This is a genomic window from Arthrobacter sp. NPDC055138, from assembly GCF_053607305.1.
Genome location: NZ_JBSGTH010000005.1, coordinates 342,978 through 399,953, shown reverse-complemented (window position 1 = coordinate 399,953; position 56,976 = coordinate 342,978). Strand labels below are relative to the sequence as shown.

Below are 56,976 nucleotides of genomic sequence, written 5' to 3'. Positions count from 1 at the left end.
CGGTCACGATCGTCAAGGACCTCAAGGTCAAGGGCGCCGGTGGCGGTGTCGTGAAGGTCGGCACAAAGGTGCGGGGCATCCGACTCATTGAGGACGGCGTGGGTGATCACGACATCGATGCGACCGTTCCCGGCTTTGGGCGGATGCAACTGAAGTCCAGTGTGGTGAAGAAGGTCCTCTGACCTGGGGCCATTCCCAATGGATAGGGGTTTCGTTATCGACGCGGATGCTCGATTGCGTCAGAACAATCCGAATTATGCAAAAGTAGTCGTGAGCGCCCAACGATTCACACGTAGTGGGTTGGTGATTCGTAAGGTCCGATTCCTTCCACGCTTCTGGCGCTCGGATTAACTTTCGGCAGACGTCGTTACAAACGGACAGCGACAGGATCCGCACGGGGGAGCGAGGTCATCGCACCTCGTGGAGCATCACGGTTGCAGACGTGGCCCGTCCCAGGTCCCATTAATCATTCACGGTCGGGTGCCGGGTAGGCGATCCGCTCCGTTATGGGACGGCGGCTGTGAATGGTCTGGCTGCTGTTACCGGTTTCCGGCGCTGCGGCGGCCGGACGGCGGACGCCTGCGCCTCAGCCGCCGCTGTAACAGCCGGTCCGCCCGGCTCACGGTACGCCACCCGCGTCCAACATTCTTCCGAGCTCGGGTTCGGCCCGTTCCGGAATCAGCCGAAGCGCCAGGGCGGATGTAATTGCTGGAGGAGCCACAGGAGCGCCTTGAACACGGGACGATCTGCCCAGTCCTCCTGCCGCCCGACGGCGATCACGCGTCCGTGATCCCCGGGATCGCGCACCACCTCGGCCGCAGCTCCGGGCGTGGGGTCGGGGATGAACCAGCCGTAGTCGGCCTCGATCTCTCCGCGGTCCAGCTCAGGCCCGCGAGGGGGAATCGGGCAATTCCTGATTGCAAGTCGGTTACCTTCGACTGCTTGCCGACGATGCCTACACCACCGACGAGGATTTCTCGCCGCGTAGGCGGCCGAAAACTTAGTACAAACGAGGATAGGGTGCTGCGCGCATCTACCCTGCGAACTCAAAGGCGATGGTGATCCCGGGATCGACACTTGCGATGATCCCTGAGTAGAACACCTTAGCCTGCTCTTTCAGCGCTGCTTCGTTTTGGCTGATGAACTTCTGCTTGTTCTCGTCGCTGAGAATGTTGTTGATCATGCGAGTTTGAACGGCTGGCGGTGCCAGCCAGCTAAGCGCGTTGTTGCTCTCGAGGGCGTCCTCGAACACGGGATCGGCAAAGCCGATGCCGATGAATTCAGGGATAGTCACGCGAAACGTCCCTGGACCGGTGGATTCGATCTTCACCTGTGACCCATCGATGCCCAATTTTGCGTCGAACTTGTACTGGATCAGCGTCGTTCTCTCGCTTGCGGGTATGGCCACGCCGAGAATCTCGCCATTGCTTTCGTGTCTTGCGACACCCTGGATGTGAAGGCTCAGCAAGGCGACCTCTTGCATGCGCGTGACGGACTGAACCACCTGCGAATCGCGTTCATTTGAACTGCTGTTGAACAGCGAACTGAGAGCGAGAGCGTTGAGTCCACCGAATGCGAAAGCGGCACCCGTTCCCGCGAGAACGAAGACGGTGATCAGCAGGAGAGGCCAAAGCAGAACCCGTGCTTTGAAAAAGTTCATGACTGCTTTGAAAAACTTCATTACGATCCAGTCTCCAGTTTCGTTCGACGTCGAAACGCCCTCGGAATTCCGCGGTGTTGAACGGACACAACAGATCGCCGCGTCAAGTCTTCTCGAACCATATACGCAAGCAGGAGCTGGCCGATTATGGCGCGCCCTCCGCCCTGGATATGCGGCTGCGAGCCGATGCGCACGTGCGTCCAATTGAACGCGCCTGAGTGGGCGGGCCAGCCGCGTTGGCCGTGGGGTCCGCCTCCGTGAGTTGAATACGCTCGATCCGTCGCCCCGGATGCCGGGTATGCCCTGAGTCAACACTTCTATTAGCCCGGATTCCTCTCTCAGGAGGAGACGGAACTGCGGGAGAAAGCACGCCATGACTGATCATGGTGACCGATCGGGACGGGAGCCGTTCCGACAGGAGGTTGATGGGCTACGGAATGGTTGAATTTCGGTTCAACTTCTAAGTTTTTCACTGCACCGAGGGGTCGGTGCCGCACGTAATGCTGCGGGGCCAGTCCCTCGTCTTTCTCACAAGTTGAAAAACGTACACCCGACTTGAGCCGCCTATATATCCACTACGCAAGCTTGATGAAACGCCTGCACCCGCTATGACTGATTCAGCGGATGTCACGGTTATGATCGTCTCGGCTAGGGATGACTTCAGACCAGGGGGAATGGCGGAAACTGTGGGCGACGAGAACGGTAAGGGCGTAGAGCCGATCGCGGTGGCGGATCTGGGGAGCATGATCGACGTAGAGAGTGACGTTCTCGACGCAGAAGAGGGCCGCAATCTAGGCATCAAGGCCACGATGGGTGAACAAGGTCGGGAGCTGGAGCAATTCGCTATCGAGTTCCTGAAAAAGGTGATACGCCTGCGTGGTGTGCGCATTGACAGGGCGCAATTCCTTAAGGCGGAGCTTCATAAGAGAGGTCTCGGGGCCGCCGAGATCGACAGGGTCATCCTAGAGAACCCAGCGGCAGCGGGCATTTCCCTGGACATGCTTGATGAAATTGCCGAGAGTGCTATTGACTTCGAGACCGGAAAGTCTACGGCGTTGTCATTTGCTGCCGGTCTGCCTGGCGGTTTCGCAATGTTCGGAACAGTGCCTGCAGACATTACTCAGTTCTACATGCACGCCTTCCGGGTCATGCAGAAACTCGCCTACACGTATGGCTGGCAATCGTTCCTCGATGATCTTGAGGACGTGGATGATGAAACGTTGGGCATGCTGGCTGCGTTCCTCGGCGTAATGATGGGGGTCGGCGGCGCGTCGACTACGGTCAGCCGCTTCGCCGCTCAGGTTGCCCGCCCAGCCGTCCAGAAGAAGATCGCGAGTGTGGCACTGACCAAGACCGCGTGGTATCTCCCAATGAAGCAAACGCTGCGGATCGTCGGAGTTCAAGTAACTAAACAGACCTTCGCCAATACTGTGAGCAAGGTGGTTCCGGTAATTGGGGGAGTAGTGTCGGGCGGTCTCACTTTTGTCACTCTCAAGACTCAGTCGAACCGCTTAATGAAGCATCTCAGGGAAATTCCACCTCCGAACGTCGATGCGGAGGCCTACCTGGCAGCCGTGAAACGTGCCGATGAAACGTCGCTCAACAGGACAAAGGCCCTTGCAACTGCATTAGGCGACGTTAGCTCGACGATCAAGGGAACTGCCTCCAATGTGGCGGGCCAGATCCGTTCGGTCGATCTCGTTGGGGAGGTCCTCCCGGACGCGTCGCAGGCAGTCGCGAAGGCTAAGACTTTCGGTGGCGCGATAGCCGGGACTGCGGGCACCGTTGGGTCTAACATAACCGTGTTGTTCAAGTCGAAAAAGAAAAATCAATTAGACGAGGGCAGGTCCCATAGCGAAGGCCGTACCGATGAAAATGACGCTGAGGTGGTTAGCGAGGAGTAGGCAGCCCGCTTCTTGAGCAAGAACGCCAGCTCGGTTCGAAGATCAGTAGGACATCGGCACGCGGTCGCATATCATCGACGAGAAGCGAACCGAATGCCACCGCGTGGGCGTGATCAGTCTGAGGTTACTCCACCACGGAACGTGGTGGAATTCCGCTTCAATGTGTAGGTTCTTCGCTGGAATCAGTAAGAATGCCGTCCTCCGTGGAAGCTCGAGGTGCCAAAGCCCGAGGCTGCACCAAGCGGAAATCCACGAAGGACAATAACCGCTAAAGCCCTCGATTCTGTTACGAGAAATGCCCCCTCATCCGAGAAGTTCAGGGATGACAGCTAGATGAGCGGGCCGTGCTTCCGTCTGCTCGGAAGGGAATGGCGGCAGAGCTCTCCAATAAGGTCAAATCGGAGGTACGCCTTTCTCTGATTTTGTTTTGATGTGCTCAGCAGTCAAGGTAATCCCATGATGACGGTAATACTCGGCCTGCTAGGGGCAGGCTTCTTACATGTCTTGTACACAGCCATGCGATCCCAGTGGCCAGAGTCCTACATGTCAGTCCGTACAGCGCTCGACAATGCCCCGCGATCCAGTGCATCGAGGTATATGCTTTTCCGCTCCTTACCGACCTACGCGGTGGGTTGCCTGCTGGCCATCACGGTGGAACGGCTGGGCGGTAACGCACTGATCGCCTTGGTGTGCATGAGTGTCCCGTATGCGCTGGTGAACGACGGTCGCGCCCTTTGGCGCTTGCGGCGCGGGGGAGAAGGGCGCGGACCCGTGCTGTGGTTCTATTACGTCTTCAATCTCGTTCTGATCGCAGGCCTCGTGGCCCTGTCCTACTTGACCTATCGCTGGTACGCGGATTTCGTCCCAGATCCTGATGAACTCATTTTTGCTGTGTGGACTGCTGTCTTCGCCGCGGTACTCGCCACTGCTTTCCAGCAACTCTTGCGTTCCCCGGCGCAAAGCGTCGAACAGAAATTGGCAGCGGCGCGGAGGGACATAGGCGAAGACACTTGGGAGCATGTAAACCGAGCTGCCCTTGAGGTCAACTGTGAGCCAGCCTTGATGCAAGCCATCGTGGCGGCAGAGGCACTGCAACGGCCGAGATGGATGCGGCGCTTGGAGCGAGCTAAAGGTCGCCTTGTTCCTGCAGGCAGCTACGGAGTTGCGCAGATGACCGCATCTTACCCATTGAGCGATGCCCAGTCGGTGGAAGCTCTCTGCCAGGAGCATGCTGGCTATTACCCAGCGCGAAGTTCAGCGGGTTGGGTGCGCGAGCCCTTGCTTGAGGCACGTATCGAAAAACACAACCCCAACCCGGTGTTTGTGTCGTCAGTCATGGAGTTCTATCGCCACTTGACCCCAGTGGCTCAATACCACTCAGCGACGATGGGCTATGACGGGCGACCCCATATTGAAGTCACCAGTGTCCAGAGGATGGGCGACCAGTTTGAAGTTCATGGCTCTGTAGCCATATCGAACGCTCAACTTTGCGCCGCATATGACGAAGGTGAGGGATGGTGTACACCAGTTGCTATTCGTGTGCTGGGAGAACGCCGGCAAGGCTGGCAAACACATGTTCCTCTGGAAGCGACACGGGTTATCTTCTACGAATGCTCTAGTACCGATTTTGACGACAGAAACTCCGTCACATTCGATTTAGATTATTAGTGACTTTCAACGTCCGGATAACGGGGGACAGACGAAGAGGCAGGGCATCGAGTCCCAATACTGTCCGCGCCGACGCTGGTGCACAGAGGCTATTTGGTTACGGAACGTGGTTGAATTCCGCTTCAATGTATAGTTCCTGACCTTTGAGACTTGCGATGGGCCGCCAAGAGCGTGTGTTCTTAGCGGCCATGCCCTGTTGCGGTCACCCCGACTAGTCAAAATGATACCGCCAGCATTTTGCAGCAAGAAGAATGACTGGCCAATATTTGCGTGCCAGGACCATTTACCGGACGCTGAAATCGGACATCGAAAAGATCGTCGCGGCGAGCGGAGACGATCTACAGTTCCTACACCAACCTGCAGAGCCGTCGGCCCCGTTAGAAGAGAGCCTGCGAAGACAAGCTGCACCGGCTCTACTTCTGCGCCGGTCAAACTTTGTCGCGAGTATCGGTCTGCAGGCCGCGGACAGTAAACCTCTCGGCAGCAGTATGAAAATCGATTACCAACCGTGCTCGGGATCGAAGACACCTTCCCCTGAATAGTCCTCGTCCTCGATGTACACCATCGACAGGCCGATGCCGGTCTCCGTCCGTTCCGCACCAATGATGCGCTGGTTGTCTTGGTGGCTGCCCCAGATCCTCATACCCAATGGGTAGAACAGCTGGATTTCCTCCGCCATCCAATCCGGCCGACTGGGGCCGAGCATCTCGACGGAATGGCCAGTCCTGATCACGCAGCCATCCACTGGATCGCACATGCTGGAGGCATCGTCGCCTTCGACGCTCCAAAGGCGATCACCCTCGACATGGACTTTGGAACTGACAGTCATGCCATCGTGATCCGTCTTGTCTACCACCGCTGACAGAGGAGAACGCAAAACACCATTGCGCGCCACCGCCAGAAGCTCCAACAACGCCTCGAAGTCCTCACGGCCGCCCATATCCACCTGCTCTCCGCCGACGAAGCAGCACGTCCATCGATGTATGAAACCTAGGCTCTTCGCCTCCCGCCAAACCAGACAGTGCTCCGAAGAATTTTGCCGTGGTTGTGAAGCCGTCCGTCTATCCCAACGCAGGGCGCTGACCCGAATTGGCGATGCCAGCAATTCAGCCCAAGTTTTTGCCAGGCAGCTCTGGGCCGACATGTGTCTGAATGGCTACGGCGGCCACTGGCGTGCCGCTGCTCATTACGTCTTTCGTAGCCCAGGCGTGGGAAAAGCTCTCGCTTAGAAAGAATGATTCAAGTCCCGGGTTGTTGGACCCAGGAATGCAACCGGCCTCGGCGCGATCTCGTCACCGGCGGAAAGGCCAGCCCCTCCTTCATCGTCAGCCACTAGCTGCCGTTGGATCAGGCCCCGAGGGCTACGGGAACTTCGATAGCCCCGAAGACGGCTAGACCAAAGTCGTCCTCCACCCAGCCCCAGAGCGGAGAATTTCGCTGCGGGAACGAGCAATTCCCCGCACGTGTTACTGAGCGGTCAGTGTTCGGTCGGGGTCTTTGGTCATGTCGGTTGCGCAAGAGACGACAATATGTCGCGTGAGCTTGTTACGCTCTTCCCGACCTCCGCACCACGACGGTGAAGCACCGGCGTCGGCCAGAAGGGGGAGACGTACTCTCTCCGCGCTCCCGAGGTGCTGACGATCCAGTTGGGCACCGGACGCGTGGCGCAGGGAACCCGCAAGCTCCCGAGCCATCCGGTGACGTCTAGGATCGCTCTGATCCTCCAAGCGGATTGCACTCCCGTCACTTACTCATTGAAATCAATCACGAAGGACCCGAGCACGTCCGCGTACAATCGGGGGCAGTGAACCGCCCGGTTCCTTGTGCACACAAAGGAATCCGTAGGTCCTGAGATATTCCGTGATGTTGAGATTCGCTCTGACCCAGGCGGTGGGCCATCGGACCCCTTCGCGGTCAATCGAGGTGGGAGGGCAACTTCTTCAATGTCGCACATAGATCGCAAGGCTTTAGTCTCGGCCGTCATTGGCCTCGTTATCGCACTCGTTCCGGCGTTGCTCGGTGCTCCCGAACTCGCGCCCTTGATCGGATGGGCTGTTGCCGGCTGCGTCTTCCTGGTCTGGGCGTGGACTAAGGCGTGGCCCGCTGGTCCGGAGGCCACAGGGAAACTCGCCCTCCAGGAAGGTCGGTCTCGACGGCTCGTTGACTCCCTCATCATCGGCGCGACCTTCGTCAGTCTCGTGGCGGTCGTCTTTGCATTGATCCGCAGTCAGCAGAAGGACCCCATCGGCGTGGCCGCGGCGATCCTGGCGGCTCTCGGCGTGGTGCTCGCGTGGGCTCTCGTCAATACTGTCTTCGCGTTCAAGTACGCTCGGATGTACTACTACGACGACCGCCATCGCTTCCGCTTCAACCAGGACGAGGACCCGTCGTACAGCGACTTCGCCTACGCAGCATTCTCTATCGGCATGGCATACAACGCGAGCAATGTGAACGAGTCATCCACTCCATCCCGCAGGATCGCCCTGGGGCACGCTTTGCTCTCCTACTTCTTCGGCACCTTCGTGGTCGCAGTGGCGATCAACCTCGTCGTCAGCCTCGGCCAGTCCAGTTGAAGATCTGGAACATCCCCGCGGGCAGCAACGCGATGCCGGAAACTCGAAGGTCCTTCTCGCGTTGCCGGTTCCCGGCCTCTGTCGTTATGGTTTCGCCGCTTGTGCTCGAAGAGGCTCCAGATGTGGCTAGTCATTGGGGTCGGGGGTTTTGGTGTCGCGGGTCCCGATGTCAGCCGCCCCCCAGCAGGGGCATCTGCGGGGGAGTGACTGGTGTCGTGGAATCGGGGGGCCAGTTCGGGGTGGTGCAGGTCCAGGGCGGGTCGTTCGGGGCGGATCCGCGGGATGGTGGCGAAGTTGCGCCGGGGCGGCGGGCAGGATGTGGCCCATTCCAGTGAGCCGCCGAATCCCCAGGGGTCGTCGACTTCGACTTTTTTGCCGTTGCGCCAAGTGATGTAGACGTTCCAGAGGAACGGGATCATGGAGGCGCCCAGCAGGTAGGTGCCGATGGTGGAGAATTGGTGCAGGTCAGTGAAGCCGTCTTCGGGCAGGTAGTCAGCGTAGCGGCGGGGCATCCCCAAGACGCCGAGCCAGTGCTGGATTAGGAAGCCGAGCCAGTGCTGGATTAGGAAGATGGTGTGGAAGCCCAGGAAAAGCATCCAGAAGTGAATCTTGCCGAGGCGTTCGTTGAGCATTTTCCGGTCCATTTCGGACCGTCTCCGTGGCAGAACGGGTGTCAGGCTGCACGGTGCTTTCGCAAAATTCTGAGCGCGGCGGCGGTGAGTCCGGCGGCTGCCAGCGCCCACGGGGCGCCGACAATAATCGGGTCGATCCACTGGTGGGACAGGTCAGCGCGCTTGTTCCCGAAGCGCGAAGAGATGCCATGGCGGGAGAACTCGCTGAGCACCCCGGTTTCCGTCACAGGGTTGTCAGGGCGCAGGCTGAGGAACGAAAGCAAGTGGTGCTCCCAGGCATCGGCCCGGTCCGCGGCGATCAGGACCAGCCAGTGCGCCGCACGCCCCTCGCTGTACTTGGCGTAGGCGAACTTGCGCATCGCCCCCGACAGGCCCTTCGGCGGGCAGGAGGTGCCGAACACGGGCGTGAGGAACTTGTGCTCGATGGAGCGCTCGCGCGGCCATTTCTCCTCCTGGCGCTCGGGAAAGTCCCAGTGGGCGCCGGATGCTGCCGGGTCGAAGCGCTCCCTAGGCACAGCTGGGCGGTCCTTCGGGTCCATATCGGCTCCCCACCCGGGGATGCGTCCGCGCAGCTCGTCGGCGGACGGTACCTGCAGCGGCCTGTCTGCGGTGTAGGCCATGATAGTGCTCCTTCCTCAGCTGGCGCCCGGGACGACCAGTGTCTTGATGCAGCCATCCAGCTTGGACGAGAACATATGGTAGCCCTCGGCGATATGTTCCAGCGGGATCCGGTGCGTGACGATGTCGCTCGGCTTGAAGTAGCCGTTGCGGACGTGCTCGAACAGGCGCGGCCATTGCCGCTTGACCGGGCACTGGTTCATCCGCAGCGTCAGGCCCTTGTTCATGGCGTCGCCGAACTTGACGGCGCTGAAGATCGGGCCGTACGCCCCCATCACGGAGATGGTCCCGCCCTTGCGGACTGAGTCGATCGCCCAGTTCAGTGCCACCGGCGAGCCGCCCTGCAGCTTGAGCTTGGCCGAGGTGACGTGCTGGCTGAAGTTGCCGTCCGCCTCTGCACCCACCGCGTCGATAGCTACGTCGGCGCCGAGGAAACCGGTGTCTTTCTTCATTTGAACGACGATGTCGTCGTATTCGGTGAAGTTGTATGTTTCCGCGTGCGCGAACGTGCGCGCCTTTTCAAGCCGGTACTCGAGATGGTCGATGACGATGACTCGTCCCGCGCCCATTAGCCACGCGGATCTGGCGGCGAAGAGCCCTACCGGGCCGGCCCCGAAGACCACCACCGTGTCTCCTTCGACGATGTCGCCCAGCTGGGCTCCGAAGTAGCCGGTTGACAGCGCATCGGTGAGTAGTACCGCATCCTCGTCGTCCATCCAGTCCGGGATCAGGCCGGGCCCCACGTCCGCGAAGGGGACGCGCACGTACTCGGCCTGGCCGCCGTCGTAGCCGCCGCAGGTGTGCGAGTAGCCGTAGATGCCTCCGACCGCGGTGGCATTGGGGTTCACGTTGTGGCAGTTGGAGTAGAGTCCGCGCGCGCAGAAGTAGCACGAGCCGCAGTAGATGTTGAACGGCACCATGACCCGGTCCCCGGGCTTAAGGTTCTGTACTGAGGGGCCGACCTGTTCCACGACACCGATAAACTCGTGGCCGAAGGTCATGCCCACCCGCGTATCAGGCATCATGCCGTGGTAAAGATGCAGATCCGACCCGCAGATCGCAGCCAGCGTCACCCGCACAATCGCGTCATTCGGGTGTTCGATCGGCGGGATGTCCTTCTCTTCCACCCGGACCTTGTAGGGTCCGCGGTACACCATTGCTTTCATCGGCGCAGCCTCCTGGAAATCGCTCGTTCCGGCATCGAAATTCTTCCGACCGGGCTCTCTCATGCTCCGGACGGGTGGAGGACGACTTTGGTCCAGCCGTCTTCGCGGCTGTCAAAGTTCCTGTAGCCCTCGGGGGCCTGATCCAATGGCAGCTCGTGGCTGACGAGGAACGAAGGGCTGGCCTTTCCGCCGGCGACGAGGTCGCGTAGGGCCCGGTTGTACTTCTTGACCGGACATTGGCCCGAGCCCATGGTCTGTCCCTTGAACCAGTAGTTTCCATAGTCGAAGGCCACCTGGCCCTGCTTGGCGAGTTCGTCGGGGGCGCCGGGGTCTTGGGGCAGGAACACGCCTACGACGCCGAGGCCGCCCACAAAACGGACGGAATCTACCAGCCGGTTCAGGGTCAGGTTGGGTTGTTCGTTTCCGCTCGGGTCGTGCGCTTGATAGCCGACGCATTCGCAGCCACGATCGGCCCCGAATCCCATGGTCTGGTCCTTGACGAACTCGACAGGGTCGGTCGCAGAATCATCTACAGGGATGGCACCGATCTGTTCCGCCAGCTTCAGCCGGTCGCTTTGGCGGTCAACGACCATGACCTTGCCGGCGCCTTTGATGATGGCCGAGTAGGCCGCCATGAGCCCGACAGGTCCCCCACCGTATATAACCACGGAGTCGCCAGGATAGACTCCGGCCAGTTCCGTCGCGTGCCAGCCCGTGGGAAAGATGTCAGCGAGCATGACGTAGTCGAGCTCTTTCTCAGCGGCGTCCTCGCCCAGACGCAGGCAGTTGAAGTCTCCGTAAGGCACGCGCAGATACTCGGCCTGTCCGCCTTGGTACGGGCCCATGTCAGCGAACCCGTACGCTGCGCCGGCGAGCTGGGGCTCAGGCTGCATAGTCAGGCAGTAGTTGGTGAAGCCGCGCTCGCAGTTTTTACAGAATCCGCAAGCAATGTTGAACGGGAGCACGACGCGCTCGCCCACCTTCACCTTGCTCACAGCCGGGCCGGTCTCGATCACCTCGCCGAGGTTCTCGTGCCCGAAGGAGCGTCCAGGTTCGAAACTGGTGCGACCCTCGTACATGTGCAGGTCCGAGCCGCAGATATTCGCCGAGGTGATCCGCACCAGCACGTCGGCGGGGTGTTCGATCTTGGCATCCGGTATATCCTCGACGCCGACGTCGTTTGGTCCCTTATAAATTACTGCCTTCATTTTTCACTCTTTTCTCTATCCCATTCCGACTATGGCAAAGTACAAGTACCTGTACTTTCGGGGGGGGGGGGGGCGCACTTAAGTCTCAGAATGTTTCAGGCCGACTACGGAAAGGCACCACGGATGGCACAGAAATGCCGTAATTAACTCAGTGTGGGGGGGAAGTGTGGATTTGAATGAGGGTCTGTAAATTCCCGCCGAATGGGCTGGGAAGTCCTGTTTTTCAGACGGCGGACTATCCGGGAGATCCCTGCTGGTCCGTCTTTTCGCAATAATGGAACTGCTCGAGCCTTCATGCTAAGCCTGCTTTGGATGAGATGTCGAGGGGGAGTTCGAAAAATGTCCGCAGACGGTGCTGTATGGCAGGCCCTGTTTACGACGGTGGTCTTGCAAGGGCCACGGGCACGGCGGTGGTGGTCCGGGCGGGAGTACTGGCGACTCGGCGTGTTGAGGAACGGGAAGTAGAGCCGAATTCGTTCAAGTTTGCCGCCGGTGGGGGGTGGCGCGGATACTGCCGGGTCTGGGGCACGCTGCTTGGTGCCAGCGGCTGCAAGGCACCATAGACGCCCCGCCCGGCCACCCATGAAACTGGAATGGTTTGCGGACTCAGCAAGGGGCTCCTGCCGGCCTCCGGGTTACGCAGGACCACCGTCGGCCTCCTGAACGCACCGGCCGTCTGTGGGGCTTCCTCGGGGCCCAGGGCCCAAGCGCGGGCCCGGATGGGGTCCAGCCAGCTAGCTCCGTTCCCGTGCAAGCCGGCTGCGGCGCTCCTCCTCGCGCTTGGAGTACGCGGCCGCGCGGATCGCTTCGTCCGACTCCAAGCCGCTGCCAAGGGCGCCGCCAACGGTCGCCGCGGACGCGACGAACCAGCTCAGTACGAACAGGTCGCCGTATCCGAGCGATACTTGGAGGTAGCCGCCCATGACAGCGGGGTCGAGGATAAACAGCGCCCAGACCAGGTTCACGACGTAGAGCGCCAGATAGCAGATGAGCACCCCTATGGTCAGGGTGAGCAGCGTCGACGTGTTGTAGAGGCGAGACCTTTCCTTGGCCTCGGCGGAGTCTTCGTCGGGGCGGTCCCACAGTTCACCGTCGATGATGAGCCAGCCGACGACGAGCGCGATGGAGGCGATCGTCGCGACTACGAGGCGCCACCACGACAGGGAGCCGGCCAGTAGCCAAACCGTAGAGTTGATCGTGGCGACAGCCCCGGTTGCCAGTGCAGCCACGAGCGCGGACTTCAGCCCAGGCACTAGAAGCCACGGACGGTTGGCGAGCACCATGCCCAAGAGCAACCGCCAGCGGCCACTGAGGCGCGGGAGGGGAACACGGTGCTCGTCCTGCGAGGCACGATCGGCCATGTCGCTGACGAGCGTGCGCACCGCACGACGCGCGCGCGAGTGCATTCGGAGCCCGCCGAGCGCGGAGCCGTGCAAACGCGGTATCAACGTCCTCGGAGCCCGTGGTGAATGGCTCGCTTACGACCTCAATGTTCCACGCGTTGCGGTCCCCGCCCCGCGGGCGGAGGCCGGTCAGCCGGCGCCCGACCTCGGTGGGCGACGCCGGGTCGGCCACGAGGCCGACATGGATCGGCTTCATCGCGGCGGGCTATCCGGAGAATCGGCAGGGCTGGGGCATCCTCTGCATGAAGCGAGTATCACCTAGCCATCGTCGAATATCAATCGATGAGGATCGAGAGTCGCCCTCGGAGGTTCAATTCCTTGCCGGTGTCGTCCTGCCAGGATCCTTGCGGGTCGACACACATCTGCAGCCTATGGCCCATCCCGCTTTGACTTCTTCGGGTGGTATTCGCGGGCAGGAACAGGGTCATCCTCCGCTCTGTTCCTGCCGCATGGGAAAGAGTGTGAGCCGCCCGAACAAGGCAGGACCCACCTGTACTTACTTATTAAGGCCATTGATGGCAGCTATACGCAGTATTCGTTGTACAGGTGGCGAGGTGAGGGTGTTGAGTGGATTAAAGCCGCCACTTCATGCGGCGCACACACTGCCTGTGACCCCCCACACCGGCAGGAAGTCCGCACTGGTTTGCGCCGCAGGCGCGACCCGAGGCGGTCGAGCGCCCCTGCCGGTTCCCCATCCGGCAGGGGCCTCGTCTTTTCCTCGCGTCGACCCATGCACTGCATAGTTCTCAGGCTATCCCTGCCCGGAGTCCATATCGTTCGCCAGGGGGCTCCGAGGCTGAACGGTCCCGTACGGGACTGCGCATCTCTCGACCAGTCTGCGCAGCCACATGAGTTCCGGATCGGCTTCACGGTGGACTCTCCAGAGCAAGGAAATTGTGAAGCGGGGGACAGGTATGGGCGGTTCGCAGGCTGTGAGTCCGGCGGAAGCGGCATAGGCGGAAGCCGTGTAGCTGGGTATGGTGGCGATGATTTCGGACGCGCGGAGGGCGTTGATCGTTCCGGCGAAGTGGCTGACGGAGGCCGTGGCCTTCCTTGTGTAGCCCTGCGACTCGAGCAGTTCGTCGACGAAGCCCCGCTGGGCGTTGTAGGAAACGCGCAGGTGGCCGGATCCGACGTACTCTTTGAGGGTCAGGGGAGTGGAGAAACCCGGCCTGGAACCGTCGTAGAGGCACGAATAGCTCGAGGCGAAGAGGACACTCTGACGATAGGCCGCCGGCACCTGCGGGGGGCTGGCGCACAGGACGAGATCCGTTCTTGGGTCGTCGAGCGCCTGCTGCCACATGCTCGTATTGGTTTGATGGAACGAAAACCGCACGTTCCAGCCGTGGTCTTCGACTTCCTGCAGAATCGCAGGAAGCAGTACCGCTTCGAGGTCGTCCGACATGGCGAGGTGGAATGTACGGCTTGCCGTGGCCGGGTCGAATTTCTCCGATTCGGCGACGAGGCTGTCGATGGCAGCCAGCGCCTGCCCGATCTTGGTTGCCATGGCCAAGGCCTTCGGAGTCGGCGTCATGCCTTCACGGGTGCGCTCGAACAGCTCGTCGCCAAACAGGCTCCGGAGCCTACCCAATGCCGCGCTTACCGCCCCTTGCGTCAGGTGCAGCTTTGCCGCTGCCCGTGTAACATGCCGTTCCTGCATGAGCGTATGGAAGACGACCAGCAGGTTCAGATCCACCTTCCTCAAATCAACCGTGCTAATGATACCCATCCTCACTATTAGTTGTACAAGAGATACCGCGGGAGTGTGAACTTGTGCAAGTTGTTTTTTGAGACAAGGAGCACAGATGTCCAATCCGCCTCAGACGTCGGTCGCCCAGCCCTCGGCCGGGTCCGCCTCGCGTGTCAACATCCGCAAGCGGCAGGTCGCCGTCGGTATTGGCAATTTCATGGAGTGGTTCGATTTCGCGATCTATGGATATTTCGTGGCCGTGATCGGAGCACAGTTCTTCCCCAGCGGAAATCCCGTTACCGAGATGCTTGCATCGTTTGCAGTCTTTGCCGTCGGATTCGTTGCCCGTCCGCTGGGCGCGCTGCTGCTCGGGCCCGTCGGGGACCGAGCAGGGCGGAAGGCGGTCCTGGTGATTACCGTGCTCGGCATGGGCATTACGACTGCGCTGATCGGGCTGACGCCTTCCTACGCGATGATCGGTGTCGCTGCCCCGGTCATCATCGTTATCCTGCGCTGTGTGCAGGGCATGATGGTCGGTGGGGAATGGTCGACCGCTGCTGCATACCTGGGCGAGAGCGCCCCTCCGCAGAAACGCGGGCTGCATGCCAGCCTGGTTACCGCAACCGCGGGAGCGGCCTTCCTCGTCGGAACACTCGTGGCCACGCTCATTAACGCAGCCCTGCCGCCGGAGCAAGTTGCGTCTTGGGGGTGGCGGATCCCGTTCGTTGCTTCGCTCGTCATGGCGGCGGTCGCGGTCTTCATCCGGCAGAAGCTCGAAGACACCCCCGTCTACGAGGAACTAGCCCGCCGGCGGGAGGATAACCAGGTCCAACGGGTTGCCGGAAAGGTCAAAGCCCGGGCATTCGTACTGACCATGGCCTTCTCTGCCCTGTTCGGTGTGAGCCTCTACTATTTCATCACCTACGCCAACAACCACCTTTCGAACGTCGTCGGGATGCCGAGGGTCGAAGCCCTCCTGGCCTGCGGGATCGCCCTGGTCGTCTACGTCATAGCGAACCCCCTGTTCGGGGCCTTGAGCGACCGCATTGGGCGCCGCCCAATCGTACTGGCCGCCGCGACGGGCCTCACCCTGTTCGGCATTCCCGTTTTCCTCGGCATGAATACCGGCTCGTTCGCGACCGTCCTGATCAGCCTGACCGTGCTCGGCCTGCTGGTGGCCATGAGCGCCGTCATGAACGTCGTGCTTCTGGTGGAGGTCTTCCCGGCATCGATCCGTTCCACGGGTTCGGCGTTGGGCTACAACGTTGCTTTTGCCCTGCTGGCAGGACCGGGCCCTCTGGTCGCAGCCGGTCTGATGGCTTCCACCGGTAACCCCGTTTCACCGGCCTTCTACCTCGTCGGGGTCTCGCTGGCCTCGCTGATCGTCCTGTGGGTCATGCTGCCCGAGACGAAAAGCAACGACATTAGCCGCGGATAGCCCCCCACAAGACACCTAAGTACAGGAGAAAAGAACAAATGACGAAAGCAGCAGTGGTACAGGCAGGGTCCGTCCCCTTCGATCCCGCCGCCGCGACGGCCAAGGCGGTTTCCCTCATCGCCGAGTGCGGACAGTCCGGCGCCGAACTGGCAGTTTTCCCCGAAGCCTTTATCGGGGGCTATCCCAAGGGGTCCTCGTTCGGCAGCGTTATTGGCAACCGTACCGAGGCGGGCCGGAGACTTTTCGAACGCTACAGCCGGGCCGCCATCACACTCGACGGCGACGAAGTGTCCCAGCTGGAAGCGGCAGCCAAGGAACATGGCGTCTTCGTCGTCATCGGCGTGATTGAGCGACTTGCGAACACCCTCTACTGCACGGCGCTGATGATCGACCCGCAGAAGGGGCTGGTCGGAAAGCACCGGAAACTGATGCCAACATCGGTGGAGCGCCTCGTTTGGGGCTTCGGGGACGGTTCAACCTTCGATGTGGTCGATAGCCCCGCCGGACAGCTGGGAACCGTCATCTGCTGGGAAAACTACATGCCACTGTTCCGCCAGACAATGTATGCCAAGGGCGTAGAGATCTACTGCGCACCCACGGCCGATGATCGACCAGCCTGGCCCAGCTCCATGGTGCACATCGCCCTTGAAGGCAGGGTGCACGTTCTCTCCGCATGCCAGACGATCACGAAGAGCGCGTACCCCGAGGACTACGTGTTCGAATTCGAGGCACCGGAAAGAGTCATGCGCGGAGGCAGCATGATCGTCGACCCGCTTGGGAACATCCTCGCCGGACCGGCCTACGACGAGGAAACCATCCTCTACGCAGACATCGACGCTGACCTTAAAACCCGCGCCCATCTGGACATGGATGTCACTGGCAACTACTCCCGGCCGGACATCTTCCGGCTCGCCGTCAACACCCAACCCATGAGCTCCGTCGAATTCACATCCAACATCAACTGATCACCGACGCCTCGCGCAAGGATTCCACCCGCCCAACGGGTGGAATCCTTGCGGTTCGGAGTCCATGCGCAGGGCAATATAATCCAATGCTTGTCAGGTCCGACCAACTTTGGACAGGGCGCACCTGCCGGGTCAGGCCTGAGACCGAACCAGTGTCCCGGCTGGGGATGGAATGGTGGGTGGGAACACGGCCAGTCCGCGTGTGGAGGCCTCAGGTCCCCTGGGTCGTCATGCGCGCACGGATGCGATTATGTTGGGGTCGGGTTTTGTTCAACGGAAGGTGTAGTGAACTTCATGCTTCCTGCCAGCGCCGAAGCTGTCCGCTCGGATTCAGGGCTGCAGCGACGCGGGCGCCTCAGACGCTATCGCGTTCCGGATGGGCTAAGCCCGGAAGAGAAATTTGAGCATTGGCGCACGTGGTACGGCTCTGCCGTGGATATACCCATGCGTCTGGAGAGAACCCAAGGCGCTGTGCCTCCGAGTTTTAATCCGACCGCGGTAAGCCTGAGCGGCTCGGGGTTCAGTCTCGTTGAACTCGCGAATGAGCCGGTCGCCGGCTACTGGGGCGGAAATGCGCCCCCCGGGGAAATCCGGTTGGTGCATTTCAAGACCGCGTGCGCTGACTTCACCTTCTCGGGGCGGTCAGAAGCGGTCTTGCCAGGGGCGGTAAGGTTTCTTGATCTTTCTTCTAACGGCAGCTTCCACGCACCAGCCGGACTCGGGTCGGTGCAGATAAACGTAGACCGCGGCCTGCTCGGCCTGGACGAAAAGTCAGTGCAACGATTGCAGGCGTTGACCGACATCAGTGCACACCCCCTGGTTCGGGCGCTTATCCTTCCAACGCTGTCAGGCTGGCAGCGGCCGGGACTCGATCAGGAAGTGGATCGCCTCCAGCCTGTCATCCGGTCCGTCATGGCGGCCTTGATCGGCTCGCTGCTCGATTGTCCCGCTGACGACGCAGACCTCAGGCAAGCCCGCATCCTGGCGATCAGGAAATTCATGCGGAAGAACTCCAGCAATCCAGTATTGGACGTGGACGCGGTTGCGGAGTACTCGCATCTTTCACGCCGCGCCCTCTACTACCTTTTCGAAGGCGAGGGGCTTTCGGTAAACGGCTACATTCGAGCGCTCAGAACGCTGGACGCCCTCGAACTCCTCGCCGGTCCAAACCCGCGGAAGCTCTCTCTCACGTGGATAGCTGAGGCTAGCGGATTTGCCAGCGTCCCGGCGATGCAGCGGGCCATCAAGGCGACCACCGGAATCTCCCAGAGGGACGTGCAGTCCAGCCCTGAAGGGCTGCGCTCCGCAACCTCTGCGCTAAGAAAACTGGTCGGATTCTAAGGAGCCCAAAACCGCATCGGTGATCCGTTCAGCCGCAGGCGGTAGCGGCCCAGGTGTGGTGGTGGACCGGGATAGGCAGAAATCCCTGTGGCTCCTGGGCAGAGCAACGGGCCACCGCCTCCGGAGGCGCAGCAGGGCACCGGCCCGGCGCGCTCTGCTGCCGCGTGCGGCCTGGACATGCCACAAGGAAGCGCCAACGCCTTGGCAGACCTGTAGATGCTTCCACAATTTTTTCGCAGCCCGCGTCCCGTAATTCGGGCCTCCAGAATGCTGGGACCGCTTTGCGGCCTTCTTCAGACCAGTTGCTCGAGTCAGCGCTTTGTTGTGCCGGAAGAGGTCCTGCGGCGCACATGCCACCGGTGCTTTGTGGTCCGCGCTGCGCGTTGTGCACGCAATGGGTATTTCGGAGTGCAAGTCTGCACGAATTGAACGGGCTGCTCCTATTGGGTCGGATAGGAAGTCCGTAAAATTGATCGAGGTCGGCGACGGTCATCACCTCGGGCAGATTCCCCCAAATTCCTGCCGGTTGAGTGTTCCCCGCCCGTCGCCGGCCGACCAGCGCCAGCTTCTTCCTTTGCCGAGGGCCGGGCCGTCGACCCATGGGAAATGACTGGCCTACCGTAAAGTCTTTTCCTCTATTTCACGAGGGGATAGTTAGCCGCGGTCGGCTTCGTGGCCACTCCGGGCTCACTATGCGCGTCAGAATTCCTCGTTGCGAGCTAAGGCCGATGGCTACTTGAAAACGGGAGTTGCGCACGGCCACAAAAGTGCTTTTACCAGTTCGACCGAGATATTTCGCAAGGCATGAGTTCAGCAATCAAATCAGATAATAATGAATACATTCGGCCGTCGTCCGGGTCGGGCCGGCTCTGTCAACCCGAGCTCAAAATGCTGCCAAGCGGCGTCGTTCTAGTTCGCTGGCCATTGGATGCAGCAATCGGAGAGCAAGATGCAATGGCGACAATTTCTCGCATCGAGGAGATGAGCGGAGGCGAGCGAAAGCCGCTACTGGTGGATATGCACGGAATGCGTTATGCCAGCTCCGCGGCGTTGAATCAATTTGCCAAAACGCTTCCCACTACCCGCATGGCGCTGGTCGGAACCTCACCGGTTGAGCAAACAATCGTGCAGTTCTTCCGAGCTATCCACGAGCCGTCCTTCCCGGCTTCATATTTCACCCTCGACTCGGAGGCTCTGGAATGGCTCGCAGACGGGCACCCCAGTGGCGATGTGGGTGCCCGCAATGGGATTCAAGGACAACCTGAATCAGCCCCGAATGTGGGCACTGACCATCCTGCGCCCACGAGCAGGTCTCGGGTCAGCAAAGCGATCGCCGGTTTGCTGGCGCCCGCTGTAGAGCCAAAATCCGTTGCTCGGCCCTCGCCTGCTAGACCGCTCGGCGTCGATGACATGGATTTGGACCGGCCCATCAACGTCACAGCGGAAACAATGGATCTCATGACGAGCGCTTTCCGGGGCAAGACCCGGCATAGGGCCTTCTCCATGGCGCTTGCAGTTACCGATGTGCTGGATGCGGCCGGAGTTGCCGGCTTCGCGGATCTACTCGGCCGATGCGGCGCTGCCGAACGCTGCTTGATCGCCAGCCATATGTACCGGCACTACCGTCGCTCGCCAGCCAAGCTCGCTCTTTGGATTTCCACAGCACACAACACATACTTTTACGCCCGCGCCAGCGTTGTCAGCAGCGGCATTCGACGCGCCCGACTGAACCCGGGAAAGATCACAGCCGCCCGCCTGACTGACCGCGACAGTGCAGGCCATAATGTCCGACAGGAAGTCCGGGACGCCATCAGCCTGGTGAGCGGTCTCGTTCATTCTCCCTGGGCAGCACGGCTCGGTATCGGCTCGCAAAGGAACATGATCAGTGTTGGGGTTTCACTGGCCCGGGTCCTCGTGACTGCCGGGGACAATCACGGACTGGCTGGTTGTTACCGCGAGTACACGGATATCTATGACGCTCGCTACAGCATCGTTGAGGAAGGCACCGGGATCATTGATTTCATCCTGAAGCATCCCGAAGCAACCGGGCTCCTCTGCGAATACATCCAAGAAGGGAAAAACGATAGTCCCGAAGCCCTTCTTCGTGCTGTGACTTCAACTTCCCGGTTTCTGCGGTATCTGCACGGGCCCGTAGCGGATGGCGAGCATAGGGGGTAATCCATAGGCTGTGCCTGAGTCCACGCGGCGGCCTGCTCGATGAAGGATGTAGCATGTGGACCCATCCGGAACCACTCCACATCGGAAGCGGTAGACACCAGTTCCCATCGGACGTCATTCGGCTACGGAACGTGATCGCCTAGCGAGCATGCGCATGCGTCGACAGCTGTCTGGGTAGCAGCCGGCCTGGTCGGGCGAAGTCGCTCGGCTAAGATCCTCCTACTACGTGCTGGCACAGCAGCGGCAGAGATCGGAGCACTCGTGAAGTACCTCCTGACGTCGGGCGGGATCAGCAATCCGAGCATCGAGCATGCGCTAATCGACATGCTCGGCAAGCCCATCGCCGAGGCCCGCGCGCTAATCATCGTGACCGGCATGTACCCCTTTCCCGGCGGAGGCGTCATGGCCCGCGATGCGATCACCGGTGCCGCATCGAGTCCATTGGCGGGGCTCGGGTGGAAGTCCCTGGGCGTCCTCGAGCTCACAGCGCTTCCGACCCTCCGCGACGAGGCGTGGGTGCCGGAGGTGCAGGAGACTGACGCCCTTCTCGTGTGGGGCGGGGACGTGCTCTACCTGGTTCATTGGATGCGTGAATCAGGTCTCGCGGACCTCCTGTTGACGCTCAAGGACTCCGTGTACGTTGGGGTGAGCGCGGGGAGCATCGCCGTCACTCCGTACAACTGCGATGCCGAATTCGATCGGGAGTTAGTCCCCGCGGACAGCGATATGGGACGGGATGCCGAGCGCGCGCTCGGGCACGTCGACGTGACGCTGTACCCGCACCTCGGGAACCCGGACGTGCCCGATACAACCCTCGAGAACATCGGACACTGGGCGGGTCGGATCCCGGTCCCCGTCTACGCAATCGATGACGACACCGCGCTCCGTGTCGAGGATGGAACGGTCGACGTCATCTCCGAGGGGACCTGGAAGCTTTTCGCTGCGTGATCCTTGCGCGGTCGGACCAGTTCAGGGTCGACACCATTTTGTGGCGGAGCACTTTGGATTAACCGGCGCGATGACTAGTCGGGCAGTTGGGCCGAACCTCAGTCTGCAGCTCTCGGCCTGGGCTGCGCGAGGCAGTCGGCTATCCATGGCGAAGCTGAACCTGTGACCCGGGCACGACGTCATCGGCGGCAACAGGCTTGGCGCCGCCCATCGTTGTGAGCGGGCTTTGTGGCACTCCATATGGACGGCGGCGGCCTCGAATCCGTCGGGTAATCCGGTGACATGTTCCCGCCGCGCAGGTCTGAATGTTGCTTCTACCTGACCCGATCGGCTTCAGCGTTTTGTTCGTCGTTCATCCTAAGGTGCCGGGTGCGCTGGTAGTGTCCCGTCATGGATGACGAACTGCTCGTAGCCCCTCCGCTCACCGCCAGAGACCTTGCCGGCCGTGCAGGCTTCGATGAGAACTTCCTGGGCCAGCCAGTGCCGATGCCCGCCCTGCCCGGCGTGGAGACGGTCCTGTTGCCCTACACGCACTTCGCGGTTCTGATGCGCCCGGATAAGCGTCTGGCCGCCGTTACAGGATTGGGTATGGACGGCAGCAAGCTCATGGACCTGAACCGGGCCGGGATCCCCTGGCGGCTGGATCCCCGACTGTCCTCCGATCTGCAGACGGGTGAGCGGGTCTACGCCCGGAACGACATCGACCGCGGCCACCTGGTCCGCCGGGCCTCGGCGGTCTGGGGCGACACGGTCGCCGAGGCGAAGCTGGCCAACGAAGACACCTTCCACTACACCAACGCCGCACCTCAGGCGGCTAAGTTCAACCAGGGCCTCGAGCTGTGGCTGGGCTTGGAGTCTTACCTGCAGCAGCATGCCGCCGAGTACCGCGACAGGATCGTTGTCTTCACCGGGCCGATTTTCAGCGCCCAAGATCCCGTGTATCGGGGTGTGGAGATCCCGTTGCGCTTCTTCAAAGTCGCCGTGTTCATCCACCAGGGAGAGCTGGCGGCCGTCGGATACGTGGTGGACCAGACGCCTGAGCTGGGCGAACTGCCCGACGTCCCGCGGCCAGGGGCCGTCGACGACGTCCCTCCGCTGGGCCCGTTCCGGACGTTCCAAGCACCCATCAGGGACATCGCCGAGCTGACCGGCCTGGACCTGGACCAGCTGGTAGCCGTGGACCGGATGCCGATTGCCGCGACCCTCGGCACTGCGCCCGTCGGGTCCACGTGGCGGAAACTGAATGCCGTCGAAGACCTCGACCTGGACTTCGACCTGGAGGACTAGACCGGGGCTGTTTCTGTCGTGTTTCACTGCCGACCCGCTGACTCCGGACAAGTCCCCCCCTCGGTACAAGGGCGCTCTCTGTCCTGAGTACTAACCTCCTGCTCGTCCAGGCTCCGTTTCGGATCTCCCGGGACGTGTGGCAGAGTGGCGGGCATGTCTCTGCCGACGCCGACATTGCACGCCGAGCGCCTGCTGCTGCGCCCGTTCACCGATGCCGACGCCGACGACCTCTTCGCGTTGCAGAGCAACGCCGGGGTACTGCGCTATTGGGACAGCCCGCCGTGGACCGACCGATCGCAGATCGCGCGCTTCATGAACGGATGCCGACAGATGGCGGACGAAGGCAGCGGAGCACGTGTGGCTATCACGTGCAAGTCTGACGGCGCTTTCGTAGGCTGGTGCACCTTCAACGGGTGGAATCCCGACTTCCGCAGCGCCTCCTTCGGGTACTGCCTCAAGGAGGCGGCTTGGGGCCGCGGTTACGCGACGGAGGCAGCGCGCGTCCTGCTGCATTGGGCCTTCGACAGTCTTGATCTCAACCGGGTTCAGGCCGCGACTGATACGCGCAACGTGGCCTCGGCTCGTGTACTTGAGAAGCTCGGCTTCATACGCGAGGGGACATTGCGCGAGGACTGCATCGTCAATGGCGACGTGTCTGACTCCTGGGTGTATGGCTTGCTGAGGCGCGACTGGGCGGGCTGAGCTCGCTGGCCACTGCAAAATGCCTAAGACGCTTGATTTCACGCCCCGTCTCTTTCGGAATTAGAACAGCGGCCAGGGCACCGCAGACATCTCACCGCTCGGAGCCGGGAACCGGCCTGCCACGCGCAACCGGGCGCAGCGCACGGCGAGCGATGCGATTTCTTCGGCGCTGAGCAAGTCTGCCAGTTTTCTGCCCAACCCGCCCTGCAGTCCTTCACTGACACGGTCTATGCCGTCGCGTTCCTCAGCGGTTAGAGCATCTCCCAGCCATCCCCACAGCACCGTGCGCAGCTTGTGGTCGCGGTGGAAGGTCAGACCATGGTCGACGCCGTGCCGGTGTCCGTCCGTCATGGCAAGAATGTGGTCGCCTTTGCGGTCGGCGTTGTTGACGATGATGTCGAACACCGCCATGCGTCTGAGCGCCGGCGAGTCTTCGTGAACGAGGGCGACCATCTGTCCGTTCTCATCTCGACCCTCGAGAACGTGTTTCCAGCCCGTCTCCGGCACCTGGTCCGCCGCGACCAGGTCCACGGCGCTTTGGGCGGGGTCTTGCTCCTGCCAGAGCTGCACCATTCCTTCGCCCAACGGACCATCGCGCAGCCACGTGTGCGGCACGACGTCCCAGCCGAAGGCCTGCGAGACGAGGTAGGCTGCCACCTCCCGGTGAGCCAGGGTTTCGTGGGGAAAATCCCACAGCGGTCTTTCGCCTGCTATGGGCTTATAGATGACCACCACGTCGCCGATGCTGCCCAGAAATGTTGCGTTTGAAGCCGTCGTAATGCGGCCGGTGAGCGTCAGCTCGGCGGTCACCAGGTCCAGCGCTGCCATCAGGCCTCGGGAAGGGTGCAGATGTGCCCGTCGGCGTCTATGGGATAACCGCAGAGCGGGCAGGTGGGGCGACCGGCGTCGACGACCTCACGGGTGCGCTTCGCGAAAGCGCGGGCGGTGCCGACCGGCATTCGTACCAGCAGCATCTCGGCCGCGTCAGCCCCGTCCTCATCAAGCGATTCGTCGTCGGCATCGACATCGGGGATGGCGTAGGCCTCGATCACGACCTGCGCCGTCGTCGGGTCCCAACCCAAGCTCATGGAGCCGGTGCGAAACTGCTCCTGAACTGCCTCGAGCTGGTCATTGTCGACAAGTTCAATCGGAGTGCTAGTGGGAATGCTGAAGGGGTTGCCCTCGAGGGTATTGAGCTGGTCGAGAATTTCGTCGATCTTCTCCGCGAGCAGAGCCGACTGCTGCTTCTCCAGGGCAATGCTCACGATCTGCATCCCCGCACGCACCTGGAGATAGAACGTACGCGCCCCCGGAAGGCCAATGGTGCCAACGACGACCCGATCAGGCCAAGAAAACTCGTGAACACGTGTAGGCATGTCAGTATTTTAGGCGCATGAGGTTCAGGGCGCCTGCTGCCCTGCACCGCCGCCCACCGGCGCATCGGCAGAGCGGATGCCGCCCGACAGCCACGACAGATCACCGGCGTCGGTATTGGTCGCGTAGACGCTTGGCCGACTAACGCCGTAGCTCACGATCGATACGGACCCTGGGCCCACGTTGATACGTTGGAACAGGTCAAGGTGCATGCCAAGCGCGTCGGCGAGGATTGATTTGATGATGTCGCCGTGACTCACCGCCACCCACACGGCCCCTGGCCCGTACTCCGTCTCGAAGGCTGCATCGTGGCGTCGAATCGCTGCCACCGACCGGGCCTGCATCGAGGCCAAGGATTCACCGCCGGGAAAGACGACGGCGGACGGTTGCGACTGCACAATCGGCCACAAATCCTCGGTCGCGAGATCACTGATCGTGCGGCCCTGCCACTCGCCGTAGTCGCACTCGGTGAGATCGAGATCGATCGGCGCGTCTGGCGAGCCGGCCTGGCGAGCGAGGATGAACTGGGCAGTCTCCCGACAACGCTCCAGAGGGCTCGACACCACCCCGACTAAGGGCACGGCAGAGAGCCGGTCTCCGGTCAGGGCCGCCTGGTCGCGCCCGATCTGGTCCAGGCAGACGCCGGCGGCCCGACCTGCGAGCAGTCCAGTGGCGTTGGCTGTGGTGCGGCCGTGCCGCACGAGAAGGACTGTCGCCATCCACCCAGCCTAGCCACCTGCTCGATGGCGGTGCGAACCGCAGAGGGTCGCGCGTCGAACAAGCTGACAGAATAGGTTCATGGACTTCGCCGTCAGTCTGCTGGCCCTGGTGGTGGTGGTTTGCGCGGTCAGCGCGCTCGGCCGCCGGTGGAAAGTCTCCGTCCCGCTCCTGCTGGTGCTGGCCGGCGTTGTGGGTTCCTATCTGCCCTTCATTCCACCGGTGGTACTGATCCCGGAGATCGTCCTGATCGGGATCCTGCCGCCGCTGCTCTATGCGGCGGCACTGCGCACCTCGGTGGTGGAGTTCCAGGCCAACAAGCGGTCGATCGGACTGCTCTCGGTGGGTTACGTGATCTTCGGTACCGTCACCATCGGACTGGTGGTGTGGTGGCTGTTGCCCGATGTCCCGCTGCCGGCCGCGTTTGCCCTCGGCGCCGTGGTCGCGCCACCCGACGCCGTAGCCGCCACGTCCATCGCCCGGCGGGTGGGCATGCCGCGGCGGATCGTGAACATCCTTGAGGGCGAGTCGCTCGTCAACGATGCAACAGCGCTGGTCCTACTCCGGGCCTCGATCGCCGCGATAGCAGGCAGCTTCACCCTGCTGCAGGTCGGATTGGAGTTCCTGCTCGCGGTGGCCGGCGGAGCAGCGGCCGGAGCGGCTGCTGCTTGGTTGCTGCTGCAGATCCGCAGGAGGGTCCGCAATGTGGCCATCAATACCTCAATGTCGCTGGCCGCTCCCTTCGTGGCGTTCATCCCGGCCGAGAAAATCCATGCCTCCGGTGTTCTCGCGGTCGTCGTCGCCGGACTGATCATCGGCACCAGAAGTCCCGCCATGCCCGGCGGTGCATCCCGGTTGAGCCAGCGCAGCAACTGGGCCACCGTGCAGTTCTTGTTGGAAAATGCCGTTTTCCTGCTGATCGGGCTGCAGGTCCGGTCGATCATCGATGCCGCGAATGCTGATCCGCTCGGCATCGGACGCGCCTGGTGGACCTGCGCGGTGGTGCTCCTGGCAGTACTGGTCCTGCGCCCGGTCTGGGTATTTCCCGCCATGTACCTCCCGCGCATGGTCCCGCGGATCAGGCGATCGGAAGCGGCTCCGGGCTGGCAGGTGCCCGCCGTTGTCTCGTGGGCCGGGATGCGCGGCGTGGTGACCCTGGCAGCGGCCCTGGTCCTGCCGCAGGACATACCCCACCGCCAGGTTCTCGTCCTCGCCGCCCTGACCGTAGTGGGCGGAACCTTGGTGTTGCAGGGATTTAGCCTGCCCTGGCTGGTACGCAGGCTGGGACTGCATGGTCCGGACCCCGGGCAGGACGCGCTGACCCAGGCCTCGATGCTCCAGCAGACGGTGGCAGCAGGGCTGGAAAGGTTGCGCACGGCCACTGTGCCTGAGGATCCGCCGGAAGTCCTGGCCATGCTGCAGCGCCGAACCCAGGAGCGCAGCTTGGCTGCTTGGGAGCGGCTGGGCCGGCCGGAAACCGAAATCCGCACACCCAGCCACCGCTATGCGCAGCTGCGGGTGGCCATGCTGGACGCCGAACGGGCCAAAGTCTTGGAACTTCGCGGAACGGGTGCCTACCCTGCCGAGGTAGTGGATGAGGTGCTGGAGCGGTTGGATGTCGAAGAATCGATGCTCGACGCCGCGATCGGCGACTGCGGCACCCGGCACGGGGCATTCTTGGCCGTACCGCAGGAGGTGGCGGCCGGCTGCGGGCACCTCGGCCAGGCACCGGACCGGCCGGTTCCGGTCGACCCGCAGTGCCGCGACTGCCACACCGAAGGAACCACTCCGGTCCACTTGCGCCTGTGCCTGGAATGCGGCAACGTCGGGTGCTGCGATTCTTCCCCCGGCCTGCACGCGGCCCGGCACTACAGCACCACGGGACACGCAGTCATGCGCAGCGTCGAACCGGGTGAGTCCTGGCGCTGGTGCTATGTGGACGAAGTCCTGGGCTGAGGCACGCCCCCGGTGTTCGCCTAGTAGTAGTCTTCATGCAGCCCGAGACACCCCACTCGCATACTGGCTCTTGCCGCACGACGCCGACCCCTCCTTCGGCGTGCCGGCTCGCCTGAACGCCGCGCATCCAGAGGCAACCCGGGCCACTGCATCACAAGCTCAGGATGGGACCACGCTGCGAGCGGCCACTTCGCGGAACATGAAGGAGCGTCCAGGAAGATCTAGCGGCCGGATTCCTTAACCAGGAGAGCACGTTCCCAGAAGCTCGGGCCGACTGGTTCATGGAAGTCGCTCCGGGCGATCAGGTAGCCCTCGCTGTTCACGGTGATCGGCAGTTGCGGCAGCGGTCGGAATGCCGGGCCAAAAATCACCTTGCATTGCTGCGTCACGTCGAAGGTGGACTGGTGGCAAGGGCAGAGCAGATGGTGGGTGTGCTGCTCGTACAGGGCCACCGGGCAGCCGACGTGCGTGCAGATCTTCGAATAGGCAACGATGCCGTTGTAGGCCCAGTCCTCCCGGCCGGGACTGGGATGCAGATCCGCCGGGTTCAGACGGACGAGCAGGACCACTGACTTGGCTTTTTCGACGAGCTTGCCTTCGGACAGTTCATTCAGGCCTTCGGGGATGACATGAAAGATAGCGCCGAAGGTCACGTCCGAGGCCTTGATCGGCGTGCCCTCGGGGTCCCGTGCCAGGCGCGTCCCCTCCCTCCACAGGGTCTGTCCCAGGACCTTCGGGTCGAGGTTCTTGGACAAGTCCCGGAAAATGCCGATGGCCGGCAGGATGGCCAGGAGCCCGGCACCGATGAGGGTGTTGCGGATCAACGGCCGGCGCTTGATGCCAGACTCGTCAACGACCTGGCCGATAATCTGCTCCGCGTCCCGGCGGTCCTCTTCGGTGCGGACCTCGTGGCGCTCCTCGGCCACCTCATGGTCCGGCATCAGGGTCTTCGCCCAGTGCACGATGCCGACGCCGATGCCGAGCATCGCGAAGGCGATGCCCATGCCGAGCAGCAGGTTCTGCACGCGCAGCGTGGAAATCGAGGTGGATTCACCCAATGGGATGGCAAAGTAGCCGACGAAGAACAGCAGGGTACCGATCACGGAAATGACGAAGAGAATTGCAACCTGCCGCTCGGCCCGCTTTTCGGCCCCGGGATCCTTATCTGCACGGCGCGGGCGGTGGGGAGGTAGTCCAGGATCCTGGAACTTTTCTACTTGGCCCTGGCCAGCGGTAGCAGCCGTAACCGGGGTGTTCGGGTCGCCTTGACTCTGGTCGCCCATGATCCCTCTCATCCTTCCCCATGAACGACTTTAAGAGTGCGTCTGCGTTATTTCAACGGTTTTCCCGGAGACCCTACGTGAGCCGCCGGATGGAAGACCTAGGATCCTTGCTGGGCCAGCGAGATCAGGAAGGCGATGTGGGGGAGGCTGCGATCGACGCGGCGGCGCTCTGCCCGGTGGCCAGCCGAGCAGCGCTGGGACTCATGACGCTAGCCAGGGCCGGTGCCAACCGGCGTAGCCGGCGGTCAGTGCGTCTGCAACTGCCGGGCCCCAAGACCCGGGCGTGTAGCTGTGCACCGGCGGCGGCGCATCCAGGAGTGGCTGCATGATCCGCCACGTCTCCTCGACCCCGTCCTGGCGGGTGAACCGCGTACTCTTTCCGACCATTGCCGCATGGAGCAACACCTCATACGGAGTCGGCCCCTCGCCCCCTTCATCGGCGAACTCCATGTCGAGATCGATGGCGCCGGGACCGACCGTGTCCGCACGCAGAGCCTCAACCTTGAGCCTGGCGCCGGTCGACGGATCAAGCCTGATGACGATCTGGTTGGGCTCTGGTCGGCGATCGGAGCCGAAGTTGAAGCCAAGCCGGGGCGGCTGCTTGAACACCAGCCGAAGCTCGGTCTGAGTGACCGGAAGCTTCTTGCCGGTCCGAATGAAGAACGGCACCCCCGACCAACGCCAATTGTCGATGTCGAGCCGCAACGCGGCGTACGTCTCCGTCGTCGAATCCGGGGCCACGCCGTTGATGCTCTGGTAACCCTCGTACTGGCCGCGGACGTAGTGGACAGGATCGGCCTCGGAGACCGCGCGGAACAGAGCGACCTGCGAGTCCTTGAGCGTCTGCGGATCACCCCCGGACGGTGGCTCCATTGCAGCCGCGGACACTACCTGCATGAGGTGGTTGACCACCACGTCGCGCAGCGCACCGACGGGATCGTAGAAGTGGCCACGGTCCTCGACGCCGAAGTCCTCGGCCATCGTAATCTGCACGCATTCGACGTAGTTTCGGTTCCAGATCGGTTCAAGCATCGTGTTGGCGAACCGCAGGTAGATGATCTCCTCCAGGCCCATCTTTCCCAGGTAGTGGTCGATCCGGTACAACTGCGACTCGTCGAGGAACTGGTGCAACTCTTCGGCCAGGGCGCGAGCCGAGGCTCGGTCCCTCCCGAACGGCTTTTCCACCACTACCCGCGCCGTCGCGGTCAGGCCGGCCCCAGCCAAGCCCTTGACGACTGCGCCGAACAGGAAGGGCGGGATTTCGAGGTAGAACACAGGGCTGTCGGCACCCTTAATCGCCTCGGCGACCCGGCCATAGGTCGCTGCGTCGCCGAAATCGCCCTGCACATAGGACAGCCGGGCCGCGAAGCGGCCGAAGACGGCGGCGTCGATCACCTCCCCAGTGCCCTCGATGGATACCCTGGCCCGTTCCACCAACTGATCAACCGTCCAATCATCGACGGCCACCCCGACGATCGGACACTGCAACAGACCCCGCTGCTCCAGCCGGTACAACGATCTGAACGTCATCACCTTGGCCAGGTCTCCGGTGATCCCGAAGACCACGAACGCATCGGCGGAACTCTGACCTTCGCTAGCCGGCTGGCCGCGCCCAGCCGCGTTTGGGCTATCCGTCCTCGCTGTCATGGCATCTCCTCGACGTGACCGGGCTTCAACCGGCTAAAGGAACCTGCCGGTGGCCTCCGTGCCGGAATTGACGCAGACCGGCTCCTATCAGAGCCAACCACCGCCTCCCGGTCCCCGTCATCACCCATTTTGGGTGATGACGCCGTCCGCCCCGGGGGACAGGATCAGTGCCTAGAGACAGCATCGGTAGATCCGATGACCCGCTCCACGAGGCTCCAGCATCGGCTTTCCGTGGGACCCCCCATGGCAGCTGTCAATGACGCCGGAAGGGGTGCGACATGACGCTGTTCGCGGACGTCCTGATCCCCATGATGGAGGTGAACCCGGTTCCGTGGGCTCGAGCGCAGATGGCGTTCACGCTGGCCTTCCACATCGTCTTGGTGCCACTGGGCGTGTCCTGGTCGGTGATGGCGCTGATCGCCAACTATCGAGGCATCAGGCGGGCCGACGCTGACGCCATCCGGCTCGCGCAGCGCTGGTCGAAGTACATGGCGGTCACCTTCGCAGTCGGCGCCGTCACCGGAACGGTTCTTTCCTTCGAGTTCGGCCTGCTGTGGCCCCAGTTCATGGGTCAATGGGGTGAGGCCTTCGGCGTGCCCTTCGCGTTTGAGGGTCTCTTCTTCTTTCTTGAGGCCGTTTTCATCTCGATCTACATCTTCGGCTGGCGGCGGCTCAAGCCCTGGACACACTTTTGGACCGGGGTCCCGATCGCCGTCGCCGGCATCTTCGGCAGTGTTTCAGTGGTGGCCGCCAACGCGTGGATGAACTCCCCGGAAGGGGTCACTCTGGACACGGCCGGGAATGTCGTGGCGGTGGACCCGCTCGGGGTCATCTTCAACCGGGCGATGCCGCTGATGGCGGCGCACATGGTGATTGCCGCCTACCTGGTCGGCGGCTTCCTGGTGGCCATGGTCTACGCGACGGCGATGCTGCGCGGGCGGCGGGACCACTACCACAGGCTCGGCTTTCTGATCGCCTTCACGGTGGCCGCCAGCGCCGTCCCGGTGCAGATGGGGGTCGGTGACGGTCTAGCTCGCTGGGTCTATAACAACCAGCCCGTCAAGTTCGCCGCCATCGAAATGGTGCCGACGACCGGCAGCGACGTGCCCGAGACGGTGCTCGGCCATCTCAACTCAGAAGGAGAAGTGGTGGGCGGTGTCCCTATCCCCGGGCTCGCCTCGTGGTTGTCGGACCCCAGTACAGGCCGGGCGACAGTGGTGCAGGGACTCGACACAGTACCCGCCGACGAGCGGCCGACGAACCGCCAGGTGAACGTCGTCCATCTCGCTTGGGACATCATGGTCGGCGTCGGCACTGCCCTGTTCCTGCTGACGCTGTGGTACTGGGCATCGTGGATCTTCCGACGAGACATGCCCCGCAGCAAGTGGTTCCTGCGCTGCGCCGTCGCCGCCGGACCCCTCGCCGTCCTGACCTTGGAGGCGGGTTGGACCGTGAGCGAGGTCGGCCGTCAGCCATGGATCGTCTACAACAAGATGCGGGTGGAGGACGCCGCGACCACCAACACCGGAGTTTGGATCACCTTCATCGCGGTCACGCTCCTCTATATCGGGCTGGGCGTCACCACAATCCTCGTCCTGCGCGGGATGAGTCGACGCTACCGGGAGGCACGACAATTCGAGGAGACAGACTCCCCGTATGGACCGCGCAAGCCGGTGGAAGAGACCTAGGGGTCCCATGGATACCGCCGCAGCCCTGCTCTTGTTCGCTGCCATCACCATCTACGCGATCTTCGGCGGCGCTGATTTCGGTGCCGGCTTCTGGGACCTGACGCCGGTGGCGCGCAGCGTGGGCAGCGGCCTCGCGAGGTGATCGATCACTCGATCGGGCCCGTGTGGGAAGCGAACCACGTGTGGCTGATTTTCATCTTCGTCGTGCTCTGGACGTGTTTCCCCGAGGCCTACGCGTCGATCACCTTGACCATGTTCGCGCCGCTCACCTTGGCGGCCCTTGGCATAGTCCTGCGTGGTGCCAGCTTCGCCTTCGGGAAGGCGGTGTTTCGGCAGCGAGCCCGCCGCAGCTTCGGCGCCATCTTCGCCGTCTCCTCGGTGCTGGTGCCCTACTGCTTCGGCGCGATTGCTGGAGGCATCGCATCCGGCCAGGTCCCGGCCGGCGGTCGGGCGGGCGATCCGCTGCACAGCTGGGTCAACCCGACGTCGGTCGTCATGGGTCTGCTCGCCGTATCCGTGACCGGCTACGTCGCCGCGGTACTGCTCACCTGGGATGCCCATCGCCTCTCCGACGAGGCCATGGTCGGCTACTTCCGTGTCCGCGCCGTGGTGGCTGGGGTCGTGGCCGGAGCCGTCGCGCTGGTCGGGCTCTTTGTTGTGCGCAGCGAAGCCAGCTACGTCTTCGAAGGACTCACCTCGCGCGCCCTGCGGCTGGTCATCATCTCGGCGGTCGCCGGGCTCGGCGCGCTTTTCCTGCTCCGAGGCCGCCCCCACCGCGGAGGGCGGCTGGCTGCGGTCGCCGCGGCCGGCGCCCTCGTGCTGGCCTGGGGGGTCGCGCAGTGGAACTACCTGCTGCCCGAAACCCTCACGGTCTCGGCGGCCGCAGCGCCGTCGGGCACGATCACGGCCGTGTTGGTCGCGGCCGGTCTCGCTGTGCTGTTGATCGTGCCGGCCTTCATCTTGTTGTACGTGCTCGACCAGCGCGGACTGCTTCCCGAAGAAGGCGACGACGACGAGCCCGACCGGGGCCCCGGGGTGGTCAGCACCTGACTTCACTGATGAAGGGGCAAGCAAGCGAGCCGTGGACCGGGCACGCGCACACTCTTAGCCACCCCTAAACAAGGCTGAAGATGACAGGTCGCCCTGGGCGATCTTGACGGCCTTCTGACTGCCTATCGAAAAAAGGCGGCTGTGGTAATTTCTGCATGGGTTAGGAGTTCCTCACGCGATTGCCTCCCGATCCGGCTCCTAATACCGCCTTTCGAAAGCAGAGGCGACGATGGCAACCCTATTGATCTTTCACGAGGTCGACGACGTTGACCACTGGCTCAGCTCGCCGCGGCGTCAGGAACTCCTCGGACCGCTGGGCTTGACTGTTCGGACCTTTGTAGACCCGGAGAAAACCAACCGCGTCGGGCTGATCGTCGAAGTCCCGGACCTGGCCACGTTCCAGCGAATGATGGAGTCCGAAGCCGCGGCCGATGCCATGAAATTCGACGGCGTACGCCCCGACACGATCCTGGTTCTGGTCGAACCCGAGCGCAACCGCTGACCACCGGACGTCATGCCGGCTGGTCGTCACTTTTGAACATGCACTGAGCCGGTAGATCCTGGTCTTGCAGAAACAAGATGCCCCACCGGCGAGAAACGGCGCAGCGGTGGGATCCAGCAGTGGCAAAGCGTGTGTGGAGGCATCGGGCGGGATGACGAGGGCCTCTCGAAGCCTCAGCTCTTGACGCGCTGTACCGAGTGGACGGCGGCCGGACCGCCCACTGAGCGAGCAGCCGGCAGTCTCTGGGCCCGGCCATCGCGCTGGTAGTCAGGTCATTCGGGGCTGGGGCGTCGCCGGTTGCGTTTGGTTTCGGAGCGCAACCGTTTTCCTTCGAGCCGGCGACGCCGCGAGCCACTCGTCGGCCGGCTAGGACGCCGGACGACAGATGGAGCCACTGCGTCTCGCAGGACTGCTGCGAGGCGTTGCCTGGCCGCAGTCCTGTTTCGCCGCTGGGAGCGATGCTCGGCGGCGCTGATGGTCAGCACCGTGCCCGAGATCCTCGCGGAGAGCCGCTCGAGGGCGCGTTTGCGCTGGACCTCGCTCAGCGCGGTTGTCGTGCCGAGATCGAGACTGAGTTGTACACGTGAGTCGGCGGTGTTGACGCTCTGTCCGCCCGGGCCGGAGGCTCGGGAGAACTGCTCGAGCAGTTCTCCCGCCGGGACCCGTAGGCCGCGGGGCGCGCCGGGTCCCGGGGGCACATGCAGGTCGTCCACAGGATCATTGTCTCGCAGCATCGAAGCGGTTGCCGCGATCAGTGCCTGCTGGAAGCAGCACCGGATCAGCACCATCCTTGAGCCCTACCCGGAGGATTCTCGTTGGCCTACTGTTGTCCTTACCCAAGCGGAGGAAAGGAACGAGGATGTTCACCTTACAGATTGGCTATCCGGTCCGGGACTACGCGGAATGGAAGAAAGTTTTCGACAGCGATCCCGCAGGCCGCGCCGCGTCGGGCGCCCGGTCTGTCCGGGTATTCCGGGACACAGACGACCAAAACAACGTGGCCGTGCTCCTCGACTTCGATACCAGGGACGCCGCGACCGCCTTTTTGGAACGGCTGCGCAGCCAGGTGTGGGACAAACCGGAGGTGATAGGGCAACTGATGTCGGGATCGCCGACAGCCAGGATTCTGGAGGAGGTGGCCCGCGAGGGTCAGGCCGCGGGCTGACCACTAATCGACCGGCGGGTGAAGACCGGCCCCTTCAGCGATTCGCTCTTCGGAAGCCACAAATTCAGCACCGGGTTGGAGATTCGCCTCGGACTTCAGGTCGCTCGGCTAAAGAACGTGGTCCACACCTGTTCAACGTCTAGCGGTTATCGACGCGGTAGCTCGTAGGGGGCTTCTGTCTGGACTCTCGGCTCGTTAGCATGTGGCGCATGGCCATCAAACTTGAGAACGTCGGTATCGCCGTTCGCGACCTCGAAGCAACGATCGCCTTTTTCACCGACCTCGGTCTGACGGTTATCGGCCGTGACACGGTCAGTGGCGAGTGGACGGACACCGCCGTCGGACTTGATGGCAACCACGCCAAGATCGCGATGCTGCAGACCCCGGACGGTCACGGCCGGCTCGAGCTTTTCGAATACATCCACCCCGAAGCGATCGAGTCGATGCCGACCCGCCCCAACGAGATCGGAATGCACCGCGTCGCTTTCTCGGTAGACGATTTGGACAAGGCCCTGGAGATTGCCGCGGCCCACGGCTGCCGTCCGCTTCGCGGTGTGGCGACTTATGAGGACGTCTACAGGCTCACTTACGTCCGCGGCCCCAGCGGCATCATCGTGATGCTCGCTGAGGAACTGAAGAAAAACTGACCGCTGATTCGCCCCTCTTGGTGAAGGCGCGGGCTCGAAGCTTATCCCGTCAGCCCATCGGAGGAGTGAGGCCGTACCGGGCGATGATGTCCGGAAGCCACGGGGCCTCGCCGAACTGGAGTCCGTACTCGGCTGCCAGCTTGGCGATGGCTTCGGGGTCGGTTGGTTCCCCGGCTTCGAGCTGATCCGCCACACCCCAGAAGAAGTGCTCGAAACCGGCGGGGCTGATCACTTCGATCATCCTCGCCGGAGTCTTGCCTGCGTTCCACATGGTGTGCAGTTCGCCGCGCGGCTTCGTAATGTAGCCCCCGGCGCCTAGCACCGCCTCGCGCTCGCCGGAGCGGAATCCGATCTCGCCTTCAAGGACGATCGAATACTCGTCCTCGCGGGTGTGCAGATGCGGCGGAACCAAAGCCCCAACCGGGAACGGATGCTCCACGATCGAGATCTGCTCGTTGGTGTGTTCGCCGAACAGTTTGAAGACAACTCCGATACTTCCAAGGCTGCCTTGGCGTCCTTCGCCTGGCTGCACGACGGTGAGCCGCGGAGCCTCCTCAGCGCCCATGACCGGCCACCCCTTCTAATTCGATATACACTGGTGTATATCGAATTGTCCAACCGCAGAGGGATCGGCGTCAATACTTTGAGCGACCAGCAACGTTCAACCAAATCGCGGCCGTACCAAATGGTTAAGCGCGCCGAGCAGGTGGACACCACGCGTCAGCGCATCGTCGACGCGGCGGTGGCCCTGCATGGTTCGGTAGGGCCCGCCCGCACGACGATCGCCGGCGTCGCCGAGCGGGCCGGCGTGACCCGCCTGACGGTCTACCGGCATTTTTCCGACGACGAGGCGTTGTTCGCTGCCTGTTCCTCGCATTGGCTGTCACAGCAACAGCTTCCGAGTCCAACTGTTTGGGCAGAGCTTCCGGATCCTCTGGAACGCCTGCACGCTGGTCTGACGGACCTCTACCGGTTTTATCGCGGTGGCGAGTCGATGCTCGCGCGCATCTATGCGGATTGGGAAGCACTCCCGGACAAACGCCGCAGGGAGCTTGAGGAGCGCAACACGTTTTTCCGCGATGCCCTGCTCGAGCCGTTTCCGGCCTCCCGCAGGAGCGATCAGCTGCGCGCCGTCGTCGGCCACGCTGTCTCCTTCTGGACGTGGCGGTCGCTCTGCCTCGACAACGGGCTTTCCAATCGGGACGCCGTCCAGGTCATGACGGCCCTGGCAGCAGCGACGGCCGGCGAGGGCCGGCGGTAGCCCTGCGGCAGCGGCAGGGCAAAACCGCCAATGGCGGCCCGTCCCTTCGGGTAGGCTGCGGGCATGACGTTGCGTCCAGTTCTCGGCGCCTTGGCCGCCGCCCTGCTCCTCTCCGTGACGGCGTGTGGCCCCTTGGGCGTGAGTCTGGAGGCGGAGGATACCCAAGTCCAGCGCGACCCGGATGAGTGGGTGAATCAGCAGTTCAGCGGAGAGAAGTGGGGGCTGCCCGGAGTCTATCGTGCAGGCGGCGGCATCGGCGGCCCTGGCGACGAAACAGGACTGGAGTTCACACCGGCGAATCCGGGTTGGTACCTCATCGGGATGGTGTGCGAGGGCGCAAGCTCCATGACTGTAACCGCCACGGCCAGCGGCGATGCACTCGGCACCGGCAGCACGGACTGCGGATCCGAAGTGACCACCACTATGGAGTTGCCCGCCAGCAGGGTCATGATTGCAGTCGAAGGTACCGAGGCCCAGGGCATCTGGGCCTTGGCCGTTGCGCCGACCGAAGCCCCGTAGCCGACGTCGGAAGCGGCAGCGGATCGGCCATCGGATCCCTGCCCGGGTGGCGCACGCTTCGTCATGCCGGACGATGAACGGCGGCGCGGCCGATTGAGTCCTAGCGCCGGAATGTCAGGTGGACCGTGCCGCTCTCGGCCGTCTCGGCGGTGACGTGGTAGCCGGACTCCAAGCCGCGCAGGTCGTCCCAGAGACGAATGCCGCGGCCCAGGAGGATCGGCGCGACCGCCACGTGGAGCTGGTCGACGAGCCCGGCCTTCAGGAAGTCGCGGACGACGCTCGCTCCGCCGCCAACGCGGATGTCCTTGCCGCCGGCGGCTTCCAGCGCGCGATCGAGCGCCTCGCGTGGCGTTGCGGAGAGGAAGTGGAATGTGGTGCCGCCGTTCATCTCGATCGAGGGCAGGGGGGCGCGGTGCGTGAGCACGAAAACCGGGATTCGGAATGGGGGCTCGTCGCCCCACCATCCCCGCCAGTCCGGGTCGTCGGGGAAGTTGTGCAGGCCGAACATGCCCGCGCCCATGATCTCTGCTCCGGTGTCAGCGAAGTACGCCTTCGCATACTCGTCGTCCACTCCGGTAGTTCCCTCACCCGAGGTGTCGTGTAGGACGCGCTCGCGGAAGGTCCGGGTCGCGGCATATGCGCCGACCAGGCGAGGCCAGTCTTCGCCGAAGGGTTTCTCCGGGGTTTGATCCGTTGTCGTCGCAAATCCGTCGAGCGAGATGTTGAGGTCAACGCGAACGGCCATCGGTACTCCGAGTCATGAGTGCTTGTCGATTGCCAACACGATACTGGAGGGGCCGAGCTGGTCAAGAGGTTTCCGTGGACCCACAGTCCGGTTGACGGATCGTGACTCTTCCAGCTCATCGATCTGCACCGCCTCGAGCACCTGCTGAGGCGTGAGGAGTGCCGGGCGGGCGGCATCTTTGATGAGCAAACGCGGACTCTTGACAGGCAGATGCGTGCTCTGCATTCTGGGCGGAGGTGCTCCATCGATATTCCACAGGCGAAGCAGTCATGCGGCCAGAGTGGCAGGAAACCGTGAAACGTCACCTCCAAAGACGGGCGGCAAGTAGCCGGCGCAGTATCTTGGGCATGGCCTCGGTGATTGTGTTCCTTTTGGTCGTCGGGTGGGGCATGTTCTTCGCCGTCGTCTTACCGGGACAGTACGAAGTGGCCGACCGGGCGCCGTTCGGCCTTGGGCTGGCGTTTACGGCATTCATCTTGGGCGCGCGCCACGCGTTTGACGCCGACCACATTGCGGCGGTGGACAACACCACACGCAAGCTGGTGGGGGAGGGCCGCCGGCCGGTGTCCGTGGGGTTCTGGTTCGCCTTGGGGCATTCGACCGTCGTGATCTTTGCTGTCACGCTGCTGGCCGCCGGGCTGAATAGGTTGGCCGACCAGATTTCCGACGGCGATTCATTGCTGGCTTCCCTCACCGGAGTGTGGGGTGTCATCGTCTCCGGACTGTTCCTGCTACTGATCGGTTCACTGAATCTCTATTCGCTCATCGGGATCGCCCGCGTATTCCGCCAGCTGAGGAGTGGCGAATACAACGAAGCTGAAATCGAGGACCTGCTGCAAAAGCGCGGCGTCCTTAACCGGGTCTTGGCACCGCTTGCCAGACAGATCGACCGACCGTGGAAGATGTACCCCATCGGAGTGCTCTTCGGATTGGGATTCGATACAGCCACGACGATTGCGTTGTTTGTCATCGGCGGCAGCGCCGCCCTCACCGCACCTTGGTATGTGGTTCTCGTTCTGCCAATCTTGTTCACCGCCGGCATGACGTTGTTCGACACGCTCGATGGCATTTTCATGCACCGGGCCTATCAGTGGGCCTACGCGCGGCCAGTCCGGAAGGTGTACTACAACCTCATGGCCACCGGGACGTCCGTGATGGTGGCTTTCCTCGTCGGCGGGGTAGGCCTGTTGGGGCTGGTGGCCGAGAGAATGCAGGTAGATAGCGGTCCCGTTGCCTGGGTGGCTTCCGTGAACTTGGAGAACTTCGGCTTTTTGATCTGCGGACTGTTTGCCGCAACCTGGCTGGCGGCGGTCGCGTACTGGAAACTCGGCAAAGTCGAGGCCCGCTATTCACTGCCCGACTAACTGTCCAAAACCGACTGCCACCGCGTAGCACCCGGGACAACGTGATCGCTTCACGCGGCGCTGGCGGCATCCGGGACACGTTCTCGATGGCACGTACGGTTCGCTCCTAGACGGCCAAAACTCCCCAAGTGCGGGCCGGCTTCCGGGCTTCACCAGTCCGGGCTGTCCATGTTTTGCCGGACCGCCGAGCGTTTGCCCTACTCAGCGCCAGATGCCGCTGCAAAACATGGACGGTTCCTGCTGAACGTGGACAGCTGGTCCGCTGCGTGGCTGAGCGCCTGAATGACAGGCTGGTGCCTCATACGCGGCGACCTTCGATGCGTCAAGGCCCATGGTTGCGCATTGTCCCGCACGCGCCTATCTTGGAGTTCACGAGGTGGCAGACCATGCATGAGCTCTCACTGACGGAAAGCCTTATCGACGCCGTCCTGGAAAGAACAGGTGATCGGCAGGTTACCCTCGTGAATCTTCGCATTGGGGCGCTCTCAGGTGTGCTGCCGGATGCCATGCGCTTTTGCTTTGAAGTCGCCTCCGCCGGCACAGCGCTGGCCGGTGCCCAGCTGAATATCGATGAGCCCCGCGGCCTGGGCCGGTGCCGCAATTGCAGGCGTGATTTCGTGCTGGAAGACCTGATTCTGCTGTGCCCCTGCGGCAGTGCCGACGTGGAAGTCCTCGGCGGCCGTGAACTGACGGTGACATCGGTGGAGGTGGCATAGATGTGTACCACCTGTGGCTGTGGAGACGCCGAAAACACGCGGGTGTCAGGCCTTGAGATTGCGCGGGCCGGCCACGACCATCCACATGACCACAGTCATCCCCATGATCACGACCACGGGCCTGACCACGGGCACGACCACGGGCATGCTCCCAACGGCGCGCAAACCATAGTGCTTGAGCAGGATCTGCTCGCCAAAAACGACCTGCTCGCCGCCCGGAACCGCGGCTGGCTGGAGGGCCGGAGCATCCGCGCCCTGAACGTGATGAGCTCGCCCGGCGCCGGCAAGACCACGCTGCTGGTCAGGACGCTGCAGGAACTAGGCGACCGGCTGCGGGCCGGCGTTATCGAAGGCGGCCAGGAAACGTCGCTGGATGCCGACCGCATCCGTGCACTGGCACGGCCCCTGACGCTGCTGCGCGAACTGTGTTCCGACGGCATGACCGTTCTGCTGAGCACGCACCACCCCGACCACGCGCTGTATCTGGCGGATCGGGTCGTCCTGATGGGCGGATCCGGGCCGACAACCGGGACGGCGGAAGAGTTGCTCACCGCCAGGGAACTCTCCGCGCTGTACGGCGTTCCCGTCAGCACGCTCCTGTACTCCGACGGAGACACGCAACAGCGCACCATCGTTGTCCACTACGGAGGGCTTTGACCCGTACCCGTACCGATCGGCCAAATGCATTGGCCGAGCTGCCGGGCAGCCACAGCCAAAGGGCAGTTCCGGGCAACCGGCTCACTCCACGGCCCGGTGGCGAGGGCTGTCCGGGTTCATCAACGAGTGCTTGCGGCTGTAGAACATGTAGATGACCAGGCCGATGATCAGCCAGACCACAAAGCGCAGCCAGGTTTCCCAGTGCAGTTGGAACATCAGGAACAGGGAGGCGAAGACGCCGAAGGCAGGGACCACCGGCATCAGCGGCAGCCGGAAGGTCCGCGGCACGTCCGGCCGGGTGCGCCGCAGCACGATCACGGCGATGCTGACCACCACAAAGGCGGCCAGAATGCCGATGTTGGTCAGGTCCGCCACGGCCCGGATGGGGAACACTCCTGCCAGCAGCGCTGCCGCGATGCCGGCGATCCAGGTCACTCGCTGCGGCGTGCCGTGCCGGTCCGTCGCCGCGAACCAGGACGGCAGCAGCCCGTCGCGGCTCATCGAGAACCACACCCGGGTCACGCCCAGCAGGAAGGTGAGCATTACGGTCAGGATCGAGATCACGGCGAAGGCGGAAATGATCGTGGCCACGGCCGGCAGCCCGACCGACTCGAAGGCCGACGCAAACCCCGCGGTGGGACTGATATCCGAATAGTTCTGCATGCCGGTCAGCACCAGGGTGGCCAGCACATAGAGCGTCATCGCGATGCCCAGCGACAGCAGGATCGCCTTGGGCATGTACTTCTTGCCGTCGACGGATTCCTCCGCCGCCGTGCTCATCGCGTCATAGCCGAAGACGGCGAAGAAGACGGTGGCGGCCCCGGCCAGCACCGGGCCGAATCCGGAGGGCATGAACGGGGTGTAGTTGTCCGGGTTCACATAGAAGAAGCCCAGCCCGATGATGAAGAGGATCAGCGCGATCTTCAGCCCCACTGCTATCAGTTCGAACCGGCCGAAGGTGCGGGTCCCGCGGCTGAGGATCCAGGCAATCAATAGGCAGACCACAATGGCCGGCAGGTTGATCACGCCGCCCTCGACCGTGTCGCCGGTGCCCTGCATCCAGGCCGGCACCGTGACGCCGATGCCCTCCATAAAGGCGCTGAAATAGCCCGAGATGCCGATGGCGACGACGGCGACGATGGCCGTATATTCCAGCAGCAGATCCCAGCCGATAAACCATCCGATGAGCTCCCCGAGGGCAACATAGCCATAGGTGTAGGCGGAGCCGGCAAACGGGATCATGCCCGCAAATTCTGCGTATGAGAGTGCGGCCGCCGCGCTGGCTAAGCCGGCGATGAGGAAGGAAATGAGCACCGCCGGGCCGACCGGCGGCGCGTCGGGGCCGCCGTTGGCCACCAGCCCGGCCAGTGTGAAGATGCCGATGCCGATGATTCCGCCGACGCCGATCGCGGTCAGCTGCCACAGGCCCAGGCTTTTGGAAAGATGGCTTTCCCCGCTCTCCTCCACCATCTCTGTGATCGGCTTGCGCCTGAGGATTGATTGGGAACCGCTCCAGATGGACATGCCGGACTCCGATGTTCGAGCCTGCATCTGCCGCCGGAACCCTGTGCAAGGGGCGGCTCCGCCGTGCGGATGCCCTGTACGTGTTCGAGTATGGACCGCCCACTGCCCGCAGGGAATAGTTTGCCGGTCCTCAGGTGGAAATTTCCGGCGCGCCACCGGAGGTCCCGAACCTGCTTGGACCCGGAACACGGCGGCGGTAGCGTCAAACTGTGGACAAGCCGAAGACTGTAGACGAATACCTGGCCGCGTTCCCCGAAGACGCCCGTGAGGTTCTGCTCGAGCTGCGGGCGCTGAGCCGCAGGCAGGTACCCGGAGCCTCAGAGGCCCTGAAATGGGGTTCTCCGGCGTACTCTCTCGACGGCACCATCATGTTTGTTTTTGCCGGTTACCGGCAGCACGCGAACTTCGTTTTCACGCCGAGCACCCGAGCGGCGTTCGCAGACGAACTGACGGATTTTCGAACAGGCAAGGGGTCGGTTCAGCTTTCCTACAAGCAACCCGTTCCCGCGGAACTGCTCGGGCGAATGATTGCCTACCGCATCCGGGAATTCCGGGACGACGGTGTCCTGTGGATGTAGGCACGCGGTGCTTCCGGCGGCGTCCCGAGGTTCCCCGGAACGCCTCATCCTGCACCCGCTGACGGGTCTACGACGACGGCCGGCTTCCCGCCGTCGTACCCCTGTTGTCCGTGCATCGTTTGGGTTAGGGTGGGCGCATGTCGCGGTTCAGCTACTTGGAGTGGCCCGTTGTACGGCAGCTCCGGTCGAGTGATTCACTCGGGCGGGGCGAGGCTGTCACGTCGCCACGAACCCGCGACATCGCTCCCCGGACGTCCACCGCTGACCGCGTGGTGCAAAGCGTGTGCCCCTACTGTGCGGTGGGATGCGGCCAGCGTGTTTTCGTCAAGGACGAGAAGGTTGTCCAGATCGAAGGCGACCCGGATTCGCCGATCTCCCGCGGCCGGCTCTGCCCCAAGGGCTCTGCCAGCGAGCAGTTGGTCAATGCGCCGAGCAGGCAGACGCAGGTGCTGTACCGGGCACCCCATGCCAAGGATTGGCAGCACCTTGACCTGGACACCGCCGTCGAGATGGTGGCCGAGAGGTTCCTCGCGGCACGCCGGAACCACTGGCAGCAAAACGATGAGCACGGCCGTCCGCTCCGGCGGACCATGGGCATTGCCGGGCTGGGCGGGGCAACCCTGGACAACGAAGAGAACTATCTGATCAAGAAGCTCTTCACCGCAGCGGGCGCCATCCAGCTCGAAAACCAAGCACGCATTTGACACTCCGCCACGGTTCCCAGTTTGGGAACCTCCTTTGGACGCGGCGGAGCGACGCAATCGCTCCAGGACATGGCCAATGCCGACTGCATTGTTATCCAGGGCTCAAACATGGCCGAGTGCCATCCCGTCGGCTACCAATGGGTGACGGAGGCCAAGGCTCGCGGCGCGAAGATCATCCACGTGGATCCGCGGTTCACCCGGACCAGTGCGGTGGCCGACAAACACGTCCCGATCCGCGCCGGATCGGACATCGTCCTTCTGGGTGCCCTGATCAACCATGTGATCAGCAACGATCTGTGGTTCAAGGAATACGTTCTTGCCTATACGAACGCATCAACGCTGGTGGGCGAAGACTTCCGTGACACCGAGGACTTGGACGGGCTGTTCTCCGGATTCGATCCGGAAACGGGCCACTACAACCTGGCTTCCTGGGCTTACGAGCGGAAGCCAGAGGCAGAAGAATCGGCAGAACTCGGACACGAACATGGCGCCGATACCGCCGCCCGGGCCGCCGGCGATCAATACGGCAGCGGCGGCCCGCCCCTGGGGCGCCCGGATTTCGAGCAGGACCCGACCCTTGAGCATCCGCGCACGGTGTTCCAGATCCTGAAACGCCACTACTCGCGCTACACCCCGGAAATGGTCCGGGACGCCTGCGGCATCTCCCTCGAGGATTTCGACTACCTCGCGCGGGCCGTCACGGAGAACTCCGGCCGCGACCGGACCACCTGCTTTGCGTATGCCGTCGGCTGGACCCAGCACACGGTGGGCGCGCAATTCATCCGCACCGCGGCGATCCTGCAGCTGTTGTTGGGCAACGTGGGGCGGCCAGGCGGGGGAATCATGGCGCTGCGCGGCCATGCCAGCATCCAAGGTTCCACCGACATCCCCACGCTGTTCAACCTGCTCCCCGGATACCTCCCGATGCCGAAGGCCGGCATTGAGACGCTGCGCGAATACTGCGAAGGTATCGCGTCCCCGGAGCAGAAGGGCTATTGGGCCGACGCCGATGCCTACACCATCAGCTTGCTCAAGGCCTGGTGGGGCGACGCGGCCAACGAAGACTCGGACTGGGGCTACGGCTACCTGCCCCGGATCAATGGCCCGCACGGGACGTACCAGACCGTGATGAGCATGCTGGATGACGAGGTGGAGGGCTACTTCATCTTTGGCCAGAACCCCGCCATCGGGTCCGCCAACGGCAGGATGCAGCGTCTTGGAATGTCCCATCTGAAATGGCTGGTGGTGCGCGACCTCAACCTGATCGAGTCGGCCACCTGGTGGAAGGACGGTCCGGAGATCGCCTCGGGCGAACTGCGCACCGAGGACATCGGCACCGAGGTCTTCTTCTTGCCGGCCGCGACCCATGTGGAAAAGGCCGGCTCCTTCACCCAGACCCAGCGGCTGCTGCAATGGCGGCACCAGGCGGTACGGCCGCCGGGTGACTGCCAGAGCGAACTGCAGTTCTTCTACGAGCTGGGCAAGCGGCTCCGGGCCAAGCTGGGAGATTCGACCGATGAACGGGACCGGCCGCTGCTGGACCTGACCTGGGACTATCCCACCGACGAACACGGCGAGCCTGATGGCGAGGCCGTCCTCGCCGAAATCAACGGCCGCCATCTCGCCGGTCCCAAAGCCGGCCAGCCCCTCTCGTCGTACACCGAGATGCGCCCCGACGGCTCGACGTCGGGCGGATGCTGGATCTACACCGGCGTCTACGCGGACGGCATCAACCACGCCGCGGACCGGAAGCCGGGGCAGGAACAAGGGCCGGTCGCCGCCGAATGGGGCTGGGCCTGGCCGGCCAACCGCCGCATCCTCTACAACCGGGCCTCGGCGGACCCCGAGGGCAAGCCCTGGAGCGAACGCAAGAAGTACATTTGGTGGGATCAGGAGCAGAACCGGTGGAGCGGCGAGGACGTCCCCGATTTCCCCGTGGACCGCGCTCCGGGTAGCCGTCCGGATCTATCCCTGGGCGGCGCGGCCGCGCTGGCGGGGGATGACCCCTTCATCATGCAAGCCGACGGCAAGGGCTGGCTGTTTGCGCCGAAGGGCATGGTGGACGGCCCGCTGCCGACGCACTATGAGCCGCAGGAGTCCCCGGTGGCGAACCCGCTCTACCGGCAGCAGCAGAACCCCGCGCGACTGATCTATCCGCGCGAAGACAACCTCAGTGCGCCCAGCGCGGGCACGCCCGGGTGGGACATCTACCCGTACGTCTTCACCACGTACCGCTTGACCGAACACCACACGGCCGGCGGGATGAGCCGGTGGCTGCCGTACCTCTCCGAGCTTCAGCCGGAGATGTTCTGCGAGGTGTCGCCGGAATTGGCGGTCGAACGTGGATTGGAACCCTACGGATGGGCAACCATCATCTCGCCCCGGGCCGCCATTGAAGCCAAGGTGTTGGTCACCGAGCGGATGCGGCCGTTGGTGGTGGGCGGTCGCACGATGCACCAGATCGGGCTTCCTTACCACTGGGGAGTCGGCGGTGACGCCGTCGTCAGCGGCGACGCAGCCAACGACCTGCTGGGGGTGACCCTGGATCCGAATGTGCAGATCCAGGAGTCCAAGGCCGGATCATGCGACATCCGTCCGGGCCGGCGGCCGCAGGGACCGGAACTGCTCTCCTTGGTTGCCGACTATCAAGCCCGCGCCGGGGTAACGACCGAGACCGGCAGCGACAAGGTCACCGACCCCAACCGCGCGTTGGGCGACGACTCGACGAGGGAAGGCTAAATGAACAAGCTGACCGAAGCTCCCGGACACATTCCGCACACCGGACACCCGCGCAAGGGCTTCTTCACCGATACCTCGATCTGCATCGGCTGCAAAGCGTGCGAAGTGGCCTGCAAGGAATGGAACCGCAACCCCCACGACTCGGAGTACGAACTCCTCGAGTCCTCCTATGACAACACCGGCGCGTTGGGAGCCGACACCTGGCGCCATGTCGCCTTCATCGAGCAGGACCGCGAGCACATCGAACAGGCGCGCGCCTCCGGACGGGCGCTCGTCAGCCTCGGCATGCCTGGCATCGGACCGCCGGGAAACTCCGGTGCCGCGGGGGAGCCGTCCGTCCCGGATACGACGCCGCCCGACACGAGGCACCCCGATACGCCCGATTTCAGGTGGCTGATGTCCTCCGATGTGTGCAAGCACTGCACCAACGCCGGGTGCCTCGACGTGTGCCCGACCGGTGCGCTGTTCCGCACCGAGCACGGCACTGTTGTGGTGCAGGACGATGTCTGCAACGGGTGCGGCACCTGCGTGGCCGGGTGCCCGTTTGGCGTGATCGAGCGGCGCAGCGATGGAACCGCGGGGGTAAAGGGGCAGCGCGACTTCACCCCGGGGGAGCAGGCACCGACCCGCAACGTAGGCGTCGCCCAGAAATGCACCCTGTGCTACGACCGGATGGTTGATGGCCAGACGCCGGCCTGTGCCCAGGCGTGCCCGACGACGTCGATCAAGTACGGCGAGCGCGAGGAGATGGTGAGCACTGCGAAACAGCGGGTTGCCGAACTGCATGCACAGGGACTGACCGAGGCGCGCCTCTACGGGGCCAACGACGCCGATGGAGTCGGTGGCACTGGTTCCGTGTTCCTGCTGCTGGATGAGCCGGAGGTGTACGGGCTGCCGCCGGACCCGCGCGTTCCCACCGCGGACTTGCCGCGGATGTTCAAGCGGGCGGGCCTCGCTGCGGCCGGCATGCTGGCGGCGGCCGCTGCGGCCTTCGTGGCTGGAGGCCGCTCTTGACCGTCTCCGACTTCGACAACTATCGGCCGCCCGAACCGCCACGCCGGTCCAGGCGCGGAGGCAAGCGCCGGCGCGCTGGAACAGGGGACGGCTCAGGCGAAATGCCGATGGTGCCGGAGCCGGAGTTCGCCTCCTACTACGGCCGGCCAGTGGTCAAACCGCCGCCGTGGGGCGACCCGATCGGTGCCTACCTCTTTCTGGGCGGAGTGGCCGGCGGCTCGGCGCTGCTGGGACTCGGTGGGCAGCTCACGGGCCGGCCGGTGCTGTGCCGCAACAGCCGGCTGGCCGCCCTTGCGTCGGTGGGGATTGGTGCTGCCGCGTTGGTAGCCGATTTGGGCCGGCCGGAGCGCTTCCTCAACATGCTGCGCACCATCAAGCCCACGTCTCCGATGAGCCTTGGCTCCTGGATCCTCGCAGCGTTCAGCACCGGCGTGGGAATCTCGGCGGCATCCGAAATCGACCGCCTGACCGGATCACGGCTCCCGCTGGGCCCGCTGCGCAGGCTGCTGCGCGCGATGGAGGGGCCGGCGGGGGTGGAGGCGGCGTTGTTTGCAACCCCGCTCTCCGCCTACACCGCCGTCCTGTTGTCGGACACCGCCAACCCGACGTGGAACGCGGCGCGCGAAGATCTGCCCTTCGTTTTCGTGGGTTCCGCCAGCCTTGCCGCGGCCGGTCTTGCCATGGTCACCACGCCCGTCCGTGAAGCGGGGCCAGCCCGCGCGCTCGCGGTCCTCGGCGTAGCCGTTGATGTGATCGCCTTCCGCATGATGGAGAGCCGGATGGACCCAGTGGCCGCAGAACCCCTTCGTGAGGGTGCTCCCGGGCGAATGCTTGCATGGAGTCAGCGGTTGGCCGTGGCCGGTGGCATTGGCGTCCTGGCTGGCAGCCGGCACCGGCCGGTGGCGGCGGCCTGCGGCCTGGCGCTGCTGAGCGCCTCGGCGCTGACCCGGTTCGGAATTCTGCGTGCCGGCATCCGTTCGACCGAGGACCCCCGGTACACGATCGAACCACAGAAGAGGCGGCTCGCGGAGCGGCGGAAAGCGGGCGTCGTCGGCGATTCGATCACGACCGCCTGATGAGCCGGGACGACTAGCGCACTTCGATCCCCGCCCCGGCAACGGTCTGCCCGATCACGGGGTGCCCGGGCAACTCGCCGACCACGAGCAAGCCGCCGGAGGTCTGTGCATCGGCCAGCATCAGCAGGTCGTCTTCCGTGATGCCTGCTCCCGTGCGCAGATGCGGGCGCACCCAGTCGAGGTTGCGCCGGGTGCCTCCGGAGATGAAGCCATCCCGGAGCGCTTCCCGTGCCCCGGCGACGAGGGGCACCGCAGCGCGGTCGATCACCGCCCCCACGCTTGACGCGCGGCACATCTTGTAGAGGTGGCCGAGCAGGCCGAACCCGGTGACGTCGGTTGCCGCGCGGACACCACAGCGCAGCGCCGCGTCTGCGGCATCCCGGTTCAGCTGGGTCATCACGGCGATCGCCTCGTCGAAGACCTCACCGGTCTGCTTGTGCCGGTTGTTCAGCAGGCCAAGGCCGATCGGCTTGGTCAGCGTGATCGGCAGCCCGGGCTCGGCGGCGTCGTTGCGCAGGAGCTGTCCGGGTGCGGCGATTCCGGTCACCGCCATCCCGTACTTCGGTTCCGGGTCGTCGACCGAGTGCCCGCCGGTCACCGGACACGCTGCCTCCGAGGCCACATCCAGCCCGCCTCGCAACACTTCGGTGAGCAGTTCCATCGGCAGGACGCCACGGGGCCAGCCGACCAGGTTAATCGCGCTGATCGGACGCCCGCCCATGGCGTAGATATCCGAGAGGGCGTTCGCCGCCGCGATCCGGCCCCAGTCATAGGCATCATCCACCACGGGAGTGAAGAAGTCCGCCGTCGAAAGCACCGCAAGATCATTGCCCACCTGCACGGCGGAGGCATCGTCGCCGTCGTCGAGCCCGACGAGGACGCCGGGATCGGCTTGGCCGGTCAGGCCGCGGACCACGTCCTCGAGTTCACCGGGCGGAATCTTGCACGCGCAGCCTCCGCCGTGCGCGTAGGTGGTCAGCCGGACGGCTTCCGTGGGTTCTTCGATCACGCCGCTGATCGCGTTCATGGGTCCAGCATAGGAGCGGTGGCCGGTGTTAGCATGCACTTGGAGGCGTCCGGGTCCTGGTGGGCCCCCCGGTCTTCAAAACCGGTGAGACCGAGTACCTCGGTCTGGCGGGTTCGATTCCCGTCCGCTTCCGCCAGCTGCTGCAGTCGTTGGTGACGCGGGGAAGGAGGGGCCGTGGGCCAGAACGACCCGCGCCGGCAGATTCCGCGCACCGACCAGCTGCTCGCCCATCCGGAACTTCGCCTCGCACGCAGCCGGCTCGGCGACGACGTGATCCGTTCTACCGTGCGCGACGTGCAGGAACAGGCGCGCCGCGGCGACTTTGCCCCGGGAGACGTGGAAGCGAGGCTCCTGTCCGCGGTAGCTTCCCGCGCAGCCTCCTCGCTCAGGCCCGTTCTCAACGCCACCGGGGTCATTGTGCATACGAATCTGGGACGCGCTCCGCTCTCCGGTTCTGCCCGGCAGGCTCTGCTCTCGGCGGCAGGTTATGTCGACGTGGAAATGGACTTGCCCAGCGGCGCCCGATCACGGCGCGGGGCGGGCGCACGGCAGGCTTTGCTGGAGGCCTGTCCGGCTGCCGAAGAAGCCCTGGTGGTGAACAATGGCGCCGCGGCCCTAGTGCTGGCCACCACCGCGCTCGCCGGTGCCGGCGAGGTGGTGATCAGCCGCGGTGAGCTCGTGGAGATCGGGGCCGGGTTCAGGCTTCCCGAGCTGATTGAATCGACCGGTGCCCGCTTGCGCGAAGTAGGGACCACCAACCGGACGCACCTGGCGGATTACGCTGCGGCGATCGGCCCGCAAACCGGCTGCCTGCTCAAGGTGCACCCCAGCAATTTCCGGGTCAGTGGGTTCACCTCTGGCGTCGGCATCGGCCAACTGCGCGCCCTGGCCGACGAACATCGGGTTCCCCTGGTGGTGGATCTCGGTAGCGGCCTGCTCGCACCGGACCCGATGCTGCCCGGGGAACCGGACATCTCGGGCGCGCTGGCCGCAGGTGCCGACGTCGTCATCGCCAGCGGGGACAAACTTTTGGGCGGCCCCCAGGCAGGACTGGCCTTGGGCCGTTCCGAGGCGATGGCCCGGCTGATCCGCCATCCATTGGCGCGGGCGGTGCGGGCGGACAAGCTGACGCTGGCCGCATTGGAAGCGACCATCTGTGGCGGACCGACGCCGGTGACGGCCGCGCTGCACGCCGACCCCGTCCGGCTCCGGGAGCGCGCGGAACGCCTGGCGGCCGCCACCGGGGGCCGGCTGGTCGAGCATGACGGCAGGGTCGGGGGCGGGGGGGCGCCCGGGGTTCCGCTGCCGGGCTGGGCAGTCCAACTCTCCGAACGTGTCGCCCGGCCGCTGCGCACGGGGGACCCGGTGGTGTTGCCACGGGTCCACGGCGGTGCCTGCCTGATCGACCTGCGCTGCGTGCCAGAGGCCGACGACGAGCGGCTGGCTGCCGCCGTCCGCGCTGCCCTTGCCCACGTCGATGGCGGGCCGAGAGCCGCAGGCTCCTGAGATGTTCGTGGTGGCCACCGCCGGACACGTCGACCACGGTAAGAGCACCCTCGTGCGGGCTCTCACCGGAATGGAGACCGACCGTTGGGCCGAAGAAAGGCGCCGGGGCCTGACCATTGACCTCGGTTTCGCCTGGACACGGCTTCCATCTGGCAGGGACGTGGCGTTCGTGGATGTTCCCGGCCACGAGCGGTTCCTCGGAAACATGCTGGCCGGCCTCGGACCCGTCCCGGCGGTGTGTTTCGTTGTCGCCGTCGACGAGGGGTGGCAGGCGCAATCCAGCGACCACCGCGACGCCATCGCCGCCTTTGGCATCAGCCATGGGGTGGTGGTGCTGACCCGCGGCGACCGCGCGCCGGACCGGTCCGACGAGGTTCTTGCGCGGGTGCGCGCTGAGCTGGCCGGCACCGCGCTGTCCGACGCACCGGCGGTCACCGTCTCCGCGGTTGCCGGGACCGGACTCGAAGAATTGCGCCGTGTCCTGGACGAGAAGTTGGAATCCCTGCCGCGTCCCGACCCGATGGCCCGGGTGCGCCTCTGGATTGACCGTTCGTTCAGCATCAGCGGCGCCGGGACCGTGGTCACCGGGACCCTTGCGGCGGGCACCCTGACCCAGGGAGACCGTTTGCGGATGTACGGCCATCGGGACGTCAGGACGGTGTCGGTGCGGGCCCTGCACAGCCGCAATCAAGCGGTTCCCTCTATCGGTCCAACCAACCGGGTGGCCGTCAACCTGCGCTCCGGTGTGCCTGCTGAGTCCGTGCACCGCGGCGACGTCTTGGTCTCTGAAGACAGCTGGCCGATGGTGGACACGATCGATGTGCGCCGGAGCATGGGGACGCCGTTCGGCGAGGTTCCGCGGGAACTGATCGCGCATATCGGCACCGCCGCCGTGCCGTGCCGGCTGCGTCCGTTCGACGGCGATCATGCCCGGCTCGCCTTCGATCGGCGACTGCCGCTTGAGCTCGGGGATCGCTTGGTGCTCCGGACAACGGACAGCCGTTCGGTGTTGGCGGGAGTGCAAGTCCTTGACGTCGATCCGCCGGCCCTCAAACGCCGCGGCGACAGCGCTCAGCGGGCGCAAAGCCTCGCGGTCATGCGTCCCGAGGGAGACGCGCTGATCGAAGTCGCCCGCCGCGGTGCGGTCCGCGTAAGCCACTTGCGGCGCATGGGTGTTGCTTCCCTCGGAAAGGTGCCCGACCAGGTGCAGGCGTTTGGTGACTGGTGGGTACATCAGCCCGTCTTCGACGCCTGGCAGCGGCGGCTGCGCCTCGCGGTCCAGGAACTCGCGCAGAAGGACCCGCTGTCGGCCGGCCTGTCCCGCGGGGCTGCCCGGGAGTTGCTGGGCCCCGAAGGCGAAGCACTTTTGGACACGGTGGTGCGGGAAGCAGGTCTGGAGCACGACGGCGGATTCATCCGCCTCCCGGGACCCCGCGGCGACCTCGGCCCGGCAGAGGCGGCCGTGCGCGCGGTGGAAAGAGGCCTGAGCACGCAACCATTCGCCGCGCCGGAGGCTCACGACCTGAAGGATCTGGGACTAGGCGACCGGGAACTGGCGGCAGCCGAGCGAAGCGGCCGCCTGCTGCGGCTGGCCGGCGGCGTGGTCCTGCTTCCGCACGCGCCGGCCATGGCGATGCGTGAATTGGCCCGTCTGCCGCAGCCCTTTACCACCAGTGAGGCACGCCAACGCTTGGGTACCACCAGGCGCGTTGCCGTCCCGCTGCTCGAACACCTCGACGGACTGGGATGGACCCGGCGCCTCGACTCCGGCCACCGCGCCCTCGTCCGTCCAGCCCCGGGATAGGCGGCAGGCAACCGGTCGAAGGCCATCGCAGCCGGTGCGTTCAGTTAGCAGCCGATAACTAAAGTTTGTCTCAGGCAACTGTCTTCCCGGCCCCACGTCGCGGGCCGGAGCGCCCTCTTCCCCTGTGTTTCCGGGCTATTTCCGGCGTTGCGTCACGATGACGGCCATGTTTCCCGCGGAGACGGGCCGAGGCTTTAAGGTTGCATCTCGGTAACAACCGGATCTGAAGCGAAGTTTTTATACCCAACCCGGGTGGTTCCGGTTTACGCTCTAATGCGTGTGAGACATGCCACGTTCGGCGGGAAGCTCGTTGAACTTCAGGCGACGGGGTGTATGTCCGTCCTCTGCAGCACTGCCGGGGACCTTTCAGAGACAGAAACAAGGAGGCGGAATGCGTTTCGGACGTACTTCCAAAGCTATTGGTGTCGCGGCTGTTGCAGCCCTGGCCCTGAGCGCCTGCGCGACTTCGGGCGGCGGAAATTCCCCTGAAGGCACGGGCGAGTCCACCGCGGCCGCAGCCGGCGGTTCAATCAGCGTCGCTGAGACCAACGCTTTCAGCTCATTCAACTCGGATTCCGCCACGGGCAATGTCGACATTAACGGCAAGATCGCCTACATGACGCACGGCGGTTTTTACTACGTTGACAATCAGCTCAAGGTGGTACGGAACGAAGAATTCGGCACCTACGAGAAGGTCTCGGATGACCCGCTCGTGGTGAAGTACACCGTGAACGAAGGCGCTAAGTGGTCGGACGGCAATGCCGTTGACGCCGGCGACCTGCTGCTGAACTGGCTGGTCGAATCGGGCTACGCCAATGACGCCAAGACGGACGAGGAAGGCAACGTCACCAGCGGAACGAGCTACTTCGACTTCGCCGGTGACACCAGCGGGCTGGGGCTGACCGAGATTCCCGAGGTCGGCGATGACGGCCGTTCGATCACCCTGACGTACTCCAAGCCGTTCGCCGACTGGGAGATCGCTTTCGGCGGGCTCAATGACGGCGGCATCGGCCTGCCGGCCCACGTTCTGGCCGAAAAGGCCGGCTTGGCCGATGAGCAGGCGCTCGTCGACATCATCCAGGGCCTGAAGCGTGGAAACCCCGATGAGCCGGCCAAGGAGAACAAGGACCTGAAGGCCGTCGCCGATTTCTGGAACACGGGCTTCGACACGAAGTCGCTGCCGACCGACGAGTCGCTGTACCTCTCCAGCGGTCCGTTCGTCGTCGATTCGATCACTCCGGATCAGTCGATCACCCTGGTCCGCAACGAGTCCTACACCTTCGGACCGCAGCCGGCCGTTGATGAAGTGACCATCCGCTTCATCGGTGCTGCCCCGGACCAGGTCAGCGCCCTGAAGAACGGCGAGGTGGACATTATTGCCCCGCAGCCTTCGGCCGACACCGTTGAACTGCTGCAAGGCATCGAGGGCGTCACCGTAGATGTCGAGGACCAGCTCGCCTACGACCACATCGACCTGAACTACACCGGTGTGTTCAAGGACGACAACGTCCGCGAAGCCTTCATGAAGGTCATTCCCCGCCAGGCAATTGTTGACCGGATTGTGAAGCCGCTTAAGGCCGACGCCGCGCCGCTGGATTCGCAGTTCTTCGTGCCGGCCCAGGATGCCTACGAGGCCTCCGCGGCCAGCAACGGCTCCGGGGACTACAAGGAAGCGGACGTTGAGGGTGCCAAGGAGCTCCTTGCCGGCGCCACGCCGGAAGTCCGGATCATGTACAACAAGGACAACCCCAACCGTGCCGACGCCTACGCGCTGATCCAGGAGTCCGCTGAGAAGGCAGGCTTCAAGATTGTCGACGGCGGCTTGGGCGCCTCCGACTGGGGTGCGGCGCTGGGCAACGGAACCTACGACGCGACGATCTTCGGCTGGACCTCGCCTGGCGTGGGTGTATCCGGCGTACCGCAGATCTTCAAGACCGATGCCGGCTCCAACTTCAACGGCTTCTCGGAACCGGCAGCCGACAAGCTGATGGACGAGCTGATCGTGACCACCGACTCGGCCGAACAGGACAAGCTCGTCACCCAGATCGACAAGCATGTCTGGGATTCCTTCTACGGACTCCCGCTGTTCCAGTCCGTGGGCCTTGATGCCTACAACAGCGACCGCATCGAGGGCGTGAAGTACCAGCCGAACCAGACAGGCGTCTTCTGGAACTTCTGGGAGTGGAAGGTTAAGTAACCTTCAAGCCTGATCCTAGGCAAGAGCATGCAAGGCGTCGGGACCCTGAATACCTCGGTCCCGACGTCTTGCAGCTTTTATGATCCATTTCCTGCCACAAGTAGTTGGGTTTTCCCAATAGTCGTCAGCCTTCGACTGCATTACGCTCATTTGTGACACCGAGGGATCAACAAGACTTCCAGAACCACATCAGCGAGGTTGAAAAACGCTATGGTGACCTACATTGTGCGGCGGCTTTTTACCGCCGTGCTTATTCTCCTGGGTGCCTCCTTCCTGGTCTACCAATTGACAGCTCTGTCAGGTGACCCCCTCCACGACCTGCGCGAAAGTAATTCGCCCAATAAAGAGCAGTTGATCCAGCAGCGGATCGCGCTCTTGGACCTCGGGACGCCCGCCCCGATCCGGTACTTCGGCTGGCTGGCCGGCGCGGCCAAGTGCGTTGTTCCCTTCGTCGGCCAGTGCGATTTGGGTTATGCGTTGAACGGCCAACCGGTCACCGAAGCTCTGGGCCGCGCCATGGGAATGACGATTCTGCTGGTGACTGCTGCGGCGGTACTCGCCATCGTCATCGGCGTTTCACTCGGTATTGTCACGGCGCTGCGCCAATACAGCGGGCTGGACTACGGCGTCACGTTCATGGCGTTCCTCTTCTTTTCGCTTCCGGTCTTTTGGGTTGCCGTGCTGCTGAAGGAATTCGGTGCCATCGGGTTCAACAATTTTCTCCGGGATCCGAGTATTCCGGTTTCGTCGATTCTGATCATCGGAGTAGCCAGTGCCGCGGTGTGGTTCGTCTGTGCCAAGGGAACTTACCTGAGGAAACTCGGGATGGCAGGCATCGGCTTCCTGCTGGCCGCCGCGGTCATATGGGGCCTGTCGGTGACCCAATGGTTCAAGACACCGGGCCTTGGCTTGGTCGTCATTGTTATCTGCGGCGTTGCGATCGCCTTCGGCATCACGTTGCTGGCTGCCGGCCTGAAAAACCGCAGGGCCCTTTATGCCGCGCTGATCACCGTGGGCATCGGCACCGTCATTTACTTCCCCATCCAACAACTCTTGGCGCAAGCCACTGGGCTGATGATCTTCCTGCTGGCCCTTGCCACCGTCCTGATCGGCTTGGCCGTGGGCTGGCTGATGGGCGGCTACGACCGGCGGCAGAACATGAATGCTGCCGCCATGACCGCGTTCCTGGTCGGCGGCCTCATCCTGCTGGACCGATACATGCAGGCCTGGCCCGCGTACTTCAACAACGGCAGAATCAACGGGCGGCCCATCGCCACCATCGGGTCCGAGACGCCGAACCTGCAGGGGGACTTCTGGGTCCACGGGCTGGATACCTTCACGCACCTGTTGCTGCCAACCGTTGCCCTGCTGCTCATCTCGTTGGCGTCCTACAGCCGCTACGCACGCTCGTCCATGCTGGAAATCATGAACATGGACTACATCCGTACGGCCAGGGCCAAGGGCTTGAGCGAAAGGACAGTGGTCATGCGCCACGCCTTCCGCAACGCATTGATCCCCATCGCCACGATTGTTGCTTTCGACATCGGCGGTTTGATTGGCGGTGCCGTGATTACCGAGCAGGTGTTCGCGTTTGCCGGTATGGGCCAGCTGTTCATTCAGTCCTTGGACCGAGTCGATCCCAATCCTGTGATGGGCGTTTTCCTGATCACCGGCATTCTTGCCTTGGTGTTCAACCTAGTCGCGGATCTGGTCTACTCCGCGCTTGATCCGCGAGTGAGGGTAAAGGCATGAGCACCACGTCAACGAAACCCGTTGCCGCAACTGACGAGAACAAAGCAGGCCTAAGCCAGGGCCAGATTGTCCGTCGGCGCTTCCTCGGCAACACCGCCGCCGTGATCAGCCTGGTGGTTTTCGCCCTGATCCTGCTGATCGCCTATTCATCGAGCGGAATGTTCGGGCTGCCCGGATGGTGGAAATACACGCACAACGGCGTCAACGACTTGGTCAATGGCGGCCGGCCCACCCTGCAACTGTTCCCCTTGGGCCTGGGCGAGCACCCGTTCGGCCAGGACCGGTTGGGCCGTGACACTTTTGCCCAGACCATGCGCGGGGTCCAGATCTCGGTGGCGGTCATGTTCCTCATTGGCCTGGTGGGCGGGGCCATCGGTGTTGTA

51 protein-coding genes and 1 tRNA gene (2 of these 52 running past the window's edge) are annotated in these 56,976 nt (G+C 63.6%); 33 read left to right on the top strand and 19 right to left on the bottom strand.

From position 1 onward, the window contains the following. Window positions 1–182, top strand: partial view of a zinc ribbon domain-containing protein YjdM gene (locus tag ACWF5H_RS14910; protein ID WP_452037761.1) — the final stretch only. The gene continues 187 nt to the left of window position 1, outside the view; only the last 182 of its 369 coding nucleotides appear in the window; its start codon lies off the left edge, out of view; its stop codon occupies window positions 180–182. An 851-nt stretch (window positions 183–1,033) separates the two neighbouring features. Here ACWF5H_RS14910 and ACWF5H_RS14905 read toward each other — a convergent pair. After that, window positions 1,034–1,681 carry a hypothetical protein gene (locus tag ACWF5H_RS14905; RefSeq protein WP_452037760.1) on the bottom strand — a complete coding sequence of 216 codons (648 nt, stop codon included), beginning with the start codon at window positions 1,679–1,681 and terminating at the stop codon, window positions 1,034–1,036. A 587-nt stretch (window positions 1,682–2,268) separates the two neighbouring features. Between ACWF5H_RS14905 and ACWF5H_RS14900 the strand changes: the two genes are divergently transcribed. Further along, window positions 2,269–3,564: a hypothetical protein gene (locus ACWF5H_RS14900; RefSeq protein ID WP_452037759.1), complete on the top strand. Its 1,296-nt coding sequence runs from the start codon at window positions 2,269–2,271 to the stop codon at window positions 3,562–3,564. A gap of 597 nt (window positions 3,565–4,161) precedes the next feature. Then, window positions 4,162–5,232: a hypothetical protein gene (locus ACWF5H_RS14895; RefSeq protein ID WP_452037758.1), complete on the top strand. Its 1,071-nt coding sequence runs from the start codon at window positions 4,162–4,164 to the stop codon at window positions 5,230–5,232. 499 nt (window positions 5,233–5,731) lie between these two features. Here the strand turns inward: ACWF5H_RS14895 and ACWF5H_RS14890 are convergent, their stop codons facing one another. Continuing rightward, on the bottom strand, window positions 5,732–6,172 hold the full coding sequence (locus tag ACWF5H_RS14890; protein WP_452037757.1) for a hypothetical protein: 441 nt from the start codon (window positions 6,170–6,172) through the stop codon (window positions 5,732–5,734). Between the two features lie 1,003 nt (window positions 6,173–7,175). Between ACWF5H_RS14890 and ACWF5H_RS14885 the strand changes: the two genes are divergently transcribed. After that, window positions 7,176–7,805, top strand: a complete 630-nt coding sequence (locus tag ACWF5H_RS14885; protein WP_452037756.1) for a DUF1345 domain-containing protein — start codon at window positions 7,176–7,178, stop codon at window positions 7,803–7,805. On the opposite strand, the gene ACWF5H_RS14880 is transcribed toward ACWF5H_RS14885, so the two are convergent. The 6 genes from ACWF5H_RS14880 to ACWF5H_RS14855 all read right to left on the bottom strand — a co-directional run bounded on the left by ACWF5H_RS14880 (window position 7,736) and on the right by ACWF5H_RS14855 (window position 14,561). Next, window positions 7,736–8,437 carry a cbb3-type cytochrome c oxidase subunit I gene (locus ACWF5H_RS14880; RefSeq protein ID WP_452037755.1) on the bottom strand — a complete coding sequence of 234 codons (702 nt, stop codon included), beginning with the start codon at window positions 8,435–8,437 and terminating at the stop codon, window positions 7,736–7,738. The genes ACWF5H_RS14885 and ACWF5H_RS14880 overlap by 70 nt on opposite strands. A 41-nt stretch (window positions 8,438–8,478) precedes the next feature. Further along, window positions 8,479–9,057 (bottom strand): hypothetical protein, encoded by a 579-nt coding sequence (locus tag ACWF5H_RS14875; RefSeq protein ID WP_452037754.1) that lies wholly within the window; start codon window positions 9,055–9,057, stop codon window positions 8,479–8,481. A 15-nt stretch (window positions 9,058–9,072) separates the two neighbouring features. Then, a complete protein-coding gene (locus tag ACWF5H_RS14870) occupies window positions 9,073–10,221 on the bottom strand; it encodes a zinc-dependent alcohol dehydrogenase (RefSeq protein WP_452037753.1) in 1,149 nt (382 codons plus the stop codon). A gap of 59 nt (window positions 10,222–10,280) precedes the next feature. Further along, on the bottom strand, window positions 10,281–11,429 hold the full coding sequence (locus tag ACWF5H_RS14865; RefSeq protein ID WP_452037751.1) for a glutathione-independent formaldehyde dehydrogenase: 1,149 nt from the start codon (window positions 11,427–11,429) through the stop codon (window positions 10,281–10,283). 734 nt (window positions 11,430–12,163) lie between these two features. Next, window positions 12,164–12,835: a hypothetical protein gene (locus ACWF5H_RS14860; RefSeq protein ID WP_452037750.1), complete on the bottom strand. Its 672-nt coding sequence runs from the start codon at window positions 12,833–12,835 to the stop codon at window positions 12,164–12,166. A gap of 748 nt (window positions 12,836–13,583) precedes the next feature. Continuing rightward, window positions 13,584–14,561: a LysR substrate-binding domain-containing protein gene (locus ACWF5H_RS14855; RefSeq protein ID WP_452037749.1), complete on the bottom strand. Its 978-nt coding sequence runs from the start codon at window positions 14,559–14,561 to the stop codon at window positions 13,584–13,586. 76 nt (window positions 14,562–14,637) lie between these two features. Here ACWF5H_RS14855 and ACWF5H_RS14850 point away from each other — a divergent pair, with 76 nt between their 5' ends. The 7 genes from ACWF5H_RS14850 (at window position 14,638) to ACWF5H_RS14820 (ending at window position 23,381) form a co-directional block, all read left to right on the top strand. Next, the gene (locus ACWF5H_RS14850; protein ID WP_452037747.1) at window positions 14,638–15,960 is read left to right on the top strand and encodes an MFS transporter; all 1,323 of its coding nucleotides are present in this window, start codon (window positions 14,638–14,640) and stop codon (window positions 15,958–15,960) included. A gap of 38 nt (window positions 15,961–15,998) precedes the next feature. After that, the gene (locus ACWF5H_RS14845) at window positions 15,999–16,925 is read left to right on the top strand and encodes a carbon-nitrogen hydrolase family protein (RefSeq protein ID WP_452037745.1); all 927 of its coding nucleotides are present in this window, start codon (window positions 15,999–16,001) and stop codon (window positions 16,923–16,925) included. Window positions 16,926–17,219: 294 nt separating this feature from the next. Beyond that, complete coding sequence (locus ACWF5H_RS14840) at window positions 17,220–18,266, top strand: helix-turn-helix domain-containing protein (RefSeq protein ID WP_452037788.1); 1,047 nt, start codon at window positions 17,220–17,222, stop codon at window positions 18,264–18,266. 804 nt (window positions 18,267–19,070) lie between these two features. Then, a complete protein-coding gene (locus ACWF5H_RS14835; protein WP_452037744.1) occupies window positions 19,071–20,444 on the top strand; it encodes a DUF7793 family protein in 1,374 nt (457 codons plus the stop codon). A gap of 261 nt (window positions 20,445–20,705) precedes the next feature. Further along, window positions 20,706–21,392: a Type 1 glutamine amidotransferase-like domain-containing protein gene (locus ACWF5H_RS14830; RefSeq protein WP_452037742.1), complete on the top strand. Its 687-nt coding sequence runs from the start codon at window positions 20,706–20,708 to the stop codon at window positions 21,390–21,392. 390 nt (window positions 21,393–21,782) lie between these two features. Then, complete coding sequence (locus ACWF5H_RS14825) at window positions 21,783–22,679, top strand: DNA/RNA non-specific endonuclease (RefSeq protein ID WP_452037740.1); 897 nt, start codon at window positions 21,783–21,785, stop codon at window positions 22,677–22,679. A 153-nt stretch (window positions 22,680–22,832) separates the two neighbouring features. After that, window positions 22,833–23,381, top strand: a complete 549-nt coding sequence (locus tag ACWF5H_RS14820; protein ID WP_452037739.1) for a GNAT family N-acetyltransferase — start codon at window positions 22,833–22,835, stop codon at window positions 23,379–23,381. Window positions 23,382–23,441: 60 nt separating this feature from the next. Here ACWF5H_RS14820 and ACWF5H_RS14815 read toward each other — a convergent pair whose 3' ends face one another. Genes ACWF5H_RS14815 through ACWF5H_RS14805 form a run of 3 tightly spaced genes read right to left on the bottom strand, consistent with a single transcriptional unit; the run spans window position 23,442 to window position 25,474 of the window. Next, a complete protein-coding gene (locus tag ACWF5H_RS14815; RefSeq protein WP_452037737.1) occupies window positions 23,442–24,209 on the bottom strand; it encodes an SCO1664 family protein in 768 nt (255 codons plus the stop codon). After that, on the bottom strand, window positions 24,209–24,757 hold the full coding sequence (locus ACWF5H_RS14810) for a DUF3090 domain-containing protein (protein WP_452037735.1): 549 nt from the start codon (window positions 24,755–24,757) through the stop codon (window positions 24,209–24,211). The genes ACWF5H_RS14815 and ACWF5H_RS14810 overlap by 1 nt, the downstream gene beginning before the upstream one ends. 24 nt (window positions 24,758–24,781) lie before the next feature. Continuing rightward, the gene (locus ACWF5H_RS14805; RefSeq protein ID WP_452037733.1) at window positions 24,782–25,474 is read right to left on the bottom strand and encodes a histidine phosphatase family protein; all 693 of its coding nucleotides are present in this window, start codon (window positions 25,472–25,474) and stop codon (window positions 24,782–24,784) included. A gap of 79 nt (window positions 25,475–25,553) precedes the next feature. Between ACWF5H_RS14805 and ACWF5H_RS14800 the strand changes: the two genes are divergently transcribed. Continuing rightward, a complete protein-coding gene (locus ACWF5H_RS14800) occupies window positions 25,554–27,428 on the top strand; it encodes a Na+/H+ antiporter (protein ID WP_452037731.1) in 1,875 nt (624 codons plus the stop codon). Window positions 27,429–27,649: 221 nt separating this feature from the next. Here ACWF5H_RS14800 and qcrA read toward each other — a convergent pair whose 3' ends face one another. Together qcrA and zwf are read right to left on the bottom strand one after the other, a co-directional pair. Beyond that, on the bottom strand, window positions 27,650–28,711 hold the full coding sequence (gene qcrA, locus ACWF5H_RS14795) for a cytochrome bc1 complex Rieske iron-sulfur subunit (protein WP_452037729.1): 1,062 nt from the start codon (window positions 28,709–28,711) through the stop codon (window positions 27,650–27,652). Between the two features lie 201 nt (window positions 28,712–28,912). Next, window positions 28,913–30,358: a glucose-6-phosphate dehydrogenase gene (gene zwf, locus ACWF5H_RS14790; protein WP_452037728.1), complete on the bottom strand. Its 1,446-nt coding sequence runs from the start codon at window positions 30,356–30,358 to the stop codon at window positions 28,913–28,915. 278 nt (window positions 30,359–30,636) lie between these two features. Between zwf and ACWF5H_RS14785 the strand changes: the two genes are divergently transcribed. From ACWF5H_RS14785 to ACWF5H_RS14770, 4 genes are all read left to right on the top strand, one after another. Then, the gene (locus ACWF5H_RS14785) at window positions 30,637–32,046 is read left to right on the top strand and encodes a cytochrome ubiquinol oxidase subunit I (RefSeq protein ID WP_452037727.1); all 1,410 of its coding nucleotides are present in this window, start codon (window positions 30,637–30,639) and stop codon (window positions 32,044–32,046) included. Between the two features lie 7 nt (window positions 32,047–32,053). Further along, the gene (locus tag ACWF5H_RS14780) at window positions 32,054–32,188 is read left to right on the top strand and encodes a hypothetical protein (protein WP_452037725.1); all 135 of its coding nucleotides are present in this window, start codon (window positions 32,054–32,056) and stop codon (window positions 32,186–32,188) included. Window positions 32,189–32,226: 38 nt separating this feature from the next. Then, entirely contained in the window at window positions 32,227–33,096 is an 870-nt protein-coding gene (locus ACWF5H_RS14775; RefSeq protein ID WP_452037724.1) for a cytochrome d ubiquinol oxidase subunit II, read from the top strand. 229 nt (window positions 33,097–33,325) lie between these two features. Further along, window positions 33,326–33,598 (top strand): hypothetical protein, encoded by a 273-nt coding sequence (locus ACWF5H_RS14770; protein ID WP_452037722.1) that lies wholly within the window; start codon window positions 33,326–33,328, stop codon window positions 33,596–33,598. Window positions 33,599–33,870: 272 nt separating this feature from the next. Here ACWF5H_RS14770 and arfB read toward each other — a convergent pair whose 3' ends face one another. Beyond that, a complete protein-coding gene (arfB, locus tag ACWF5H_RS14765) occupies window positions 33,871–34,311 on the bottom strand; it encodes an alternative ribosome rescue aminoacyl-tRNA hydrolase ArfB (RefSeq protein WP_452037787.1) in 441 nt (146 codons plus the stop codon). Between the two features lie 146 nt (window positions 34,312–34,457). Here arfB and ACWF5H_RS14760 point away from each other — a divergent pair, with 146 nt between their 5' ends. Together ACWF5H_RS14760 and ACWF5H_RS14755 are read left to right on the top strand one after the other, a co-directional pair. Further along, window positions 34,458–34,763, top strand: coding sequence for a hypothetical protein (locus ACWF5H_RS14760; protein WP_364647967.1), 306 nt, complete (start codon window positions 34,458–34,460; stop codon window positions 34,761–34,763). 209 nt (window positions 34,764–34,972) lie between these two features. Continuing rightward, window positions 34,973–35,410 carry a VOC family protein gene (locus tag ACWF5H_RS14755; protein ID WP_452037721.1) on the top strand — a complete coding sequence of 146 codons (438 nt, stop codon included), beginning with the start codon at window positions 34,973–34,975 and terminating at the stop codon, window positions 35,408–35,410. A gap of 49 nt (window positions 35,411–35,459) precedes the next feature. On the opposite strand, the gene ACWF5H_RS14750 is transcribed toward ACWF5H_RS14755, so the two are convergent. Then, the gene (locus tag ACWF5H_RS14750; protein WP_364647973.1) at window positions 35,460–35,975 is read right to left on the bottom strand and encodes a cupin domain-containing protein; all 516 of its coding nucleotides are present in this window, start codon (window positions 35,973–35,975) and stop codon (window positions 35,460–35,462) included. 33 nt (window positions 35,976–36,008) lie between these two features. On the opposite strand from ACWF5H_RS14750, the gene ACWF5H_RS14745 reads away from it, so the two are divergent. Continuing rightward, window positions 36,009–36,671, top strand: a complete 663-nt coding sequence (locus ACWF5H_RS14745; RefSeq protein WP_452037719.1) for a TetR/AcrR family transcriptional regulator — start codon at window positions 36,009–36,011, stop codon at window positions 36,669–36,671. 63 nt (window positions 36,672–36,734) lie between these two features. Then, entirely contained in the window at window positions 36,735–37,190 is a 456-nt protein-coding gene (locus tag ACWF5H_RS14740; RefSeq protein ID WP_452037718.1) for a hypothetical protein, read from the top strand. Window positions 37,191–37,290: 100 nt separating this feature from the next. On the opposite strand, the gene ACWF5H_RS14735 is transcribed toward ACWF5H_RS14740, so the two are convergent. Together ACWF5H_RS14735 and ACWF5H_RS14730 are read right to left on the bottom strand one after the other, a co-directional pair. Then, window positions 37,291–37,935, bottom strand: a complete 645-nt coding sequence (locus tag ACWF5H_RS14735; RefSeq protein ID WP_452037716.1) for a dihydrofolate reductase family protein — start codon at window positions 37,933–37,935, stop codon at window positions 37,291–37,293. Between the two features lie 12 nt (window positions 37,936–37,947). Beyond that, window positions 37,948–38,124: a hypothetical protein gene (locus ACWF5H_RS14730; protein WP_452037714.1), complete on the bottom strand. Its 177-nt coding sequence runs from the start codon at window positions 38,122–38,124 to the stop codon at window positions 37,948–37,950. Window positions 38,125–38,282: 158 nt separating this feature from the next. Between ACWF5H_RS14730 and ACWF5H_RS14725 the strand changes: the two genes are divergently transcribed. The 3 genes from ACWF5H_RS14725 (at window position 38,283) to ACWF5H_RS14715 (ending at window position 40,672) form a co-directional block, all read left to right on the top strand. Next, window positions 38,283–39,299 (top strand): HoxN/HupN/NixA family nickel/cobalt transporter, encoded by a 1,017-nt coding sequence (locus ACWF5H_RS14725; protein WP_452037713.1) that lies wholly within the window; start codon window positions 38,283–38,285, stop codon window positions 39,297–39,299. A gap of 317 nt (window positions 39,300–39,616) precedes the next feature. Then, entirely contained in the window at window positions 39,617–40,015 is a 399-nt protein-coding gene (locus ACWF5H_RS14720) for a hydrogenase maturation nickel metallochaperone HypA/HybF (RefSeq protein WP_452037785.1), read from the top strand. Window positions 40,016–40,186: 171 nt separating this feature from the next. Beyond that, window positions 40,187–40,672 (top strand): hypothetical protein, encoded by a 486-nt coding sequence (locus tag ACWF5H_RS14715; RefSeq protein WP_452037712.1) that lies wholly within the window; start codon window positions 40,187–40,189, stop codon window positions 40,670–40,672. An 81-nt stretch (window positions 40,673–40,753) separates the two neighbouring features. Here the strand turns inward: ACWF5H_RS14715 and ACWF5H_RS14710 are convergent, their stop codons facing one another. Beyond that, on the bottom strand, window positions 40,754–42,196 hold the full coding sequence (locus tag ACWF5H_RS14710; RefSeq protein ID WP_452037711.1) for an amino acid permease: 1,443 nt from the start codon (window positions 42,194–42,196) through the stop codon (window positions 40,754–40,756). 209 nt (window positions 42,197–42,405) lie between these two features. On the opposite strand from ACWF5H_RS14710, the gene ACWF5H_RS14705 reads away from it, so the two are divergent. From ACWF5H_RS14705 to nrfD, 4 genes are all read left to right on the top strand, one after another. Beyond that, complete coding sequence (locus tag ACWF5H_RS14705; RefSeq protein WP_452037710.1) at window positions 42,406–42,774, top strand: iron chaperone; 369 nt, start codon at window positions 42,406–42,408, stop codon at window positions 42,772–42,774. A 137-nt stretch (window positions 42,775–42,911) separates the two neighbouring features. Further along, a complete protein-coding gene (gene fdh / locus ACWF5H_RS14700) occupies window positions 42,912–46,217 on the top strand; it encodes a formate dehydrogenase (RefSeq protein WP_452037708.1) in 3,306 nt (1,101 codons plus the stop codon). Further along, window positions 46,218–47,231: a 4Fe-4S dicluster domain-containing protein gene (locus ACWF5H_RS14695; RefSeq protein ID WP_452037707.1), complete on the top strand. Its 1,014-nt coding sequence runs from the start codon at window positions 46,218–46,220 to the stop codon at window positions 47,229–47,231. It abuts the gene before it with no gap. Further along, window positions 47,228–48,307: an NrfD/PsrC family molybdoenzyme membrane anchor subunit gene (nrfD, locus tag ACWF5H_RS14690; RefSeq protein WP_452037706.1), complete on the top strand. Its 1,080-nt coding sequence runs from the start codon at window positions 47,228–47,230 to the stop codon at window positions 48,305–48,307. Before ACWF5H_RS14695 ends, nrfD begins: the two co-directional genes overlap by 4 nt. A 13-nt stretch (window positions 48,308–48,320) precedes the next feature. Here the strand turns inward: nrfD and selD are convergent, their stop codons facing one another. Continuing rightward, a complete protein-coding gene (gene selD / locus ACWF5H_RS14685; protein ID WP_452037704.1) occupies window positions 48,321–49,334 on the bottom strand; it encodes a selenide, water dikinase SelD in 1,014 nt (337 codons plus the stop codon). 41 nt (window positions 49,335–49,375) lie between these two features. Between selD and ACWF5H_RS14680 the strand changes: the two genes are divergently transcribed. From ACWF5H_RS14680 to ACWF5H_RS14655, 6 genes are all read left to right on the top strand, one after another. Beyond that, window positions 49,376–49,470: transfer RNA gene (locus ACWF5H_RS14680), tRNA-Sec, on the top strand. Window positions 49,471–49,508: 38 nt separating this feature from the next. Continuing rightward, window positions 49,509–50,840 (top strand): L-seryl-tRNA(Sec) selenium transferase, encoded by a 1,332-nt coding sequence (gene selA, locus ACWF5H_RS14675; RefSeq protein WP_452037703.1) that lies wholly within the window; start codon window positions 49,509–49,511, stop codon window positions 50,838–50,840. A gap of 1 nt (window position 50,841) precedes the next feature. Further along, on the top strand, window positions 50,842–52,644 hold the full coding sequence (gene selB, locus ACWF5H_RS14670; protein ID WP_452037702.1) for a selenocysteine-specific translation elongation factor: 1,803 nt from the start codon (window positions 50,842–50,844) through the stop codon (window positions 52,642–52,644). 391 nt (window positions 52,645–53,035) lie between these two features. Then, on the top strand, window positions 53,036–54,841 hold the full coding sequence (locus tag ACWF5H_RS14665) for an ABC transporter family substrate-binding protein (protein WP_364648054.1): 1,806 nt from the start codon (window positions 53,036–53,038) through the stop codon (window positions 54,839–54,841). A gap of 210 nt (window positions 54,842–55,051) precedes the next feature. Continuing rightward, a complete protein-coding gene (locus tag ACWF5H_RS14660) occupies window positions 55,052–56,593 on the top strand; it encodes an ABC transporter permease (protein WP_452037700.1) in 1,542 nt (513 codons plus the stop codon). Beyond that, a protein-coding gene (locus ACWF5H_RS14655) for an ABC transporter permease (protein WP_364648060.1) crosses the window boundary here: on the top strand, window positions 56,590–56,976 show its start. The gene runs 642 nt beyond the window's last position; the window shows 387 of its 1,029 coding nt (coding positions 1–387); its start codon is at window positions 56,590–56,592; the stop codon falls past the right edge of the window. Before ACWF5H_RS14660 ends, ACWF5H_RS14655 begins: the two co-directional genes overlap by 4 nt.

Bases quoted from the DNA above. Each gene is read 5' to 3' on its own strand.
- ACWF5H_RS14905 (WP_452037760.1), bottom strand. From the start codon at position 1,681: ATGAAGTTTTTCAAAGCAGTCATGAACTTTTTCAAAGCACGGGTTCTG.
- ACWF5H_RS14900 (WP_452037759.1), top strand. From the start codon at position 2,269: ATGACTGATTCAGCGGATGTCACGGTTATGATCGTCTCGGCTAGGGAT.
- ACWF5H_RS14895 (WP_452037758.1), top strand. From the start codon at position 4,162: ATGCTTTTCCGCTCCTTACCGACCTACGCGGTGGGTTGCCTGCTGGCC.
- ACWF5H_RS14890 (WP_452037757.1), bottom strand. From the start codon at position 6,172: ATGGGCGGCCGTGAGGACTTCGAGGCGTTGTTGGAGCTTCTGGCGGTG.
- ACWF5H_RS14885 (WP_452037756.1), top strand. From the start codon at position 7,176: ATGTCGCACATAGATCGCAAGGCTTTAGTCTCGGCCGTCATTGGCCTC.
- ACWF5H_RS14880 (WP_452037755.1), bottom strand. From the start codon at position 8,437: ATGCTCAACGAACGCCTCGGCAAGATTCACTTCTGGATGCTTTTCCTG.
- ACWF5H_RS14875 (WP_452037754.1), bottom strand. From the start codon at position 9,057: ATGGCCTACACCGCAGACAGGCCGCTGCAGGTACCGTCCGCCGACGAG.
- ACWF5H_RS14870 (WP_452037753.1), bottom strand. From the start codon at position 10,221: ATGAAAGCAATGGTGTACCGCGGACCCTACAAGGTCCGGGTGGAAGAG.
- ACWF5H_RS14865 (WP_452037751.1), bottom strand. From the start codon at position 11,429: ATGAAGGCAGTAATTTATAAGGGACCAAACGACGTCGGCGTCGAGGAT.
- ACWF5H_RS14860 (WP_452037750.1), bottom strand. From the start codon at position 12,835: ATGCACTCGCGCGCGCGTCGTGCGGTGCGCACGCTCGTCAGCGACATG.
- ACWF5H_RS14855 (WP_452037749.1), bottom strand. From the start codon at position 14,561: ATGGGTATCATTAGCACGGTTGATTTGAGGAAGGTGGATCTGAACCTG.
- ACWF5H_RS14850 (WP_452037747.1), top strand. From the start codon at position 14,638: ATGTCCAATCCGCCTCAGACGTCGGTCGCCCAGCCCTCGGCCGGGTCC.
- ACWF5H_RS14845 (WP_452037745.1), top strand. From the start codon at position 15,999: ATGACGAAAGCAGCAGTGGTACAGGCAGGGTCCGTCCCCTTCGATCCC.
- ACWF5H_RS14840 (WP_452037788.1), top strand. From the start codon at position 17,220: ATGCTTCCTGCCAGCGCCGAAGCTGTCCGCTCGGATTCAGGGCTGCAG.
- ACWF5H_RS14835 (WP_452037744.1), top strand. From the start codon at position 19,071: ATGAGTTCAGCAATCAAATCAGATAATAATGAATACATTCGGCCGTCG.
- ACWF5H_RS14825 (WP_452037740.1), top strand. From the start codon at position 21,783: ATGGATGACGAACTGCTCGTAGCCCCTCCGCTCACCGCCAGAGACCTT.
- ACWF5H_RS14820 (WP_452037739.1), top strand. From the start codon at position 22,833: ATGTCTCTGCCGACGCCGACATTGCACGCCGAGCGCCTGCTGCTGCGC.
- ACWF5H_RS14815 (WP_452037737.1), bottom strand. From the start codon at position 24,209: ATGGCAGCGCTGGACCTGGTGACCGCCGAGCTGACGCTCACCGGCCGC.
- ACWF5H_RS14810 (WP_452037735.1), bottom strand. From the start codon at position 24,757: ATGCCTACACGTGTTCACGAGTTTTCTTGGCCTGATCGGGTCGTCGTT.
- ACWF5H_RS14805 (WP_452037733.1), bottom strand. From the start codon at position 25,474: ATGGCGACAGTCCTTCTCGTGCGGCACGGCCGCACCACAGCCAACGCC.
- ACWF5H_RS14800 (WP_452037731.1), top strand. From the start codon at position 25,554: ATGGACTTCGCCGTCAGTCTGCTGGCCCTGGTGGTGGTGGTTTGCGCG.
- qcrA (WP_452037729.1), bottom strand. From the start codon at position 28,711: ATGGGCGACCAGAGTCAAGGCGACCCGAACACCCCGGTTACGGCTGCT.
- zwf (WP_452037728.1), bottom strand. From the start codon at position 30,358: ATGACAGCGAGGACGGATAGCCCAAACGCGGCTGGGCGCGGCCAGCCG.
- ACWF5H_RS14785 (WP_452037727.1), top strand. From the start codon at position 30,637: ATGACGCTGTTCGCGGACGTCCTGATCCCCATGATGGAGGTGAACCCG.
- ACWF5H_RS14780 (WP_452037725.1), top strand. From the start codon at position 32,054: ATGGATACCGCCGCAGCCCTGCTCTTGTTCGCTGCCATCACCATCTAC.
- ACWF5H_RS14770 (WP_452037722.1), top strand. From the start codon at position 33,326: ATGGCAACCCTATTGATCTTTCACGAGGTCGACGACGTTGACCACTGG.
- ACWF5H_RS14760 (WP_364647967.1), top strand. From the start codon at position 34,458: ATGTTCACCTTACAGATTGGCTATCCGGTCCGGGACTACGCGGAATGG.
- ACWF5H_RS14755 (WP_452037721.1), top strand. From the start codon at position 34,973: ATGGCCATCAAACTTGAGAACGTCGGTATCGCCGTTCGCGACCTCGAA.
- ACWF5H_RS14750 (WP_364647973.1), bottom strand. From the start codon at position 35,975: ATGGGCGCTGAGGAGGCTCCGCGGCTCACCGTCGTGCAGCCAGGCGAA.
- ACWF5H_RS14740 (WP_452037718.1), top strand. From the start codon at position 36,735: ATGACGTTGCGTCCAGTTCTCGGCGCCTTGGCCGCCGCCCTGCTCCTC.
- ACWF5H_RS14735 (WP_452037716.1), bottom strand. From the start codon at position 37,935: ATGGCCGTTCGCGTTGACCTCAACATCTCGCTCGACGGATTTGCGACG.
- ACWF5H_RS14725 (WP_452037713.1), top strand. From the start codon at position 38,283: ATGGCCTCGGTGATTGTGTTCCTTTTGGTCGTCGGGTGGGGCATGTTC.
- ACWF5H_RS14720 (WP_452037785.1), top strand. From the start codon at position 39,617: ATGCGTCAAGGCCCATGGTTGCGCATTGTCCCGCACGCGCCTATCTTG.
- ACWF5H_RS14710 (WP_452037711.1), bottom strand. From the start codon at position 42,196: ATGTCCATCTGGAGCGGTTCCCAATCAATCCTCAGGCGCAAGCCGATC.
- ACWF5H_RS14695 (WP_452037707.1), top strand. From the start codon at position 46,218: ATGAACAAGCTGACCGAAGCTCCCGGACACATTCCGCACACCGGACAC.
- selD (WP_452037704.1), bottom strand. From the start codon at position 49,334: ATGAACGCGATCAGCGGCGTGATCGAAGAACCCACGGAAGCCGTCCGG.
- selB (WP_452037702.1), top strand. From the start codon at position 50,842: ATGTTCGTGGTGGCCACCGCCGGACACGTCGACCACGGTAAGAGCACC.
- ACWF5H_RS14665 (WP_364648054.1), top strand. From the start codon at position 53,036: ATGCGTTTCGGACGTACTTCCAAAGCTATTGGTGTCGCGGCTGTTGCA.
- ACWF5H_RS14660 (WP_452037700.1), top strand. From the start codon at position 55,052: ATGGTGACCTACATTGTGCGGCGGCTTTTTACCGCCGTGCTTATTCTC.